A 57,671-nucleotide genomic window follows, 5' to 3' on the forward strand; every position below is an offset into this window, starting at 1 on the left:
TCCGTTCCGCCACTTATTAAGACATTAAGCCTGCCCTTCCGGCAGGCTTAATGGCAAAAACTTTAGGGGCGTAGCTCAGTTGGTAGAGCACCGGTCTCCAAAACCGGGTGTCGCGAGTTCGAGTCTCTCCGCCCCTGCCATATAGAATCCTTTGCTTCGGCAAAGGATTTTTTTTGCCTGCAAAACAGCTCAACACCTTCCTGAAGAATAAGCAGCCTGCGTTTCCGCAGGCTTTTGCGTTAATCCAGTATGCTGGTTTTTAACAGATCTTTTATCTGCGACTGCTTATCGCTGTTTTGCAGCCAAATGGCATACAGCGGCCTGGAGAGCGTTGTCGAATCGGTGACAACATGGAGTGCGGGTTTATTATCCGCCCAGCGAACAGGTAACCAGGTACAGCCTTTCAATGCGGGAAGATGCTGGCATGCGATCTCCGCAGAGCTTGTCGTGAGCTGCGGGATATCATCGCTGGCAATTAACCCCGTCTCGTGTTGCTGAAAATCAGGCCCCCATTCCAGGCGTAAATAATTCAGGTCGGCCTTCATCATTGCAGGCTCCGATGCATAGAGCGCCAGGCTAAACTGTCCAACAATCTGGCTGCTAAATTCGTCCATCTTGGGGGCTTCTGTGGTGATCAGCAGATCAAGCTGCCGCTCGTGGAGTTGCTTAACCAGCGACTGACGTTGCGCAATCCTCGCCTCAAATTGCAGATGGTTGTGTGTGCGATATAGCCGCATAAGCCATTGGCTGAGCATGCATTCCCATAGCGATGCGCTGGCACCGATCGAGAATTCATTATGCCGGGAGGTGTGCGCAACCTCCTTTCGCGCTGCCTGCCAGGTATTCATCAGGGTTTCTGCATAAGGCAACAGCTTTTCACCAGCCGGAGTTAAACGAATATTGTTGCGATGGCGGGTAAAAAGGTTCACACCCAGTTGATTTTCCAGCTGTCGAATACGAAAACTGACTGCTGACTGCGTCAGGTAGAGGGCTTCAGCTGCTCGCCCAAAGTGTCGCGTTCTGCTCACTTCGAGGAAAGTTTTTAGCAATTCCGTATCCACATCTTTCTCCACAAAATTATTTGTCGTTATGATTTAAATGTTTTGTTTTACACTCTGTCAAGCGTAACTAATACTCCGCGCCATAAATAGCTCGGCCAAAGAATTAGGAGCGTGTAGGATGGCGGAAAGCTTTACGACGACTAATCGTTTTTTCGACAATAAACATTACCCGCGCGGGTTCTCTCGTCACGGCGATTTCACTATCAAAGAAGCTCAACTTCTTGAGCGCCATGGTTATGCCTTTAACGAGCTGGATCTGGGTAAACGTGAACCGGCAACCGAAGATGAAAAACAGTTTGTCTCTGTTTGCCGTGGTGAGCGTGAGCCGCAGTCTGATGCAGAACGTGTATGGATCAAGTATATGGCTCGCATTAAGCGTCCTAAGCGTTTCCATACGCTGTCTGGCGGCAAACCGCAGATGGAAGGTGCAGAAGACTACACCGAGTCTGACGATTAAGAAGAGAAGGGGCTACGGCCCCTTTTTTTACGCCAGCATTTTTTGCAGATGCAACAGCAGCCGATCGATCGCACGGTAACTTAATGCCTCCTGCAAATGCCGCCTCTCTATTCCGGGGCAGCCCTCCACGTCGGCGACCGTGCGCGCAACTTTCAACAAACGCTGCCACGCGCGAATGGATAGCCCAAACCGCGTCAGCGTCTCTTCCAGCCAGCCTGCATCTTCAGCGTTGAGAGAACAAAACTGTCGGATCCCGCTGTTATCCAGCCGGGCATTCAGCCTGTTCTGACGAGCATACTGCCGCGCCTGCGCCGCAATAACCCGTTCACGCACAGCTGCTGAGCTTTCGCCTTTGATACCGGTTTGCCTTAGCAGACCGGGCGGGGGCAGGGGGATCTCGAGAGATAAATCAAAACGGTCGAGGAAGGGGCCGGACAGCTTACTCAGATAGCGCAGCGTCTGTTCCGGCGTACAGCGGTTATGATTGCCCTGATAATGACCCGTAGGGCTAGGGTTCATCGCGGCGACCAGCTGAAACTGCGCAGGGTAGCTTATTTTGGCCCGTGTACGAGACAGATGGATTTCGCCGGATTCAATCGGCTCCCGCAATGCATCCAGCACGCGACGTTCAAACTCTGGCAATTCATCCAGGAAGAGAATGCCGTTGTGCGCCAGTGAGATTTCACCCGGACCGGGGATCGAACCCCCGCCCACCATCGCGGTAAGAGACGCACTGTGGTGTGGAGAGCGGAAAGGACGGCGGCGCCACTGTTTATGCAGCGACGTAGAACTGACCAGGCTAAATATCGCGGCGCTTTCCAGCGCTTCGTGATTATTGAGGGGTGGCAACAGGCCGCTCAATCTGCTCGCCAGCATCGTTTTCCCCGTGCCTGGCGGACCTATCAGTAACAGGTTATGCCCACCCGCGGCCGTTATCTCTAACGCCCGTTTACCCTGTTCCTGACCCATAATATCGCTGAGATCCTCGGGCGAAGCTGGCGCCACCTCGTCATTCTCCTGCGGCTCGGCAAGCTCGTGTCGGCCTTCCAGCCAGGCGCAAACCTCTTGCAAATGTCCTGCGACAAGACACCCCTTTTCGGCGATAAGGCTTACTTCAGAGGCATTTTCATTAGCCACAATGATTTGTCTTCCCGCGCGTATGGCTTCAAGCGCACCCGAGATTGCTCCGGGAACGCCTCTTAACGCGCCTGTAAGCGCTAATTCACCCACGAACTCACACGAGCTTAGCCCTGGCGTATTGAGCTGTTCAGAAGCCGCGAGAAGCGCTATAGCAATAGGTAAATCATATCGCCCTCCCTCCTTTGGCAAATCGGCGGGCGCAAGGTTAATGGTGATCTTCTTCGCCGGAAAAGCATAACCGCTATTGATAATTGCGCTGCGCACGCGATCCCTCGCCTCTTTAACGGTCGTTTCTGGTAAGCCGACCAGCGTCAGTCCGGGCAGCCCATTACTTAAATGAACCTCTACAGAAATAAGCGGTGCCTTCACGCCGATGGCCGCGCGTGTATAAACAACTGACAGTGACATAAGCCCTCCTTGGCGGTGACTATGCCAGCATCATTTTTTCCTGTTTAGCACTAATTCACTGAATTACGGCGCTTGTTCCAGCCTTTTAGCGGCAAAATGTAATCCTTACATGTCGGTGGAATCGGCCTCGCAGAAAAGAAATCATGCGCGCCTTGCCTGATGAAACAGGACAAAAAAATGAAAAATCTTCATTTCTATTTTTTCCCTATATAAAACAACGATTTTGAAAGAAATAGTTCGCATGCTACAGATATAGGTCATAAAAAAATCTTGTGTCAGATGAAATATCTGTGGTAACTCTTTAGGTATTCCTTCGAACAAGATGCAAAAAGAACTGAAAATGACAGCCCTTCTACGAGTGATTAGCCTGGTCGTGATTAGCGTGGTGGTGATTATTATCCCACCGTGCGGGGCTGCACTTGGACGAGGAAAGGCTTAGAAATCAAGCCTTAACGAACTAAGACCCCCGCACCGAAAGGTCCGGGGGTTTTTTTATGACTAAAAAACTTAAATGAGGAGCAGAGAATGACGACTAGCACAAAATTCTGTTTCTCCAGATTTATGACGGGGAACTAACTATGAATGGGGCACAATGGGTAGTACATGCGTTGCGCGCGCAGGGAGTCGAAACCGTATTCGGTTATCCGGGTGGCGCAATTATGCCGATTTACGATGCACTGTATGACGGCGGCGTGGAACACCTCTTGTGCCGACACGAGCAGGGCGCAGCGATGGCCGCCATCGGTTATGCCCGTGCGACCGGTAAAACCGGTGTCTGTATGGCCACCTCAGGTCCCGGCGCAACGAACCTGATCACCGGCCTGGCTGACGCGCTGCTCGACTCCGTACCCGTGGTGGCGATCACCGGCCAGGTGGCCTCTCCGTTCATCGGCACCGATGCCTTCCAGGAAGTGGATGTGCTCGGTTTATCGCTGGCCTGCACCAAACACAGCTTCCTCGTTCAGTCTCTCGAAGAGCTGCCGCGGGTGATGGCCGAAGCGTTCGAGGTTGCCAGCTCTGGCCGTCCTGGCCCGGTTCTGGTTGATATCCCGAAAGATATCCAGGTTGCACTCGGCGATCTGGAGCCGCATTTCTCTACCGTGGAAAGCGATAATGCGTTCCCGCATGCAGAGGTGGAAGAGGCGCGTCAGATGATGGCGCAGGCCAAACAACCGATGCTGTACGTAGGCGGCGGCGTGGGCATGGCGCAGGCTGTTCCGGCGCTTCGCGCGTTCATTGCGACCACGCAAATGCCCGCCACCTGCACGCTGAAAGGTCTCGGTGCGGTAGAGGCAGATTACCCGTACTACCTCGGCATGCTGGGGATGCATGGTACCAAAGCGGCAAACCTGGCGGTGCAGGAATGCGACTTGCTTATCGCCGTCGGCGCACGTTTTGACGACCGCGTTACCGGCAAGCTGAATACCTTCGCGCCGAACGCCAAAGTGATCCATATGGACATCGACCCGGCGGAGATGAGCAAACTGCGTCAGGCGCATGTCGCGTTGCAGGGCGATCTTAACGCGCTGTTACCGGCGCTGGAGCAGCCGCTGGATATCAACCCATGGCGTCAGCACACCGCTGATATGCGTACTGAACACGCGTGGCGTTACGATCACCCAGGCGACGCCATCTATGCGCCGCTGCTGTTGAAACAGCTGTCAGACCGTAAACCCGCAGACAGCGTGGTAACGACGGATGTCGGCCAGCATCAGATGTGGTCAGCCCAGCACATGACCTACACCCGCCCGGAGAACTTTATCACCTCGAGCGGGTTAGGGACGATGGGCTTCGGTCTGCCAGCAGCCGTTGGCGCGCAGGTTGCCCGCCCGAACGATACCGTTATCTGTATCTCCGGTGACGGCTCCTTCATGATGAACGTCCAGGAGCTCGGCACCGTGAAGCGTAAGCAGTTACCGCTGAAGATCGTCTTGCTCGATAACCAGCGTTTAGGCATGGTTCGCCAGTGGCAGCAGCTGTTCTTCCAGGAGCGTTACAGCGAAACGACCCTGACCGATAACCCCGATTTCCTCACCCTGGCCAGCGCCTTCGGCATTCCTGGCCAGCACATCACCCGTAAAGACCAGGTTGAAGCGGCACTCGACACCATGCTGTCAAGCGAAGGGCCATACCTGCTTCATGTCTCAATCGACGAGCTTGAGAACGTCTGGCCGTTGGTACCGCCCGGTGCCAGTAACTCACAAATGCTGGAGAAATTATCATGATGCAACATCAGGTCGCCGTGCAGGCTCGCTTCAACCCGGAAACGTTAGAACGCGTATTGCGCGTGGTTCGCCACCGTGGCTTTCAGATTTGCTCTATGAATATGGAAACGGCCACCGACGCGCAGAACATCAGTATCGAATTAACCGTTGCCAGCCCGCGGCCGGTCGACTTACTGTTTAGTCAGTTATCAAAACTGGTAGACGTTGCCCATGTTGCCATCTGCCAGAGCACAACCACATCACAACAAATCCGCGCTTAAGCGTGACAGGACGAAAAAATGACGACAAAAAAAGCTGATTACATTTGGTTCAATGGTGAGATGGTTCGCTGGGAAGACGCGAAAGTTCACGTGATGTCCCACGCGCTGCACTACGGCACCTCCGTGTTTGAAGGGATCCGTTGCTACGACTCTCACAAAGGGCCAGTGGTGTTCCGCCATCGCGAACACATGCAGCGTCTGCATGACTCAGCCAAAATTTATCGTTTCCCGGTCTCCCAAAGCGTTGATGAGCTGATGGAAGCCTGCCGCGAGGTGATTCGCCAGAACAAACTGACCAGCGCCTATATTCGTCCGCTGGTCTTCGTGGGTGATGTTGGCATGGGCGTCAACCCGCCCGCTGGCTATAACACCGATGTGATCATTGCTGCGTTCCCGTGGGGCGCCTACCTGGGCGCGGAAGCGCTGGATCAGGGGATCGACGCAATGGTTTCTTCCTGGAACCGCGTGGCGCCAAACACTATCCCGACTGCGGCTAAAGCGGGCGGTAACTACCTTTCCTCACTGCTGGTCGGCAGCGAAGCGCGCCGTCACGGCTATCAGGAAGGTATCGCGCTGGATGTGAATGGCTACATCTCCGAAGGCGCGGGTGAAAACCTGTTTGAAGTGAAAGACGGCATTCTGTTTACGCCGCCATTCACTTCGTCCGCGCTGCCGGGCATCACCCGCGACGCCATCATCAAGCTGGCAAAAGATCTGGGTATCGAAGTGCGCGAGCAGGTACTGTCCCGCGAATCCCTGTACCTGGCTGACGAAGTGTTCATGTCCGGTACCGCGGCTGAAATTACGCCGGTGCGTAGCGTCGATGGCATTCAGGTGGGCGAAGGCCGCTGTGGCCCGGTCACCAAACGCATTCAGCAAGCCTTCTTCGGCCTCTTCACCGGCGAAACAGAAGACAAATACGGCTGGTTGGATCAGGTTAATCACTAAATATAAATTTGGGACGGCACGCACCGTCCCATTAAATAGTCAGACGGGAGTAAATAAAGCATGCCTAAGTATCGTTCAGCCACCACCACCCACGGCCGTAATATGGCGGGTGCCCGCGCACTGTGGCGCGCCACCGGAATGACCGACGCCGATTTCGGCAAGCCAATTATCGCCGTGGTGAACTCCTTCACCCAGTTTGTACCGGGCCACGTGCACCTGCGCGATCTCGGCAAGCTGGTTGCCGAGCAAATCGAAGCCTCCGGCGGCGTGGCGAAAGAGTTCAACACCATTGCGGTGGATGACGGTATCGCAATGGGCCACGGGGGAATGCTCTATTCACTGCCGTCGCGCGAGCTGATCGCCGACTCGGTGGAGTACATGGTTAATGCCCACTGCGCCGATGCGATGGTCTGTATCTCCAACTGCGACAAAATCACCCCGGGGATGCTGATGGCTTCCCTGCGCCTGAACATCCCGGTGATCTTCGTCTCCGGTGGCCCAATGGAAGCGGGGAAAACCAAGCTCTCCGACAAAATCATCAAGCTCGACCTGGTCGATGCGATGATCCAGGGCGCGGACCCGAAAGTCTCTGACGAGCAGAGCGACCAGGTGGAACGCTCCGCGTGCCCGACCTGCGGCTCCTGTTCCGGGATGTTCACCGCCAACTCCATGAACTGCCTGACCGAAGCGCTGGGCCTGTCTCAGCCGGGCAACGGCTCGCTGCTGGCGACCCACGCCGACCGCAAGCAGCTGTTCCTTAACGCGGGCAAGCGCATCGTTGAGCTGACCAAACGCTACTACGAGCAGGACGACGCCAGCGCGCTGCCGCGTAACATCGCCAGCAAAGCGGCGTTCGAAAACGCCATGACGCTGGATATCGCCATGGGCGGTTCCACCAACACCGTTCTGCACCTGCTGGCCGCCGCGCAGGAAGCTGAAATCGACTTCACCATGAGCGACATCGACAAGCTCTCCCGCAAAGTGCCGCAGCTGTGTAAAGTCGCGCCGAGTACCCAGAAGTACCACATGGAAGATGTCCACCGTGCGGGTGGCGTGATTGGTATTCTCGGCGAGCTGGATCGTGCCGGGCTGCTGAACCGCGACGTGAAAAACGTGCTCGGCCTGACGCTGCCGGAGTCGCTGGAGCAGTACGACGTGATGCTGACCAAAGACGACGCGGTGAAAAACATGTATCGCGCCGGTCCGGCGGGCATCCGTACCACCCAGGCGTTCTCGCAGGATTGCCGCTGGGACACGCTGGATGACGATCGCGCCGAAGGCTGCATTCGCTCGCTGGAACATGCCTACAGCAAAGACGGCGGTTTGGCCGTGCTGTACGGTAACTTCGCGGAAAATGGCTGCATTGTGAAAACCGCAGGCGTGGACGACAGCATCCTGAAATTTACCGGCCCGGCAAAAGTGTATGAAAGCCAGGACGAAGCGGTAGACGCTATCCTCGGCGGCAAAGTGGTGGAAGGCGACGTGGTGGTCATTCGCTACGAAGGGCCGAAAGGCGGCCCCGGCATGCAGGAGATGCTCTACCCGACCACCTTCCTGAAATCGATGGGCCTCGGCAAAGCCTGCGCGCTGATCACCGATGGTCGATTCTCTGGCGGCACGTCAGGCCTCTCCATTGGTCACGTCTCGCCAGAAGCGGCAAGCGGCGGCAATATCGCGATCATCGAAGATGGCGACCTGATCGAAATCGACATTCCGAACCGCGGCATTCAGTTGAAGCTGAGTGACCAGGAGATTGCGGCCCGTCGTGAGGCGCAGGAAGCCCGCGGCGACAAAGCCTGGACGCCGAAAGATCGTCAGCGTGAAGTCTCCTTCGCCCTGCGCGCTTACGCGAGTCTTGCCACCAGTGCAGATAAAGGCGCGGTGCGCGATAAATCTAAACTGGGGGGCTAATGATGGCCGAGTCACAACCCTTATCCGCCGCCCCGGAGGGGGCGGAATACCTGAGAGCGGTGCTACGCGCGCCGGTCTATGAAGCGGTGCAGGTCACGCCCCTGCAAAAAATGGACAAACTCTCTTCACGTCTCGACAACGTCATTCTGGTGAAGCGTGAAGACAGGCAGCCGGTGCACAGCTTTAAGCTGCGCGGCGCCTACGCGATGATGGCCGGGCTGACGGACGAGCAGAAAGCGCGCGGGGTGATTACCGCCTCGGCGGGCAATCACGCGCAGGGCGTGGCGTTCTCCTCGGCGCGTCTGGGGCTGAAGGCGCTGATCGTGATGCCGGTCGCCACCGCAGATATCAAGGTCGACGCGGTGCGCGGGTTCGGCGGAGAAGTGCTGCTTCACGGCGCTAACTTTGACGAAGCCAAAGCCAAAGCGATTGAGCTGGCGCAGCAGCAGGGCTTCACCTGGGTGCCGCCGTTCGATCACCCGATGGTGATTGCCGGGCAGGGTACGCTGGCGCTGGAACTGTTGCAGCAGGATGCCCATCTCGACCGCGTTTTCGTCCCGGTGGGCGGCGGCGGCTTAGCCGCAGGTGTGGCGGTGCTGATCAAACAGTTGATGCCGCAGATCAAAGTGATTGCGGTCGAAGCGGAAGACTCTGCCTGCCTGAAGGCGGCGCTGGACGCCGGACATCCGGTCGACCTGCCGCGCGTCGGGCTGTTCGCCGAGGGTGTGGCGGTGAAGCGCATTGGCGACGAAACGTTCCGCCTGTGCCAGGAGTATCTCGACGATATCGTCACCGTCGACAGCGACGCTATCTGCGCGGCGATGAAAGATCTCTTCGAGGATGTGCGTGCGGTGGCGGAACCATCCGGCGCGCTGGCGCTGGCGGGAATGAAAAAATACATCGCCCAGCACAATATTCGCGGCGAGCGTCTGGCGCACGTGCTTTCCGGTGCCAACGTGAACTTCCACGGTCTGCGCTACGTTTCCGAGCGCTGTGAGCTGGGTGAGCAGCGTGAAGCGCTGCTGGCGGTGACCATTCCGGAAGAGAAGGGCAGCTTCCTGAAGTTCTGTCAGCTGCTGGGCGGTCGTTCGGTAACGGAGTTCAACTACCGCTTTGCCGATGCCAAAGATGCGTGCATTTTTGTCGGCGTGCGTCTGAGCCGTGGCGTGGAGGAGCGCAAAGAGATCCTCAGCCTGCTGCATGACGGCGGCTACAGTGTGGTCGATCTCTCCGACGACGAGATGGCGAAGCTGCACGTGCGTTACATGGTCGGCGGCCGTCCATCGAAGCCGCTCAGGGAACGCCTGTTCAGCTTCGAGTTCCCGGAATCGCCGGGCGCGCTGCTCAAGTTCCTGCACACGTTGGGCACGCACTGGAACATCTCTCTGTTCCACTACCGCAGCCACGGCACCGACTATGGCCGTGTACTGGCGGCGTTCGAGCTGGGCGAGCACGAGCCGGATTTCGAAACGCGCCTGAACGAGCTGGGCTATGAGTGCCATGACGAAACCCACAACCCGGCGTTCCGTTTCTTCCTGGCGGGTTAGGTTGTTCGGGAAAATGCCTGATGGCGCTGCGCTTATCAGGCCTACGTTCTAAGGGTTGAACTGCGTGTAGGCCGGGTAAGCGCAGCGCCACCCGGCTTTAGTGGTTCGGCAATATCGTCCAGAACGCATCAATAAGCGGCTCATGCAGCCGCTTTTTTTGTGCGCACACGCCGAGCTCGAACGGCGTTTTCTCGTCGCTGCGCTCCAGTATCATCACGCGATTGCGCACCGGCTCTGGGCTGTTTTCCAGCACCACTTCCGGTAGCAGCGCTACGCCGCAGCCGAGCGCCACCATCGATACCATCGCCTCATGGCCGCCGACCGTGGCGTAAATCGACGGGTTACTGATCTTCTGGCGGCGGAACCACAGCTCAATGCGGCGGCGCACCGGCCCTTGATCGGCCATGATAAACGGCACCGTGGACCAGTCCGGTTTCTCCACCGAAACCTGGTTGCGCACCGGGCAGGGCAGCGCCGGGGCAATCAGCACTACCGCCAGATTCTCCAGCATCGAGAACGCCACCGCCCCCGGCAGCGTTTCAGGTTTTCCGGCAATCGCCAGATCCGCTTCGCCCGTCACCACTTTTTCCATCGCGTCGGCGGCATCGCCGGTGGTGAGCTTAATTTCAACCGACGGATGTTCCGCGCGGAAGCGGTCGAGAATGGGGGGAAGATGGCTGTAGGCAGCGGTCACGGAACAGAAAATATGCAGCTCGCCGGAAAGCGACGGCCCCTGCTGGTCGATGGTGTGCCGCAGCTGCTGATACTGTAATAACGTCTGCTGAGCAAAGATGCGCAGCTCTTCACCGGCTTCCGTGAGAGTGACGGTGCGGTTATCGCGCACGAACAGCGGCTGGCCGAGGTCTTCCTCAAGGCGCTGGATCTGGCGCGACAGCGTGGAGGGGCTGACGTGCATCGCCCGGGCGCTGCGGCCAAAGTGCCGGCTTTCCGCCAGGCGCAGGAACATTTTCAGATCGCGTAAATCCACCGATTCCACTCCCTCTTTTTACATTGCAAAAATTGCAATGTGACGTTGTGAATATATCAATTTCCGCAATAAATTTCCTGTTGTAATGTGGGTACATTCTCGCTGAAACGCGAACCGAACAATAAGACACACAACATCACGAGGTATCACCCATGGCTAACTACTTTAATACACTGAACTTGCGCCAGCAGCTGGCGCAGCTGGGCAAATGCCGCTTCATGGCGCGCGATGAATTTGCTGATGGCGCGAGCTACCTTCAGGGTAAAAAAGTGGTCATTGTCGGCTGTGGCGCACAGGGTCTGAACCAGGGCCTGAACATGCGTGACTCCGGGCTGGATATCTCCTACGCCCTGCGCAAAGAAGCGATTGCTGAGAAGCGTGCTTCCTGGCGTAAAGCGACCGAAAACGGCTTCAAAGTGGGCACCTACGAAGAGCTGATCCCGCAGGCGGATCTGGTGGTTAACCTGACGCCAGACAAGCAGCACTCTGACGTTGTGCGTTCCGTACAGCCGCTGATGAAAGACGGCGCCGCGCTGGGTTACTCCCACGGCTTCAACATCGTTGAAGTGGGCGAGCAGATCCGTAAAGACATCACCGTGGTGATGGTGGCACCGAAGTGCCCGGGCACCGAAGTGCGCGAAGAGTACAAACGTGGCTTCGGCGTACCGACGCTGATCGCCGTTCACCCGGAAAACGATCCGAAAGGCGAAGGCATGGCGATTGCCAAAGCCTGGGCAGCGGCCACTGGCGGCCATCGTGCGGGCGTGCTGGAATCTTCCTTCGTTGCGGAAGTGAAATCTGACCTGATGGGCGAGCAGACCATCCTGTGCGGCATGCTCCAGGCCGGCTCTCTGCTGTGCTTCGACAAGCTGGTGGAAGAAGGCACCGATCCGGCATACGCGGAAAAACTGATTCAGTTCGGCTGGGAAACCATCACCGAAGCGCTGAAGCAGGGCGGCATTACGCTGATGATGGACCGACTGTCCAACCCGGCAAAACTGCGCGCGTTCGCACTCTCTGAACAGCTGAAAACCATCATGGCGCCGCTGTTCCAGAAACATATGGACGACATTATCTCCGGCGAGTTCTCTTCCGGCATGATGGCGGACTGGGCGAATGACGATAAGAAACTGCTGACCTGGCGCGAAGAGACCGGTAAAACCGCGTTCGAAACCGCACCACAGTATGACGGCAAGATCACCGAGCAGGAGTACTTCGATAAAGGCGTCCTGATGATCGCGATGGTGAAAGCGGGCGTTGAGCTGGCGTTCGAAACCATGGTGGATTCGGGCATCATTGAAGAATCTGCGTACTACGAATCGCTGCACGAGCTGCCGCTGATCGCAAACACCATCGCCCGTAAACGTCTGTATGAGATGAACGTGGTGATCTCCGATACTGCCGAGTACGGTAACTACCTGTTCTCTTACGCCTGCGTACCGCTGCTGAAAGAGTTCATGACCACCCTGCAAGCGGGCGATCTGGGCCAGGCGATTGCGGAAGGAGCGGTTGATAACGCGCAGCTGCGTGACGTCAACGAAGCGATTCGCAGCCACGAAATCGAGAAAGTGGGCCAGAAACTGCGTGGCTACATGACCGATATGAAACGTATCGCGGTAGCAGGCTAAACACGACGAATCGGGTGGCGTAAGCCACCCGAACTGTTTTAGCTACGCAATATCGCGCCGGGATAACCCAGCTGGCGCCACGCCTCATACACCACCACCGACACCGCATTCGACAGGTTCATGCTGCGGCTGTCCGGCATCATCGGAATACGAATTTTCTGCTCAGCGGGCAGGGCATCCAGAATGGTGGCCGGCAGGCCGCGGGTTTCCGGACCAAACATCAGATAATCCCCGTCCTGATAGCTTACGGCGCTGTGCGCTGGCGTACCTTTGGTGGTCAGGGCGAACATGCGCTGTGGTTTTTCGGATCCCAGAAACGCGGCGTAATCGTGATGACGAACGACGGCGGTAAACTCATGGTAGTCCAGCCCCGCGCGGCGCAGACGTTTGTCGTCCCACGTAAAGCCCATCGGCTCAATGATGTGCAGACGAAAACCGGTGTTGGCGCACAGGCGGATAATATTGCCGGTGTTCGGCGGAATTTCTGGTTCGAATAAGACGATGTTAAGCATGCTGCCCCCTTAATTGCGGGGGCAGAATAGCAGAAAAGAGAGGGACTAGGCGACGCCCGGCTCCTGCGCGCGGCTATACAGCATTTTGTAGACGGTTGCCGCCGCAGCCACGAGAGCAGGCACGCTGAGGATCATTAAAATACTGTCCGCCTGCCACTGCATGGAAAGAAGCTGGGCGCTGGTCATGGTGCCCGCCACGCCACCGAAGCGGCCGATCCCCTGCATCCAGGCGATACCCGTCGCACGGCACTCGGTAGGGTAAAAGGTGGCGGCCAGGGTCTGCATGCCCGACTGCGCGCCGTTCATCGCGATCCCCATCAGGAAGATTAACCCGCCAAACAGGGCGATATGGTTATGCTCAATGCCGAGTAAAAGAATCAGGCCCATCGTCAGCACGAAACCACACGCGACCACCTTGTGCGCTTCCCAGCGGTCCATCATCCAGCCCGCGAGCAAAATGCCAGCGGTGCCGCCGAAGGTGAACAGCGAGGTGAGCCAGGCGGACTCCGCCAGCGCATACCCCATCCCCTGCATCAGCGTTGGCATCCAGCTCAGCAGGACGTAATAAATCACCAGTCCCATAAAGTAGGTGACCCACAGCATCAGGGTGCCGGGCAGCCAGGGCATGGAAAACAGCTGCGACACGCTGCCTTTTTTCGACGCGACTTTCTCCTCCGCGAGGAAAAAGCCCGTGACGCTATCCAGCGTGCTGCGGGCGAACCGGCTGGCGATGCGGCGAACCTGGGCGACGTCTTTCCCACGCTGCACCAGAAACTTCACCGACTCCGGCAACAGCAGCGCCAGCAGCACCGTTAAAATCAGCGGCGCAATCGCGCCGGTCAGCAGCACGCTTCGCCAGCCATGGTGAGGGATAAGCCAGGACGAGATCGCCCCGCCGCCCGCCGCACCCAGCGGAAAGCCGCAGTACATGGTGTTAATTGCCATGGCGCGGCAGCGCTGGGGGGCAAACTCGGAGATCAGCGTGATGGCGTTAGGCATCGCGGCACCCAGCCCGAGACCGGTCAGAAATCGCCATAGCGTCAGGGTATTCAGACTTTGCGCCCAGGCCGTGCCCAGGCTCGCCAGGCCGAAGAACAGGCATGAAAAGACCAGTACGCGCTTGCGTCCCATCCGGTCCGATACCGGACCTGCAATCAGGGCACCCAGCGACAGCCCCAGCAGCGCCGCACTCAGCACCGGCCCCAGATCCTGTTTATGTATTCCCCACTCCGTCGACAGCGTAGGCGCAATGTAACCCATCGCTGCGGTATCAAACCCATCGATCGCCAGCACCAGAAAGCCCAGCACAATAAGAAGCCAGTGAAACCCTGAAAAAGGACTTTCATCGATCACCTGCTGAATATCCACCCGACCTGAATACGACATACGTTCCCCTCCGATGTGATGTTGTTTTTGTGTTCTTGTATTTGCTTGTCTATACAATTGCGGCGGGGCGGGGTGTGTCAAATTTTCTTATCCAGAATGTTACGCAGGTGTTATTTTCGACAAAAAAAAGCGCCCGAGGGGGAAGTCGGGCGCGGAAGAAGGGGAGGCTAACCGGGGGAGATCAGGCCGCGTTTCCCTGAGAAAGAGGGGCCAGCGCCGCAGGCAGCTTACTGAGCTCCTGCACCAGAGAGTCTTTGCTGATTTCACCGATTGTTTTCGCACCGGTCAGCGTCATCGCCACCTTCATCTCTTTCTCGATCAGGTTCAGCAGATTCGCCACGCCCGCCTGGCCGCTGGTGGCCAGCGCGTACAGGTAAGCACGGCCCAGCAGCACGCTGTCCGCGCCCAGGGCGATCATGCGCACCACGTCCAGCCCGTTACGGATGCCGCTGTCGGCCAGGATCGCAATATCGCCTTTCACCGCATCGGCAATGGCTGGCAGGGCGCGGGCGGAGGAGAGCACCCCGTCAAGCTGGCGGCCACCATGGTTAGAGACCACGATCCCATCGGCGCCAAAACGTACCGCGTCGCGGGCATCTTCCGGGTCGAGGATCCCTTTGATCACCATCGGGCCGTCCCAGAATTCGCGGATCCACTCCAGGTCTTTCCATGAGATAGATGGATCGAAATTGTTCGCCAGCCAGCCGATGTAATCTTCCAGCCCGGTCGGTTTACCCAGGTAGGCCGAAATATTGCCCAGATCGTGCGGACGGCCGTTCACGCCCACATCCCACGCCCACTGCGGGTGCGTCACCGCCTGCCAGTAACGGCGCAGGGCCGCGTTAGGGCCGCTCATGCCGGAGTGGGCGTCGCGGTAGCGCGCGCCGGGGGTCGGCATGTCGACGGTAAAGACCAGCGTTGAGCAGCCCGCCGCTTTGGCGCGCTCCAGTGCGTTGCGCATAAAACCGCGATCGCGCAGGACGTACAGCTGGAACCACATCGGGCGCTTGATGGTCGGGGCGACTTCTTCAATCGGGCAGACGGACACGGTGGAAAGGGTAAACGGAATGCCTTTGGCATCTGCGGCGGCGGCGGCCTGCACTTCACCGCGACGGGCATACATGCCGCATAAACCGACAGGTGCGAGCGCTACCGGCATGGAGAGCGTTTCGTTAAACAGCTTCGTCTCAAGGCTCAGGTCAGACATATTCTTCAGCACGCGCTGGCGCAGGGCCACCTCCGACAGGTCTTCCACGTTGCGGCGCAGGGTGTATTCGGCATACGCCCCGCCGTCAATGTAGTGGAACAGGAACGGGGGCAAAATGCGCTGCGCCGCGGCGCGATAATCACTGGCTGCTGAAATAATCATGCTTTGTTCTCCCTGGAAATATCACTCTCGCCAGGCAGACGGGTAATACGCGCCTGTCGGGCCTGATCTTCATCGAATCGTTTAATGGTGGTATGCACGAAGCCGAGATGCGCCATCATCGCCTTGCGCGCAGCCTCGGCATCACCGGCCAGAATGGCGTTGAGCACCGCCTCGTGCTGTTCGGTCAGCTGAGCAAACACCGGCGGGACCAGATACATGCGCTGGCGGCTCTGCTTCACGGAGGATTGCAGCAGGTCGAAGAACCCGCGCATGGTTTGCAGCAGCACCACGTTGTGCGAGGCCTCGGCAATCGCCAGATGGAACCGCACGTCCGCCTGGGAGGCGATGTCCGGGTCGCTGCTTTGCGTGGCTTCAAAACAGGCTTTGAGCTTCTCTTTGTCGGCGTCGGTTGCCCGCATCGCCGCGTGCCACGCTGTACTGGTTTCGATGGCGTGACGCGCTTCGAGGATGTCGAAGCTGTAGTCCGGGTCGTTTTCCATCAGCGTCTTCAGCGGCTGCACGATGTTTTGTTCGGACCAGTCGTCATGCTGCCAGCGCACAAAGGTGCCGCCGCCGCGACGGCTCAGCAGCACCCCTTCACTAACCAGCGTCGCCAGCGCCTCGCGCAGTGAGTTGCGCGACACGCCAAGCTGAGCGGCAAGCTGACGCTCGGCAGGCAATCTCATGCCCGCTTCCAGCTGTTGTTCTTCTATCAGCGCCCGTACGCGAGTGGCAATCTCGTCGGACAGGCGTCTGGGCATCACTATCATGGAATCATCCAGGTTAAGACATAGGCCTGCAATGTGGTGATCACGCCCACCATGCAGGTAAATATCAGGCTGTGTTTAACGGTAAAGCGGAACAGATCCGACTCTTTGCCTACCAGCCCCACCGCGGCACAGGCAATGGCGATGGACTGCGGCGAGATCATCTTCCCGGTCACGCCGCCGGTGGTGTTCGCGGCGACCAGCAGCACGTCCGAGACGCCAATCTGCTGCGCAGCCGTGGCCTGTAGGGCGGCAAACAGGGCGTTAGATGACGTATCTGAACCAGTCAGGAACACCCCCAGCCAGCCGAGGAACGGCGAGAAGAAGGTAAACGCGTGGCCGGTATGCGCCAGCGCTAACGCCAGCGTCGACGACAGGCCGGAGTAGTTCGAAATAAACGCGAACGCCAGCACCATGCCGATGGAGTAAATCGGCAGCATCAGCTCTTTAATCGTCGCCGCAAAGGTCTGCACCGCGGCGGCTGGCTTCATGCGCAGCCACACTACGGAAAGGATAGCGGCAAACAGGATGGCCGTGCCGGTGGCGGAGAACCAGTCGAACTTAAACACTGCCGCATACGGCGTGGCGTCGTGCACCACCGGCGGCATACGGGCGACCATTTTGTCGAGGAACGGCACGGAGATATTAATCACCATGTCGTACAGCGCGCCGCCCGGGGCGAACAGGGCTTTAAACGGCGGAATGCTCCACAGCGTCACGGTGGCGGTCAGGAACAGGAACGGTGACCATGCGCGCACAATCTGTCCGGCGGTATAGCCGGTGCGCGCCAGCGTCTGATCCACGTGCGATGCGCCCATGTCAGCAAAGCGGAAGATACGTACCGGCTGCCAGCGTTTCAGGAACAGCGTCAGGCAGACCAGCGACACCAGGGAAGAGATGATGTCCGGCAGTTCCGGGCCGAGGAAGTTGGAGCTGAGATACTGGGCAATGGCGAACGAACCGCCCGCTACCATCACCGCAGGCCAGGTCTCCTTCACGCCGCGCCAGCCGTCCATAATCGCCATGATCCAGAACAGCACGATAATGGTCAGGAACGGCAGCTGGCGACCTACCATCTGGCCGATCTCGAAGCTGTCCAGCCCGGTCACCTGGCCCGCCACCAGAATCGGAATGCCCATCGCGCCAAACGCCACCGGGGCGGTGTTCACAATCAGGCACAGGCCAGCGGCATACAGCGGGTTAAAGCCCAGCCCGACCAGCAGAGCGGCGGTGATCGCCACCGGCGCGCCAAATCCTGCCGCCCCTTCAAGGAACGCCCCGAAGGAGAAACCGACAATCAGCATCTGTAAACGCTGGTCCGGTGTAATAGAGAGAATCGACGAGCGAATAATGTCGAACTGCCCGGTTTTGACCGAGATTTTGTAGACAAAGACGGCGGCGATGATGATCCAAGCAATCGGCCACAGGCCGTAGAAGAAACCATACACCACGGAGGCCAGCGCGCGATCGACCGGCATTTTATAGAAGAACAGCGCCACCAGCAGGGCGATGGCAACGGTGTACGTTGCGGCAAGGTAGCCCTTCAGCTTGAGCTTAATTAGCGCAAAGAAGAAGAACAGGATCGGTAGCGATGCGATCAGGCTCGACAGCCAGATATTCCCGGCCGGATCGTAGTTTTGTTGCCAGAGGCTCATGCAGGTCTCCTGAGGACCACACAGGTGTTTGTCGGGTGAGTCTCTGCTCATCTCAGCGTCACACTTAGTGTAAAAGTGGTCCATCCAATATTGTGATGTAGGGTTAATGGCAATAAATGGTTAACCAAGTGTTGCTATTCAGCAATGGTTTTGTGAAGTGGAGCATCAAAACTGTGAACGATGGATAGCTTTGCGCATGATTGGTAGGACCAAAATCGCAAAATCAACTCACCGTGTGCGTTGGGAGCGGTAGTCAGGTGGAGGGCATTACTTTCGCCTTTTGAGCAGATACGGCGCGTAAAAGATGTTGAATAAAATGGGGAGGTGATAATATTACGTGAATTGAATGAGGTTTATTTGCTTTATTTTTGTTTTTGAAAAGCTGTATATATGTGAGCAGAGTGATTTATTTCCTATAAATAAAATTTTTTTTGGTTAAAAATGCGAAATCTAAGCTGTAGCAAAAAATTTTAATTAAGGTAAATTTCACATATAGATTTTAACAGTGTATTACAAACGATCAATTGCTGATCGATAAAGAAATATCCTGTTTAACCGTGATTTTTCAGGATAAAGGGCAAGAATTTTTTGCTGAAGTGACATTTTTTGGCTAATAATATTCTGAAATAAATTGATCAAACAATGATCAGTTGGCTCTCTTGTAATTTAGTTACGGTATTAAAAGCAAATTAATAATTATCAGGGCAATCGAAAGGGGTTAAATTTGTTAGCTGAGTGTTAATTCCAGAGTGTTTACAGACGCGGCGTACTGCTTTTCAATACGTAGACGCTAAAAGGCATATGATTTACTATTTATTCAGAAGCAACGTTACAGAAGACATTAAATTTATTACTAACCACAACGTATTCAGTGTTATTTTCGGCCAGAAGTCATTTCCTCAGTTGCAGGATATCTGTGTATGGCCTTCTGAAAATATACGGATTATCACCATGGGATGGACCCTGCTTTATTCTATAAGGTCGCGTCACCCATTCTGCTAAAACCCTTTTGGTGGCGTTTTTAAATCCTTATAGCGGTTATTGTACCTGGTACAACAAGTCTATATCTGTTTAATTTACAGAGGGGAAAGTGTTCCAAATGAAAATCAAAAATGTGGCGCTGGCGATTGCCGCGGCGGGGCTGCTGTTATCTTCTCAATCAGTACTGGCAAGCAGTGATTCTGGCGTTAATGCTTCCCTGGATACAGGCGCTGGCTCGCAGAGCACAGGCGGCGTGATCAACTTTACCGGGAAAATCACCCTTATTTCCTGTGATATTACCCCTGCGTCAAAAAGCAAAACGGTAGACCTCGGCGCGTGGGCGAAAAGCTACTTCGACGATCATAGCGAAACGACGCCGCGTGAGTTCAAAATCAACGTAGAGAACTGCCCGGAGACGGTTGAATCGGTTGCGGTACTGTTTGACGGAACCAAAGATACGGTGAATGACACACTGCTACAGGTTACGCCAGGCGAAGGTATGGCGACGGGCGTCGGCGTGAAGCTTTATAACAGCGATCGCAGCACCGCGATTAAACCGGGTACGGTATCTGAAACAACCGCACCGGATGCTGAAGGCAATGCTGAATTAACGTTTTATGCCTCTCTCGACAAAGACGGGTCGGAAATTAACGCGGGCGACGTCAATGCCGTTTCTAACTTCCTGATGGTTTATAACTGATTTCACTGTCAGCCACCTCCAGAGATAATAATGATGAAACGTTTATCGTATATTATGCTCACTGCATTAATGGTTAGTTCTGCGTCAGTTTCCGCTGGCGTTGTAATGGGGGGAACACGGATCGTATACCCACAACACAGCAAGGAGGTGGCATTTTCTGTTTCTAATATGGAAAGTGCGGTTCCCTATCTTATTCAGTCGTGGGTTGAAGGTGATGGGCAGGATAAAAATAACGCTGCGCCATTTATTGTCACACCACCTCTGTTCAGACTTGATCCGGAGCAGACCAACACGCTGCGTATTCAATATACCGGCGCTCCGCTGCCCACAGATCGTGAATCTGTATTCTGGCTCGATATTAAAGCGATTGCGCCAAAGCCAAAAGAGAGCAGCAACGAATTACAAGTTAACGTTAAATCGAAATTTAAAATTTTCTACCGCCCGGACAATCTGAAAGGGGACGCTGCCACTGCCTGGCAGAAAATAACGTTTTCGCGGACGGGAAAAGGGCTTAAGGCCGCCAACCCGACGCCATACTACGTCTCTTTTTATCGACTGTCCGTTGGCGGGCATAAAATTGAGCAGCCGGGCATGATCGGTCCAGGGGAAATCCGCGAATGGCCTGTGTCCGCCTCCGGGGGCGTAAGCTGGTCGGCTATTAATGATTTTGGTGCCATCACCGCCACCCACACCCAGCCTCTTTAAGACCATGTCTTTTCGCCTGTTTCGTTACGCGCCGCTTTCGGTGTTGCTGCTTAGCTTCAGCCGCGCGGGGATGGCCGAGGATTACTTTGATCCCGCCGCGCTGGAGCTTTCCTCTACCGAACAGAAAACGGCGGATCTGCACTATTTCTCTGAAAAGGGCGGGCAGATGCCAGGCACCTGGCTCGTGACGCTGGAGATTAACGGACGCGAGGAGCGGCATCAGGAGATCACCTTCGTCAATGAGAAAGGCAGCCTGCAACCCGTTTTAAGCGTATCGCTGCTGGAAGCGCTTGGGGTGAATGTCAGGGCCATTCCTGCATTCTCACGGTTGCGGGAGGGAGAAACGTTCACGCACCTCGCGGATTTCATTCCGGCAGCGCGAACCTCCTATGATTTCAACCAGCAGCGTCTCTTTCTCAGCCTGCCGCAGGCGGCGATGAAACACCGCAGCCGTGGCTACGTGCCGCAGTCGCAGTGGGACGATGGTATCCCGGCGGCATTTACTGATTACAGTCTGTCGGGCGGCCAGGCACATCATCAGCGTGGCGTCACGACATCCAGCTATCTGAGCCTGCGTAACGGTATCAATCTGGGGGCGTGGCGGTTGCGCAACACCTCCGCCTGGAGCCACAGCGACGCGGGCGGCGACCATTTTCAGTCGCAAAGTAGCTGGCTGACCCGGGATATTCGCCGTCTTAACAGCCAGCTACGGATCGGCGATGCCTGGACCGCAGGCGACGTCTTCGATAGCGTGGCGTTTCGCGGGGTACAGCTTACATCAAGCGAAAGCATGTTGCCCGACAGCCAGCGCGGCTTCGCACCAACCATCCGCGGCGTCGCACACAGCTTCGCTAAAGTCTCCGTTTCGCAAAATGGCTATGTGATCTATGAAACCTGGGTGGCCGCCGGGCCATTTATCATTAACGATCTGTTCCCCGGCGCACAAAGTGGCGATCTACAGGTGACGGTCACGGAAAGTGACGGCTCAACGCGCGTCTTTACCCAACCCTATTCTGCGGTGCCGTTTATGCGACGCCTGGGCAGCCTGAAATACAGCCTCAACGCCGGACGATTTCACTCCGGCTCCGGCGATGCGCGTTCACCTGAGTTTGTTGAAGGCGCTTTCTTCTACGGTCTGCTCTCCAGGATGACGGTGTATGGCGGTTTTCGTACGGCGAGCAACTATCAGGCCGGTGCAATTGGCGTAGGCAGAGGGTTTGGCGCATTTGGCTCGCTGGGCATTGACGATACGCTGGCAAAAAGCCGTTTACCCAATGGCAAAAGCGCGATGGGGCAGGCGTGGCGCATTCAGTATCAGAAAGATTTCAGCGCTACCGGCACCGCCTTCAACCTGGCGAGTTATCGCTATGCCTCGCGCAATTACTATGAATTCAGTGAACTGAATCAGTCTGACAGCCAACAGCTGCAACTCAATAATCGCCGTAGCCGCTCGCAGGTCACCTTCTCACAGACGCTGGGTCAGTTCGGCAGCCTCAGCGTCTCGGCATGGATGCAGGATTACTGGCATACGTCCGGGCAGGATAAAACCATCCACATTGGCTGGTACACCAGCTGGCGAGGCATTACCTGGGGCGCGGGGTATGACTACACCGACTCAGCGCTTGAGCAGCATCCCGATCGTACCGTGTCGTTTAACGTCAATGTTCCGCTTGGTCACTGGTTACCGGACAGCTCGGTCAGTTACTTCATCAACCACAACAATCGTGGGATGACCACTCAGCAGGTGTCACTCAACGGCAGTGCGCTGGCGAATCGCAACCTTAATTACAGCGTTCAGCAGAGTAAGGCCAGCGAGGGACAAGCCGACAGTACCAGCCTGGCGCTGCAATACAACGGTGGCTACGGCAACGTCAGCCTCGGTTATGACCACAGCCGAAGCGGTAGCAACGCGAGCCTCGGACTCGCCGGAGGCGTTATCGCCACGCAGTATGGCGTCACGCTTAGCCAGCCGCTGGGCGATACCGTCGCCCTGCTACGCGTGCCCGGCGCGGCGAACGTTGAGCCGGAGGGCTACAACGGGATCCATACCGACAGCCGCGGCTATGCGGTCATGCCAACGCTCTCGGCGTATCGCAAAAATACCGTCAGCCTTGATACGGCGACGCTGGGTGAGAACGTCGACGTTGAGCAGAGCGGTCTGACGCTCATTCCCACCAGCGGCGCGGTGGTGCTGGCCAATTACAAAACCCACATTGGTTATCGCGTTCTGTTTTCCCTGCGCTACCACGGCGAACCGTTGCCGTTTGGCGCGCAGGCTGAAGTGGTGGAGCAGAACCGCCATTCTGCAAACCGAAGCATGGTCGCTGACGGCGGTCAGGCCTACCTGAGCGGGGTACCAGAGCGCGGCACCCTGCGCGTCAGCTGGTATCAGGACGGGGAGCAGCAGCAATGCCAGACACCTTTCAGACTGGGGAAAGCTCATATGGCCCCCGGTATCGCCACGCTATCCGTTGAGTGCCATTAGAGGAATATCATGCGTCGTTTTATTCACTGGTTTTTCTATCTGAGCCTTCTTTCGCTTTTTGGCATGCTGAGTTTTCATGCCCATGCTCAGACCTCATCTTGCCGCACCACGCGCGATCAGTGGGTCGTTCAGGTGCCCTACGCCATAGGGTATGCGCCCGGCACGGCGGACTGGACGCCGATATCTGCGCCGATACAGTCTACCGGGGCGGATTTCTACAGCTGTGATGGCGGGAATGATGCCTGGCGTAGTATCGGCTTTGTCGACGTGGATAACCCCGTCGGCACCGTGGTTGGTGAAGACGGCGCGTCACGTCACGTCTATAAAACTCAGATCGACGGCATCGGCTATGCGCTGGGGTTCCGGGAACAGCAGTACTGCGGCGCCGATGCGGTACGCTATATTGACGGCACAAGTCAGGTGAATGGCAATGAGTCCAGGCGCATTTGCGACGCATCGCAAAACCCCGCCTTTGCCAGCGCCTCAATGTATAAAATGCAGTTCTGGGTGGTGTTTTACAAAATTCCAACGACCAGCGCCATGCCTGACGATAACGCCAATTCCCAGGAGCAAAATGTCGGATCGCTGATATTGCAGGCGGGAGAAAATCAAGCCAGCGCCACCAACGTGGCGACACCGGTACAGATCCATCTCGCCAGCTTCACCGTCAGGCGTACCAGCTGTTCAGTGGGCTCTCGCAGCATTCTTGTTCCCATGGGGAGCGTGAGCCAGCGTGAATTTCATGGCATAGGCTCCCGCGCCGGAGGCGGACGCTTCAGCATTCCGGTGACCTGCGAAAATAACACGGCGGTGAAGATGGGTTTCTTTGGCGATACCACGCCGGGCAACGATCGGGCGCTGGCATTGACGAAGCAGGAGGATAGCGCCAGCGGTGTCGGGATCGAACTGCTTTACGGTGACAATACCGGTTCGGTTCAGGGGCAGGTGGTACCGTGGAACACCCCACAGGTGTCAGCATTTGGGCAAGTGGGGGATAACCAGACGCAAACCTTCTGGTTTGATGCGCATTACCTTCAGACGGAAGAGAACGTGACGGCGGGAAAAGCGGATGCGATGGCGACGTTTAACCTGATTTACAACTGAGTTTCCCCTGCCGCAGCGGCAGGGGAGGACGATCAGAACGCGGTCTTACAAAAACCCGTCATCTCTTTCAGGCCCATTTCGCGACCAAGCTCAGTCATCGGGTGCACCACCACCAGGCCACGGACGCTTTTCTTCAGCTTGCCCATGTCGGCCTGCTCTTTTTTGGTGATCGCGCGGCGATGCGGCATGTTCATCAGCTTCTGCGCTTCTTTACTCAGCTTCTGGCCTTTCACTTCGCGCAGGCGTTCAATTTCCGCCTCCAGCTTCACGGACTCTTTTTCCAGCTCGGCATATTTCTCGGCAGAATCGACCAGGGAGAGGCCAGCCATCTGATGGCGGATCAGATCCAGACGGTCGCTCAGGCGTTTAATTTCGTTCTTTTCGACTTCTTTCATGACAAATAACTCTGAAAACGGGGAATTTACAGGGAAGGATACACCAATGTGTGCGGGCTTACTTCTGAAACGCTTTTTTTAAGCTGATTTTAGAAATCAGCTCAGTCAGGGAAAGCACCATGGTGGAGCGCACAACCTGTTGATAACGCAGCTTTTGCATCGCGAACAGCTCAGGGTCGCTGTTATCAAACTGAGGTGCGGGAGGGAGCGCGGATACGCAGTGCAGTTCGCCGAAGGGGCCCAGTATCTCATCATCGGTAAAGGTGTACTCATTACCGTCATGATTGAGCTCTTCGCGCAGCGCCATTAACAGCTCGGCGTCTTCATACTCCTGGCGGTTCAGCACGCCAAGACCGTAAATCAGCTTCAGCCGTACCGATAAATCGCCCAGCGGTCCGTCTCCGTCCAGTAACGGTTCTACAGCATACTTTACCGCGTAGTCGTCTTTGCGAAACACCTGAAGCACCAGAATGTTCACCGCCTCGGTTAACAGCTCGACGGCGGCAATCAGGAAACTCCGTACGGTTTTGCCAGCATTCAGACGCTCAAGCACACGATTTTCAAAGGCCTGGGTTTGTTCCATTATTGCCTGCATATCTGACAATCTGTTATTCGGGCGCAGGCTAACCTGCGCCGGACTCTGCATCATTTGGTTGCGTTGTATGCGCTGACCGCCTCCGCAACTACGTCACTGTTGGCATCCAGACCGGAGATCTGCGCCAGCGCAGCCTGCGCGCCTTTGTCATCAATCAGCTGAGCCAGCTCAATCGCCTGCGGGTCCTGCTCGCTGCGGTAGTGCATAGCGGCAGCGATGCCCTTCACCAGGTTAGCGTGCGGCAGGCCGTATTCCAGCGTGCCCAGCAGCGGTTTAATCAGGCGGTCGCCCGCGCTTAGTTTACGCAACGGCTGACGACCCACGCGCTCAACGTCATCTTTCAGATACGGGTTTTCAAAACGACCGAGGATTTTCTGGATGTATGCCGCGTGTTTATCAGCATCAAAACCGTAGCGTTTGATCAGCACCGCGCCGCTCTCTTCCATTGCCCCTTTGACCACCGCACGGATGTTCTCATCGAGGATCGCGTCACGAATCGTCTGATGACCGGCCAATTTTCCGAGGTACGCGGTTATAGCATGCCCGGTGTTCAGCGTGAAGAGTTTACGTTCGACAAATGCCATCAGGTTATCGGTTAATTCCATTCCCGGAATGGTCGGCAGCGCGCCCTTAAACTGGGTTTTATCAACGATCCACTCGCTGAAGGTTTCCACGGTCACTTCCAGCGGGTCGTTGGTGGCGGATGCTGACGGCGGAACGATGCGATCCACGGCGGAATCCACAAAACCCACGTGCGCTTCAACCCAGGCTTTATCTTCGTCGGCGACGGTCGTAAGAACGTGGCCTTTCAGCTGCGTGGTGCCGCGCACCATGTTTTCACAGGCGATGATGTTCAGCGGCGTTTCAACGCCCTGTGCTTTACGCTTCGCCAGGCCTTTCGCGACCGCCGGGGCGATACGCTCAAGCACCACCGGACCCACGGCGGTGGTGACCAGATCAACGCTCGCGATGAGGTCAATCACGTCGTCGCCAATGCTGCTTACCGCGTTGACGCCAGAGACCGTTTCAACCTGTTCGTTTTCACCCACCACGTGAACCTGATAGCTATGACGGGCATTCAGGGCATCCAGAACCACCTGATTCACATCGGCGAATGTCAGGGTAATGCCTGCGTCTGCCAGCAGTTTACCGATAAAGCCACGACCGATATTACCTGCGCCAAAATGTAATGCTTTCATAGTGTTAACCTTCATCAATGTTTTTACCCGAGAGGGCTGGGGTGAGGAACGTTTTCCCCTCACCCTAGCCCTCTCCCCGGGGGGAGAGGGAAGAGGCGCTGTTACTTGTTCAGCAGGGCCAGAACTTCTTCAACGCTGGTGGTGTTGGCCAGACGCTCAATAACCGTTTCGTCATCCAGCGCGTTGGTCAGGCTGGTAATCACCTGGATATGCTCGTTGTTGCGAGCGGCGATACCAATCACCAGACGGGCGATGTCGTCCTCTTCTTCACCGAAGCGCACGCCATCAGGATACTGACAGAACACCACGCCGGTTTTCAGCACGCGGTCTTTGGCTTCCACCGTACCGTGTGGCACAGCGATGGATTCACCCAGGTAGGTTGGGGTCAGCTTTTCGCGCTCCAGCATCGCCTCAACGTACTCAGGCTGAACGTAGCCGCCTTTCACCAACTGCTCACCGGCGAAGCGAATGGCCTCTTCTTTATTGGTCGCCGTGCGGCCAAGGAAGATGTTTTCAGCGCCCAGTTTGAACAGATGCGCGTTGCTCTCGTCGAAGCTGTCTTGCAGGCTGGTACGCACTTTCACTTCGTTATCTTCATGGCGCTGCGCCGCCACCAGGCGTTCGGTCAGGCTGGCGTACAGGCCGCTGTCGAGGAAGTTGGTCAGGGAAATGTGCTGCGCCTGCGGTACCTGACGCATAGCGCGTTCGGTCAGATCGCGGTGCGTGATCACCAGGTCAACGTCCGGCGGCAGGCTGTTAATCGCGCTGTTGGTGACGGAGATGTTGGTCAGACCCGCATCCTGCACTTTCTTCCGCAGTACGCCCGCACCCATTGCGCTTGAGCCCATACCGGCATCACAGGCCACGATGATTTTACGCACGTGGCTCAGGTCGTTAGAGACATCACCCGCCGCCAGCGGCGTTGCGCCTTTGGATTCAGCTTTCATGTCATGCATACGACGGGTTGCCGCTTCGATATCGTCGTCTTCTTTCACCTTGCTGGTTTTCAGCAGGATAGCGGAGGCCACGAAGGAGACCGCCATGGCCGCACAGATCGCCGCGATGTTCGCGAAGTAGGCGCCTTTCGGGGTCATCGCCAGCACTGCCAGGATAGAGCCCGGAGAAGCAGGAGACACCAGACCACCGCCCAGTACGCTCAGGGTGAACACGCCGGTCATACCGCCAAGGATAACGGCCAGGATCAGACGTGGGTTCATCAGCACATATGGGAAGTAAATTTCGTGAATACCGCCCAGGAAGTGAATGATCGCCGCGCCGCCAGCAGACTGTTTCGCGCTGCCGCGACCAAAGAACATGTATGCCAGCAGAACGCCCATACCCGGACCCGGGTTCGCTTCAATCAGGAAGAAGATGGACTTGCCGAGATCGTGTGACTGCTGAATACCCAGCGGTGAGAAGATACCGTGGTTGATGGCGTTGTTCAGGAACAGGATTTTCGCTGGTTCAACAAAGATAGACGCCAGCGGCAGCATGTCGTGCGCCACCATGAAGTTAACGCCCGCGGCCAGCAGCTTGGACAGCACTTCAACCGCCGGGCCAATGCCGAGGAACGCCAGAATCGCGAGGATCATCCCGATGATGCCCGCAGAGAAGTTGTTCACCAGCATTTCGAAGCCGGATTTGATCTTGCCATCAACCCAGACGTCAAATTTCTTGATCGCCCAGCCGCCCAGAGGACCGGCAATCATCGCACCGAGGAACATCGGCATATCCGCACCGACGATCACCCCCATGGTTGTGATGGCACCCACGACGCCACCGCGGTCACCGCCCACCAGACGACCACCGGTATAACCGATGAGCAGTGGCAGGAGATAGGTAATCATTGGGCCAACAAGTTTTGCCAGCGTTTCGTTAGGCAACCACCCTGTCGGAATAAATAATGCGGTGATAATACCCCACGCGATAAACGCGCCGATATTTGGCATCACCATGTTGCTGAGGAAACGACCAAAGCTTTGCACTTTGATCTTGAAATCGGATGACATAAAACACCCCTTCTTATGTTTACGCTTAGGCTTGTGGCCCGAGGTTTATCGTTAATGTGCGGCGGCAGAGGTAGCCGGGCCCTGTTCTGATGCTGTGAAATCTGGCACTGAATCGTTCAACTGTCCAGACAGTGAAATTTTGTGTGATCTGAATCACATGAATGTAGGGGGTGAGGATATTAATGAAGTGATCATGATCACAAAATGAGTGTGTAAAAAAAATACATCGCTCAAAGTTACGCCAAAATGGGCGGTGTTTTGTGATTTATATCACAATGTTAAGTTGGCTATTTGTTTCCAGATTGTGATTTGATTCACAAAATATTTTTATGCAGATTTCTCCCGTATCCCCTCATGGCAGGAATGCGATACGCACACCTGCCTTTTTCCACGGCTTGATCCATACTGACCTCTTTGTGGGCATTAAGGATAAGCAATGAAACTCATCGGCAGTTATACCAGTCCTTTCGTGCGTAAGATTTCGATTCTCCTGCTGGAGAAAGGGATTGAATTTGAATTCGTGAATGAACAGCCCTACAACGCAGAGAACGGCGTTGCGCAGTACAACCCGCTGGGGAAAGTCCCGGCGCTGGTAACGGACGAGGGCGACTACTGGTTTGATTCCCCGATCATTGCGGAGTACATCGAGCTGCTTGGCGTTGCGCCAGCCATGCTGCCGGCGGATCCAAAAGCAGCGCTGGCGATGAAGCAAATTGAAGCCCTGGCGGATGGCATTATGGATGCGGCATTGACGTCCGTACGCGAGCAGGCAAGGCCCGCCGCCCAGCAGTCAGAAAATGAACTGCTACGCCAGCGCGAAAAAATCAGCCGCAGCCTGGATATGTGCGAACAGCTGATCCGCGACGGGAAAATTCAGAGCGATAGCCTGAATCTGGCGACGATCGCCATCGCCTGCGCCATTGGCTACCTCAATTTCCGCCGCGTCTCGCCGGGCTGGTGCGTGGATCGTCCGCTGCTGGTCAAACTGGCGGAGACGCTCTTCCAGCGCGAAAGTTTTGCCCGGACTGAACCGCCAAAGGCTTGATGCGGGTTATAACACTTCCTGGCGGGAGGCGGTACAATCCCCCCACATGTTAACTCCCTCTCCCGTCGGGAGGGGGGAAGATATTTACTCGCCAGGCGCATTCATGACTACTCATCATTCCCTCTACAGCCAGATCCCCGCTACCGATCGACTGCTTCGTGACCCGCGCATCACTGCGGTGCTGGAGCAGTTTGGCCATACTGCAACGGTCGACATGCTACGCCAGCTTCAGGACGATGCGCGTCGCCATATTCAGGCTGAGAACGCGCTACCCGGCTGGTGCGTGGCGTGGGAGCAGGAAGTTGAACGCAGGCTGAGCAAGCACGGGCAAAGCGCGTTGCGCCCGGTTATTAACCTGACAGGCACGGTTCTGCACACCAATCTGGGCCGGGCACAGCAGGCAGAAGAGGCAACAGAGGCCGTCACCCGTGCCATGCGCTCGCCGGTGACGCTGGAGTACGATCTGGACGGCGCCGGGCGTGGGCATCGCGATCGCGCACTGGCGGATCTTCTCTGCCAGATCACCGGCGCGGAAGATGCCTGCATTGTGAATAACAACGCGGCGGCGGTGCTGTTAATGCTGGCGGCCACCGCGAGCGGAAAAGAGGTTGTCGTCTCTCGCGGCGAGCTGGTGGAGATCGGCGGGGCGTTTCGTATTCCGGACGTCATGCGCCAGGCGGGCTGCACGCTGCATGAAGTGGGCACAACCAACCGTACCCATGCAAAAGATTATCGCGCGGCGGTGAATGAAAACACCGCCCTGCTGATGAAAGTGCATACCAGCAATTATCACATTGAGGGTTTCACCAAAACGGTGGAAGAGGCCGAACTGGCCGCCATTGGGCGCGAGCTAAACGTGCCGGTGATTGCCGATCTCGGCAGCGGGTCGCTGGTGGATATGAGCCAGTACGGTCTGCCGAAAGAGCCCATGGTGCAGGAAATGGTTGCCGCGGGCGTAAGCCTGGTCAGTTTCTCCGGTGATAAATTGCTGGGCGGGCCGCAGGCGGGGATTATCGTCGGCAGGCGCGAGCTGATTGCGCAGCTACAGCAGCACCCGCTGAAGCGCGCCCTGCGTGCCGATAAAATGACGCTGGCCGCGCTGGAAGCCACGCTGCGGCTCTATCTCCACCCGGAGAAACTGGCTGACCGCCTGCCCACGTTGCGTTTGCTGAGCCGTGATGCGGCCTCCATTCGCGCGCAGGCGGAAGCGCTACTGCCGCAGGTTGCTCCTCATTACCCTGAGTTTGACGTTCGTATCGAGCCTTGCCTGTCGCAAATTGGCAGCGGCTCGCTGCCGGTGGACAGGTTACCGAGCGAAGCGCTGACGTTCACCCCGCGCGACGGACGCGGAAGCCAGCTTGAGGCGCTGTCGGCGCGCTGGCGCGCATTACCGACGCCGGTGATTGGCCGGATCGGTGACGGTCGCATGTGGCTGGATTTACGCTGTCTGGAAGATGAAGTGCGGTTTCTGGAGATGATGTTGAAATGATTATTGCCACCGCCGGTCACGTTGACCACGGCAAAACCACGTTATTGCAGGCCATTACGGGCGTGAATGCCGATCGCCTGCCGGAAGAGAAAAAGCGCGGCATGACCATTGACCTGGGTTACGCCTACTGGCCGCAGCCCGACGGTCGCGTGCTGGGCTTTATCGACGTGCCCGGCCACGAGAAGTTTCTTTCCAATATGCTCGCGGGCGTGGGCGGGATCGATCACGCTCTGCTGGTGGTCGCGTGCGATGACGGGGTGATGGCGCAAACGCGCGAGCATCTGGCGATCCTCCAGCTGACGGGAAACCCGCAGTTGACCGTCGCCCTCACCAAAGCGGACCGTGTGGATGAGGCGCGTATCGACGAGGTGCGTGAAGAGGTGCTGGCGGCGCTGAGTGAGTACGGTTTTAGGGATGCCGCACTGTTTGTCACCGTGGCGACAGAAGGCCGCGGTATCGACGCTCTTCGCGACCATTTGCAGCAGATCCCGTCTCGTGAACATGCCAGCCATCACCGCTTCCGTCTGGCGATCGACAGGGCATTTACCGTGAAAGGGGCTGGGCTGGTGGTGACCGGCACCGCGCTGAGCGGCGAAGTGAACGTGGGCGATACCCTGTGGCTGACGGGCGTGAACAAACCGATGCGCGTGCGCGGGCTTCACGCGCAAAACCAGCCGGTGGAACAGGCCCACGCCGGGCAGCGTATCGCGCTGAATATTGCCGGTGATGCCGAAAAAGACCAGCTTAACCGCGGCGACTGGCTGCTGGCCGACGCGCCGCCGGAGCCTTCTGAACGGATCATCGTTTCACTCCAGACCCACACGCCGCTGACCCAGTGGCAGCCGCTGCATATCCACCACGCGGCCAGCCACATCACCGGACGCGTGTCGCTGCTGGAAAACGATCTCGCCGAACTGGTGTTCGACTCCCCGCTCTGGCTGGCGGATAACGACCGCCTGGTTCTGCGCGATATTTCGGCGCGGGAAACGCTGGCGGGCGCGCGCGTGGTCATGCTGGATCCGCCCCGTCGCGGCAAGCGTAAGCCCGAGTATTTACAGTGGCTGGCCGCACTGGCCCAGGCCCGCGATGATAAGTCTGCGTTAGATATCCACCTTGAGCGTGGTGCGGTGGATCTGGCGGCGTTCGCCTGGGCGCGCCAGCTCAGCAGCGAAGGATTGCGTCTTCTGACGCAGGAGCCAGGTTTTATTCAGGCCGGCAACAGCCTGCTGAACGCGCCGGTGGCGGCGCGCTGGCAGCGCAAAGTGCTGAGCACGCTGGCGACCTACCATGAACAGCATCAGGATGAGCCCGGCCCGGGCCGTGAACGTCTGCGGCGCATGGCGTTGCCCATGGAAGACGACGCGCTGGTGCTGTTGCTGATTGAAAACATGCGTGAAAGCGGCGTGATTGCAAGTCATCACGGCTGGCTGCACCTGCCGGAACACAAGGCCGGTTTTACCGCTGAGCAGGACGCGGTCTGGCAAAAAGTGGCGGCGCTGTTTGGCGATGAACCGTGGTGGGTGCGCGATCTGGCGCGTGAAACCAATACCGATGAGCAGCTGATGCGTCAGGTACTGCGCCATGCGGCGCAGCAGGGGATGATTGTGGCGATCGTGAAAGATCGTTATTACCGCAACGATCGGATCGTGGCATTTGCGAACCTGATCCGGGAGCTGGATCAGGCGCGCGGATCAACCTGCGCCGCAGACTTCCGCGATCGGCTGAACGTGGGACGCAAACTGGCGATTCAGATCCTGGAGTATTTCAACCGCATCGGGTTTACGCGTCGTCGTGGCAATGACCATGTGCTACGCGACGCGCAGTTATTTCCCTAAGCGTTAAGCGCTGCGCGCCTGCTTCTGCTTAGCCAGCCAGACCGCGCCCAGCCTTCCCGCCTGGTTACCCAGCTCGCAGGGAAGGATGGGCACCCGGAGCGCTTCCCACTCCTCGAATCGCTGTAGGTATTTATCCAGCAGGAGATAGATTTTCTCCTGCTCGCTAATGCCGCCGCCAATCAGCACCGCCTGCGGATCAAACATGGAGATCACGCTGTAGATGCCCCGCGAGAGGAAATGCGCCCACTCTTCTATGGCCTCACGCAGATGCACGTCGCTGTCCATGCGTCTAAACAGCTCCTCACCGTCAGGCATCTCATCTTCCGACACGGCCAGCGCGCGGCGGCAGGCTTTCATCAGGCCGCTGGCGGACGCCACTTCGTGCATCGGCTCGCCGTTGTTGCCAACGGGCAGCACGCCAAACTCACCCGCCCGGTAGTGCGACCCACGGTAGAGATCGCCCTCCATGACGATACCGCCGCCGATGCCGGTGCCGATGGTGATGCAGACAAAATGCTCATAATCCTTACCGGCGCCCTGCCAGCGTTCGCCCAGCGCCGCACAGTTGGCGTCATTTTCGGTTGTTACGGGGAGATCGGTCAGCTGTGCGAAAAGCTCGCACAGGTTTTCACCGTCAAGGTAATCCAGCGCCCCGGCCTTGGCCGCTTCGCCGGTATGATGATTGATGTGGCCCGGAAAACTCACGCCGATGCCGACGATCTCATGCTCCTGGCGGTACTTATCCACCACCGCTTTCCACTTCTGTTTGAAGGTGCTTTCATCGTCAGGCGTATCATATTCATCGGATGTCAGTTCTTCGCCGTTTTCGTTGATCACGCCGTGTTTGATGTGGGTTCCGCCCACGTCAAAGCCGATAAATAGCTGCATTGCATTGTTCCTCATGAGCCCCTGAGCTATTAAGTATGGCTCCGGCGGCAGAAACGAAACGTAAAGTACGGTAATCCGTGATACGGCTCGTAAACCCGTTACCGACTGGCGAGAAAATCACCAGCCGGAACTACCCTTGTTGTACACCTACTGCAAGGAGACGGTCATGACAAATAATCCTCCCTCATCGCGTATCCAGCCAGGCGAGTATGGTTTTCCTCTTAAGCTGAAGCCCCGCTATGACAACTTTATCGGCGGCGACTGGGTGGCGCCCGTCGACGGTGAATACTATTCCAACCTGACGCCCGTTACCGGCCAGCCGCTGTGTGAAATTGCCAGTTCGGGCAAGCGGGATATCGATTTAGCGCTGGATGCGGCGCATAAGGCGAAAGATAAGTGGGGGCAAACGTCCGTTCAGGACAGAGCGGCCATTTTGTTCAAAATCGCCGATCGGATGGAGCAGAATCTGGAGCTGCTGGCGACCGCGGAAACGTGGGACAACGGCAAGCCGATCCGGGAAACCATGGCGGCGGACGTGCCGCTGGCGATTGACCATTTCCGCTATTTTGCGTCCTGCATTCGTGCCCAGGAGGGGGGAATAAGTGAAGTTGACAAAGATACCGTGGCGTATCACTTCCACGAGCCGCTCGGCGTGGTGGGGCAAATTATTCCGTGGAACTTCCCGCTGCTGATGGCGAGCTGGAAAATGGCGCCCGCGCTGGCGGCGGGTAACTGCGTGGTGCTGAAACCTGCACGCTTAACGCCGCTTTCGGTACTGCTGCTGATGGAGGTGATTGGCGACCTGTTGCCGCCGGGGGTCATTAACGTGGTCAACGGGGCCGGGGGAGAGATCGGCGAATATCTGGCTACTTCAAAGCGTATTGCTAAAGTGGCGTTTACCGGCTCAACGGAAGTGGGTCAGCAGATCATGCAGTACGCGACCCAGAACATCATTCCGGTCACCCTTGAACTGGGCGGGAAATCGCCGAACATCTTCTTTGCCGACGTGATGGATGAAGAGGACGCCTTCTTCGACAAAGCGCTTGAAGGGTTTGCGCTGTTCGCGTTCAACCAGGGTGAAGTTTGCACCTGTCCGAGCCGCGCGCTGGTGCAGGAATCCATTTATGAGCGCTTTATGGAGCGGGCGATCCGGCGCGTGGAGTCGATTCGCAGCGGTAATCCGCTGGATAACGTCACCCAGATGGGAGCGCAGGTATCGCATGGCCAGCTGGAAACCATCCTCAACTATATTGATATCGGCAAAAAAGAGGGGGCCGATGTGTTGACCGGCGGTCGTCGTAAGGTGCTGGGCGGCGATTTGCAGGAGGGTTACTACCTTGAGCCGACCATCCTGTTCGGTAAGAACAACATGCGCGTTTTCCAGGAGGAAATTTTTGGACCGGTGCTTGCCGTCACCACGTTTAAAACCATGGACGAGGCGCTGGAGCTCGCTAACGACACGCAGTATGGCCTGGGGGCGGGCGTCTGGAGTCGTAACGGTAATCTGGCCTATAAAATGGGCCGCGGCATTCAGGCCGGACGCGTATGGACAAACTGCTATCACGCCTATCCGGCTCATGCGGCGTTTGGCGGCTACAAACAGTCGGGCATCGGGCGTGAAACCCATAAGATGATGCTGGAGCACTACCAGCAAACGAAATGTCTGTTGGTCAGCTACTCCGATAAACCGCTGGGGCTGTTTTAATCTCCGGGCTCAGGTCGTTCCGGGTAGGGTGACCTGAGCCGGGTTAAAGCCGGGTGGCGGCTTCGCCTTACCCGGCCTACTTTTTACTCCCTCTCCCGTGGGAGAGGGCTGGGGTGAGGGCAACAGGCCGCAGTTATTCAGCTTTCATCCACCCATATCCGCATTTCCCCTTCTCCCCGGTTTGCCCAGCTGTACCACGGAATAAAGGTCAGCGTCCGGGGCTGACGTTCTACCGGCGAGTGGTCGTACTGCCACAGGGCATCAGTGTCCTTCGCCTGACACCCGATCCCTTCCGCCTGTATCAGCATCTTGTGCGCGAAAATGCCTTTGCCTTCAAATACCCGAAACGCGCTGTCCTGGGGCAAAGAAAGGTTATGCAAATTTGCGCCGTTATCGGCTTCTTCCAGGCAGTAAACCAGCGGTCCACGCTGCAATGCGACTTTCCCCGCCTGCTGGCGCACCTGCGGGTTGCCGTACACGCGGCGGACCGGCATCGGTAACGTCAGCGTCAGCGTGTCGCCTTCCTGCCAGCTTCGGTTGAGGTATAAGTATCCACGGGAGACCTCGCCTGTAATGGCCTGACCATTGAGCGAAACAGCCGGTTCCGCACACCAGTCCGGCAGCCTCAGGGCCAGCGTGTGAGTCACCGGAACTGGTGAGGTAATCTCGATTTTCACCTGCTCATGCCACGGATAGTTCCCGCTAATCCGCAGCTGGAGGATGTTATCCCCAACCGGAATGGCGACGTCGTTCCCCACGTACAGGTTGATCAACAGCGCGTCCGGGCGAACGGTATAAATGTAGTGCCCCAGCGAGGTCAGCACGCGCGCAATATTCGGCGGGCAACAGGCGCAGCCGAACCAGCGCTGGCGCACCGGTTTGACGTGGTCATAGATATGGTTAAAGGCCAGGGTTTTCGGGTGCACTTCCAGCGGATTCACATAAAAGAAATGCTTACCGTCCAGCGCCATGCCGCCCAGCACCGTGTTGTACAGCGCGCGCTCCATCACGTCGGCGTAGTGGCCATCCGCCTCCATTTCCAGCATCCGGCGGGCAAACATCATCAGGCCGATGGAGGCGCAGCTTTCGGCGTAGACCGTATCGTTGGGCAGATCGTAATCGCTGCTGAACGCCTCGCCGCTGCTTTGGGAGCCAATCCCGCCGGTGATGTACAGCTGGCGCTGTGCCATGTTGTTCCACAGCCGCAGGCAATCCTGACGTTTCCCCTCGTCGCTGCTCAGGCGCGCCAGATGCGCCATGCCCGCCATCAGATAGACAAAACGCACGGCGTGGCCGATGGCCGTTTGTTGTTCCGCAAGGGGCAGATGCGCCTGGCTGTAGGCTTTGTCCTTGACCATCCACGCCGGGCCATAGGTGTTCCAGTATGACGTTCTGCCGCGCTTCTCGTATTCGATATCGTAGAAGTGAGGCTGCGCGCCGCGTTCCTCAATAAAGTATTTCACCAGATTGAGATAGCGTTGCTCCTGCGTGACGTCGTACAGCCGCATCAGCGCCAGCTCGATTTCCGGGTGGCCAGGGTAACCGTGCAGCTGGTTTTCGCCCGGGCCAAACACGCTGTCGATATGATCCGCCAGCCTGCACACCACGTCCAGCAGGCGGCGTTTTCCGGTTCCCTGGAAATACGCCACGCCCGCTTCAATCATATGTCCGGCGCAGTACAGTTCGTGGCATTCGGCCAGATTGGTCCAGCGCTCGGCCGGTGCTTTCACCGTGAAATAGGTATTGAGATAGCCATCTTCGCACTGCGCCGCTGCGACCAGCTCGATCACCTCGTCGGCGGTTTTTTCCAGTTCAGCATCCGGCTTCTGGCACAGCGACCACGCCACGGCTTCGAGCCATTTCGCCACGTCGCTGTCCTGAAAGACCATCCCGTAGAACTCCCCCTGTTCCAGACCGGCCGCAATGCGGAAGTTGGCGATGGCGTGGCTGGGTTCGGCCTCCGCCACGCGATCGTTAAGCGCATCCCACTGGTAGGGGATCACCACATCGCGGACCAGCCGTTGGTACTGACCAAGAAACGGGTCGTTGATTTTCAGCTGATGCAGGTCGGCTTCCATTATGGTCATATCGTTCTCCTCAGGACTGTAAATGACGCTGGCGCAAATCGGTGGCAATGCGCGACATCACGGGATTGTTAAGCCTGCACCAGCGGATAGCGACCGCCAGCAGCAGGTGGAAAAGGGCAGGAAGCAGCGTCTCCATGGCGGTGATGCCCTGCAATGAGGCGGGTGTCTGGTTACCTGCGCCTGGCTGATAGGCCACGGCAATAAACACCAGGCTGATGATCCCGGCGCTGGATGCCCACGCGAGCTTGATGAAAAACAGATTGAAGGCGAAGTTCATCCCCGATGAGCGCACGCCGGTTTTCCATTCGCCGTAGTCATCGGCAAAGGCCATCAGCGAGAAGTGCAGCGGCAGGGTGAAGCCCAGGATCACGCCGTTACTTAAAATCACGATTAGCCAGAGCGTCTGGTGCGCCGGGCCACCCGGCAGGAACCACATTCCCACCGCAAGCGCAGCGAGTATCAGGTTGGTGTAGTAGTAGAGTTTGACGGTATCAATCCGCCGCGACAGCGGACTGACGATCACCGCGCCCAGAATAGCGGCAAAGGTCACCATGGTGAAAAACAGCGAGGTGTACGCCGTGCTGCCCTGAAGCACGTAGGTGATGAAGTACATGTATCCGCCGCCGCGAATGTTGAAGACGTTGATCAGCAGAAACGACATCACCAGCATCAGCAGCAGCTGATCGTTTTTCCGCAGGCCCGCCAGGTGCTCGCGCAGGGTGAATTTACCCATCAGCGCAAGCGGGACGCGCTCGCGCACCCAGAAGAAGCAGCACAGGAACATCACCACGGCGATGGTGCACAGCACGCCGACGCCCAGCTGATAACCCCGGGCGGTATTGCCCTGTCCCAGCTCTGACACCAGCCACGGCAGGCCAACGGAGACCAGAAAGCCCGCCACGCCGCACAGTACGAAGCGCCAGGACTGGCAGGATATAACCTCGTTGTGGCGGGTGGTCATGGTGTTGATCAGCGCGCAATATGGCACGTTGATGGCGGTATAGCCCACTGAAAGCAACAGATAGGTGCCGAACGCCCAGGCGATTTTCACGCCCATGCTGGCGTCCGGGACGGTGAAGGTCAGCACGCCGACGATCCCGATGGGAAGCGCGACCCACAGCTGCCAGGGACGAAAACGCCCCCAGCGGCTCTGCGTGCGGTCGGCAATCACGCCCATCACCGGATCGGAAATCGCGTCAAATACCCGAAGGGCAATAAACAGCGTGCCCACCAGCGCGGGCGTCAGGCCAAATACATCGGTATAGAAAAAGGTCAGAAAGTTCATGATCAGGCAGGTAATTACCGTGCCGCCCGCGTCGCCCAGGCCGTAGCCAATTTTCTCGCGGACTGACAGCCGGTCATCGGCTGCCTGTTTTGCAACTTCTGCGTCTGTAATCGGTGTGGAAGTCATGGGGTAACTCCTCGATAAACGATTTTTTATCGTATTTGTGCAAGGTACCCCATTTATTCTGCATTCAACGGGCAGACCAACAAGGGAAGGGAAAAGTATAAAAAGGTGACGATTCCGACCTGATGGTAAAACTGTGAGTTTGATCGAGCTGTTCTGCTGATATTTATTAATAATCAAGGGATAAAGACAATATTAGCCACCAAAAAAGCGGAAAAATGAATATCCATGCTTGAATTATCCATAGCACTTCCGATTAGAGTTCAAAATGGCGGGTTATTTATCTCCCGCGGCGTGGGCCGTCATCCCGCACGAAAATTATCTTCGTGGGAGATAATTTTTGTCGAAAAAGGGACATTAACGATCCAGGAGGAAAATACGCTGTTTGAGGTAAACGCTGGCGAGAGTTTATTACTTTGGCCGAAGCGGCGGCATGTCGGCGTGGAAGATTTTCCGGGCGATCTCAAATTTTACTGGCTGCATTTTGAGGTGGATGAACGCTTGCCGGTGTTGCCAGGCGCGACGCCGCTGTCGATTGAGCAACACTGTAGCGTGCGGGATCCGCAATATGTTATTGCGTTATTCCGTCAGTTTTTAAGCGAGCAGGAAAAATTACAGCGTAGCCAGGCGCTGGAGATAATTTTGCTGTTAATTTTGCAGCAGATATCGCTCTCGCCGGGATATGAAGATAAAGCGGATGATGCGGGCGCAGCAATGGCGTGGAAGGCCAAGCAGCTTATCCGCACGCACTTTCATTTGCCCCTGTCCACTTCGCAGCTGGCAAAAGAGCTGCACTGCAACGCAGATTACCTGGGGCGGGTATTTCGTCGGACGTTTCATTTAACCCTGACGGAGGCAATTCACCGCCAGCGCGTCAGGGCCGCTGAAAAACTGCTGCTGAACGATGCGGCCTCATTAACTGAAGTGGCCGCCCGGTGCGGTTTTAATGACGTGGGTTATTTCCGGCAAATATTCTCAAAACATACCGGGTTAACGCCCGCCGTCTGGAAACGGCGGTACTGTAAAGAGCATATTAATTCCGGATGATCACTGGCCGTAATAGGCATTTGCGCCATGCTTGCGCAGGTAATGCTTATCCAGCAATTCCTGCTGCATAACCGGAAGCTGAGGTGCAAGCTGGCGCGAGAAAAGCCCCATATAGGCGCACTCTTCCAGCACCACGGCATTGTGTACCGCATCGGCAGCGTCTTTGCCCCAGGCAAACGGGCCGTGAGAATGAACCAGCACCGCCGGGACCTGCATCGGGCTTATGTCGCGCTCCTCGAAGGTTTTGATAATGACTTCCCCCGTCTGGTATTCATATTCACCCGCGATTTCAGCCGTGGTCATCAGCCGCGTGCAGGGGATCGCACCGTAAAAATAGTCCGCGTGCGTCGTTCCCCACGCGGGTAAATCCTGCCCCGCCTGCGACCAGATGGTGGCGTGGCGGGAATGGGTATGCACAATGCCGCCAATTTCCGGGTAACGACGATACAGCGCGAGATGGGTCGGGGTGTCGGAGGAGGGCTTTTTACTCCCCTCGACCACTTTTCCCGTGGCGATATTTACCACCACCATATCTTCTGCGTTCATCACGTCGTACTCCACGCCGGATGGTTTGATCACCATCATGCCGCTGGCACGGTCAACCGCGCTGACGTTGCCCCAGGTGAACGTCACCAGCTGGTGGGCGGGCAGGGCGAGATTTGCCGCCAGCACCTCGGCTTTGAGTTGTTCTAACATGTCATGCCTCCTTCCTGCATTCGGGCTTCAATCCAGCGGCGCGCCTGGATGATCTCCAGCACCGGCTCTTTGGCTTTCTCGGTCCACATTTCAATCAGAAATGCGCCGCGATAATTAAGTTGATTCAGCGTGTTAAACACGCCAACGAAATCGACGCAGCCCTCGCCAAACGGCACGTCGCGGAACTGTCCGGGGCTTTGCTCGGTAACGGGCCGGGTATCTTTCAGGTGGATAGCGGCGATGCGGTCAATGCCCAGCGTCAGCTCGGCGGTGACGTCGTTGCCCCACGCGCTCAGGTTGCCGACGTCCGGGTAAACGCTGAACCACGGCGAGGCGAGCATGTCGTCCCACTTTTTCCACTTGCTGATGGAGTTCATAAACGCAGTGTCCATGATCTCTACCGCCAGCATTACCTGCGCGGCGGCAGCCTGCTCTACGGCCCACGCCAGCCCTTCGGCAAAGCGCTGTTGCGTGCCCTCGTCGTGCTCCTCGTAGTACACGTCATAACCCGCAAGCTGGATGGTGCGAATACCCAAATCACGGGCCAGCCGGATGGCTTTGGTCATGATCTCGCGGGCGCGTTCGCGCACGATTTCATCGCGGCTGCCAAACGGGAAGCGACGATGGGCAGATAAGCACATCGACGGGATGGCCACGCCGGTCTCCAGCATCGCTTCCACAAGAGAGGCGCGCTGCGTGGTACTCCATTCAAGGCGCGATAAACGCTCGTCGGTCTCATCCACCGACATCTCCACAAAATCGAAGCCGCAGCTTTTTGCCAGAACCAGGCGCTCCGGCCAGGAGAGATCTTTTGGCAGCGCTTTTTCGTAAATGCCTAACGGATGCTGACGCATGGTTACTCTCCCCAGATGTCGCGGATTTGCGAATGGAATGCCTGTGCCACCTGCGGCGGATTATCGGCGCCTGCCAGCGCGCGCCCGGCAATGAAGGCTTTGACGTTGATCTGCTTAAACAGCGACAGGTCAGCGGGGGTGATACCGCCAGTTATAGAAAGCTGCAAACCGATATCGGACAGCGCCTTCATTTTGCTGAGATCCGCCTCACCCCACTGCTGGCCGCTGGCCTGTGCGTCGCGCCCGCGGTGGTAAATCGCCTGCTTCACCCCGATGCGATGCCACGCGCGTGCGTCGTCCAGCGTCCAGTTGCCAAACAGCTCCATCTGGATCTCGCCGCCGCCGCGCAGTGCGACCTCGTGGCCACGTTCAACGGTGGCCAGCGGGGCGGCACAGATGATGGTCATCCAGTTTGCGCCTGCGCCAAACGCCTGCTCAGCCAGCGTTTCTCCGGCATCGGCGACTTTCCAGTCCGCCACGATAATTTTATCCGGACACTGCGCACGCAGGGCGCGAACGGCGTTTAGCCCTTCGGTCAGGCATAGAATGGTGCCGGCTTCGACGATGTCGACGTGATCGGAAAGCGTCGCGACATCGCGCTGCGCGGCCTGAAGCGAGGTGTGGTCGAGCGCCAGCTGCAATAATGGTCGGCTCATAGGTCGTACTCCTTAACACGGGCGTGATAGCCCTGTAATGCTGAAATCAGTAGCTGGTAACGGTGATATTTGCGCTGGTAGGCGGCATGGGCACGCATGTCAGGTTCAATCATCCGGATGTCATGCCTGAGGGCGCGCTGAGCGGCGTAAAAATCGGGATAGAGGCCTGTACCGACGAGCGCGGCCAGCGCCGCACCGGAACAGCCGGTCTCTTCCACCTGCGGGAGTTCAATCGCCAGGCCGCTGACGTCCGCGAGCATCTGCATCCACACGTCCGAATGGGTGGGGCCGCCCGTCACGCGCAGGGCCTGCACGTGGGGAAAGCGTTCGAGCATACGGTTGAGGTGGGTCATGTGGCTGAATACCACCCCTTCATAAACCGCCTGGAGGAGGTGCGCGCGGGTATGCAGCGCCTGCAAGCCATAGAAGCCGCTGGTCATCTCCAGCCCGGCGTTGCTGCCGTAGAGGAAAGGCAGGAAGAACACATCGCTTTCAGCTTTTGGCAGGCTGGCCACGGCGTGGTTAATCTCATCGAATGACATATCGCCCCATTGGGCCGTCAGCCATTCCAGGTTGCCGGACGACGTGGGGCTGGCTTCATGAACGATGAACTGCTGCGGATGGACGTAGCGGCCATAGACGTAGGGGAAAGGCTCGTTGTCGCGGATGCCGTGGGCAATCCCACTGGTTACGGCCCAGGTCCCCATTACGGCATTCAGCGTATGTTCGTCATGCAGCCCGGCGCAGATCGCGGTGGAAACCACATCAAACAGTCCACCAACGACGGGAGTACCCGCCGTGAGACCGGTCAGTGCGGCTGCCTGAGCGGTGATTTCCCCGCAAATTTCTGCTGAACCGATAATAGGCGGCAGGGCACCGTCAATGTCGCTGATGCCGAGCCAGCGCGTGAGCTGCGGATCGTACTGCCCGGTATTCATGTTGTAGAGATTGGATTCCGAGATGTTGCTCTCTTCGCAGCCTTTGACTCCGGTCAGACACCAGCGCAGGTAATCGTGCGCCATCATCACGCTGCCAATTTGCTGATACCGCTGCGGCTCGTTCTCTTTAACCCAGCGCAGGAGCGAGGCCGGATGCCCCGTCCACAGCGTCTGGCGAGTATGCGGATAGAGCTTTTCGGGTATACCGTCCTGCTGCCAGCGTTGTACGATCTCCAGCGCACGGCGATCGGAGGAGAGTATGGCGTTACCCAGGGGGCGATCCTGTTTATCGAGCAGAAACAGCCCCTTGCCCTGGGCTGAAATGCCAACGCCTTTGATCTGACCGCCGTCAGCGCCTGAATTTTTGAGCAGCAGGGCGACGGTTTTGTGGCAGTGCTGCCAGAGCTGGTGCATATCCCGCTCGGCGTAGCCGGCGCGTGGGCTGAGCGTGGCCACTGAGCGGCGTTCAATACAGACTTCTTTGCCCTGGCTGTTGTATAAACCGGCTTTCAGATAAGTACCGCCACAATCGATACCCAGCCAGAAGGGCTCTTTTTCACTCATCTTCTTCTCGCTTAATTGCCGGGTGGCGCTTCGCTTACCCGGCCTACGGTTTGGTTTAGTGGGTCAGGTGAGGGCCTCAGGCCGCACGTTTATGTGGAGTCACCGTGGGGTTGGGCTCTGCTCCGGCATCGCATTTCGCCGGTAACAGCAGGGCCAGCAGCGATGCCAGCGCCAGCGAAACTGCCAGGCAGTAAACGCCTGCGTCTTTGCTGTACAGGGTGATCAGTACGCCTACCGCATAAGGACCGCAGAACCCGCCGAGGTTGCCCAGGGCATTAATCACGCCGCGAGCGCCACCCGCCATCTCAGCGCTGAACAGACGCGCCGGTATGGTCCAGAACACCCCCGCTGCGGATTGCAGGAAGAAGCCACAGCCCACCAGCGCGGCATAGGCCAGCCAGGTGTGCTCTTTCAGCGCCACGGAGAGGAACATGCAGAGCGCAAAGCCAATCAATGGCAGGGAGACAAACAGCTTGCGCTTGCCGGTGCGGTCAGAGAGCGTAGAGAACAGGAACATGCCGGCAATGGCGCCGATGTAAGGCAGAATGGCGAGCATTCCCACCTGGCCGATGCTGGTGTGCGTCAGCTCCTTCAGAATGGTGGGCAGCCAGAGGGTGTAACCGTAAATGCCAGTCTGGTAGAAGAAGTTGAGGGCGATCAGCTGCCACATGGTTTTGTCAGACAGCACCGCGCTGAGCGAGGCGTTTTTCACCTCTTTACCCGCAATGGCCTGCTGCTCTGCCGCCAGCGTTTGTACCAGGTAGTTTTTCTCGGCCTCAGAGATCCAGCGTGCTTCCTGCGGCCGGTCGTAGACGGTGAACGCCCACAGCACCAGCACAACAACGGACATCAGACCTTCAATAATGAACAGCCAGCGCCAGTCGAGAGCGGTAATAATCCAGCCCGACAGCGGGGCGGTGATGATCCCGGCGATGGGCACGAACATGATCACAATCGCGTTGGCGCGGCCGCGCTCGGCATCCGGGAACCAGTTACTGATCATCGTGAGCACAACGGGCAGCATCCCACCTTCCGCCACGCCGAGTAAGAAGCGCAGTACCAGCAGCTGATACTGGTTGGTCACAAGCCCGGTCAGAACCGAGATCACCGCCCAGGCAACCAGCGACCAGCCGATAAACTTCTTACCGCTGCCGTGCACGGCAATTTTGCCGCCGGGAACTTGCAGGAACAAATAGCCGATAAAAAAGATCCCCCCCGCCAGGCCCGCCATCGTGGCGGAAATGCCCAGCTCTTCATCCATACCGCCGGGCATCGCAAAAGCTATATTTACGCGGTCCATATAGGAAATAATGCAGGCGATAAGAATAGGGGGAATGATCCTTAGCCAGCGCTGGCGCGGAATGTCCGCGTGTAGAGCATTTGAAGAAATATTCATAGTTAATATCTCAGTGAAGGTAACCGGAAAATGTATTCTTTATTTTTATTGTGACGCTTTATTCATAGCGCTAATGCCGTCGCGCAAAATAGCGATGCGATGGCTGACGTCAGCATTAGCATTTATTTCCAGTAATTTAATACCGGAGAATTTCAATGTTGCGGCGCTCGCCGCAGTAAACAGCGTTTTTACATGTTCAGTGGACATGAGACTGTCGGCGCAGAACGAAGAAAACGGCGCGTGCAGATCCTGCCATTCTCCATACTCACCGTGAGGGGTCGTGCCCGAAAACATCAGCGCCCCCAGCTTCCCGGCAGCGAGTGCCGCCTGAACATGTTCCAGCGTAAGGGCGGTGTTGCGACCTTCGATGGCCGAACGTGCCCAGTTGATACAGACGCTGATATCGGTCTCTTTCACTACCTCCAGCACCTGCTCTAAGGGCAAGAACCCTTTACGCGGCGCCGGGCCATTCATCGCATCACAGTGTTCCAGCACCAGATCGCAGCCCCAGTCCCAGCTCGCGATTTCCCGTACCGAGCGGGAGAATGATTCTGTCGCTTGCTCGACAGAATCATTACCCGCCTGCGGTGCGGCCTGCATTTCCAGAGCGATCACTTTCCCGGGAAAGCGGGTGTTAACGGCATCAATCTTTTGATGCAGATGGCGGTAATATTCAATGCACGCTTTACGCTGTTCTTCGTCCGCGGACGCCAGGCCAAACGCGCCGTTGCTGCCGCGGCGGCGCATGGTTTCCATAACGGCTGTGACAACGATCTGCCAGTCGCCCGGCGTATGACGAAACAGCCATTCATCACCAAACGGATGGAGATTTTCAAGGCAAGGTTGTTCCAGCCCGCGAATATTTGGCGTGTCGGAAAGTTCCCGCCAGAAGGCGTATTCTTCCTGCTCCCCTTTCTGGTGAAATGAGGGTGCACAGGGGTACGCACCAATAATAAAACCGGTGTTGGTCATTTCGCATTCCTGTATTTATCAGAAAATTAATCTAATTCGCTGATGGCCACTTTCACCACAATTTTACGAATTGCGGATCCCTTGTTTTTAATACAGGCAGGACGGTGAACATCCTGCGGGAAAAATATGGCGTAACTGCCAGGTATCATTTCGATAAATGACTCATGTTCGCTGTCGTGATAAAAAATAATATCCCGTTGCTCCAGCAATGATTCGCTGATTTTGTTATTCCCGGTATCAATAGCAATACCGATTTTTTCTTCGCCCCAGGCCAGAAACTGGATATCCAGATAGCGGCGATGTACTTCAGGGCGGTTCTCGTGTTGTTCCTTTGTGGTGAGGTCGAGAACCTGGGCAAAAATGTTGCGGCCTTCAATTTCGATCACGCCCGGCGCCAGGGTGGTGAAATCCGTGGTACGCAGAAAATTAAGCGCCTTTTCTATCGCCAGCGGCAGGCGACATGGATTTGGCTGTGCAATATGTCCGAATATCATGACCCACTCCTTACAGAGACTGGATTTTCGCCCACACGCTGTCGTCAACCGTGATGCCGTTGCGGCGATTCTCCTCCAGCAGGCGTGTGAACTCATGGCCTGGCAGACGGACGGCGACATTTTCATCAGCGCGTTCTGCGGTGGTGATGAAGTCCATGATGCGCTGTAGTTTGGCATCGCGGGTTGGACCGTCGATCAGGCGATCCACTTCGATGGCGATAAAGATCTGCGATACGCCGTATTCGTCGCTGTTGTCCTGGGTCACTTCCGCGACGGACGCGCCGTCAGAGAGCAGGGTGGCGATCATGTCGAGCACAATCGACAAGCCGGAACCTTTCCAGTAGCCCATGGGCAGAATGCGACGGTTTTTCTCAATCACGCCCGGCTCTCTGGTCAGATTGCCTTCATCGTCAAAGCCGCCGTCGACCGGTAATTCGCGTCCGGCCAGGCGATTCACCTCCAGCATGCCGTAGGAGAACATCGACATCGACATATCGACCATGGTGATTGGATTCGACGGGATAGCGACGATCAGCGGGTTTGTGCCGATGCAGCATTCTTTTGATCCCCACGCGGGCATCACGGCAATAGAGTTGGTCCAGCAGATGCCGATATAGCCTTTCTCCGCCGCCTGCCAGCCGTAGCTGCCGCCGCGCATCCAGTGGTTAGCGTTACGCAGCGCCACCAGGCCGATCCCGTGATCGGACGCCAGCTCGGTAGCACGGTCCATCATCTTTTTCGCCGTCAGGTTGCCGATGGAACGCTGGGCATCCCACTGTTCGATGGCGCCTAATGTCGTTACGCGTTTCGGCTGGGCGTCAGGGATGATGTCGCCTGCGTCAAGCTGCTGAATAAATCGCGGGAAGCGGTTGACGCCGTGTGAATAAACGCCGGACTCCGTGGTGCGGGCGAACATCTCGGCGCAGGCGTCTGCATTATCCGCTTTTACACCGCGATCGAGCAGAACCCGATTGAACGCCGCTTTCAACTCTTCGAAGGTCACTTTCATCCCTGTTCTCCTGTTTTTTTAGGGGCAAGTGCGAGTGCTTTTTTATCGCTAAATTTCACTATACGAAATCTGATTTCAAATATAGCGATCAAATTTTGTCAGATCAACGACATTCACGTTTTTCAAAATCGATTAAAATCAAATGGTTGTGTTTTTTCTGTTGAGATCGTGAACTAAACCACACTTTGCGCTACCATCAGGGCGCGATAAACAGGAGCCATTTGATGAGCATAAAAGAGAGCGAAATGACGCAAGAAAAAGAGAGGCCAGCAGGTAGCCAGAGCTTGTTTCGCGGCCTGATGCTGATTGAAATCCTCAGTAACTATCCGAACGGGTGTCCGCTTGCGCATTTATCAGAACTGGCGGGGCTGAATAAAAGCACCGTGCACCGGTTATTGCAGGGGTTGCAGTCGTGCGGGTACGTGACGCCGGCGCCGGCGGCAGGGAGCTATCGTCTGACCACCAAATTTATCGCCGTCGGGCAAAAGGCGCTTTCATCGCTCAATATTATTCACGTGGCGGCGCCGCACCTCGAGGCGCTGAACATTGCCACCGGCGAAACGGTCAACTTCTCCAGCCGTGAAGATGATCACGCGATCCTGATTTATAAGCTTGAGCCGACAACCGGTATGCTGCGCACGCGCGCATATATCGGCCAGCATATGCCGCTCTATTGTTCTGCGATGGGCAAAATCTATATGGCGTTTGGCCATCAGGATTACGTGGCGAGCTACTGGGAAAGCCACCAGGAACAGATCCAACCTTTGACCCGCAACACCATCACCGAACTGAGCGCGATGTATGATGAGCTGGCGGAAATTCGCGATCACAGTATGGCGATGGATAAAGAAGAGAACGAGCTGGGTGTGTCATGTATCGCCGTGCCGGTCTTTGATATTCACGGGCGCGTGCCCTATGCCATCTCCATTTCGCTGTCGACGTCGCGCATGAAGCAGGTGGGTGAGAAAAACTTGCTAAAACCGCTGCGTGACACGGCGGAAGCTATCTCGAAAGAACTGGGGTTTAACGTGCGCGAGGCGTAACTGATGAACCGATTTATTCTGACGGATCCAGAAAAATGTATCGGGTGCCGCACCTGTGAGGTGGCGTGCATGATGTCGCATCAAAGCAGCGCCACGCCAGAAGCGTTTACGTCACGGATCCGCGTGGTTAAGGGGGGAACCTTCACTACGGCGGTGGGCTGCCACCAGTGTGAAGATGCGCCCTGCGCGAATGTCTGCCCGACGGGGGCCATTCACCGCGCTGCGGGAGCCTGGCTCGTTGAGCAGGCTCGCTGTATCGGCTGCAAAAGCTGTATGGTGGCGTGCCCGTTCGGGGCAATGCAGGTTCGGGTCGTGGAAGATCGCGTTCAGGCGCTGAAATGTGATTTGTGCGCGCATCGCGAGGGCGGTCCCGCCTGCGTCGAAGCCTGTCCCACCCACGCGCTGCGCTGCATAGACCCCGCAAGATTACGCGCGGAACGGCTGCGTAATCTGGCCTGAGGTTTTATTAACCGGCCTCGCGCCAGGCGTTCTCAATCTCTTCGGCGAGAATTTTCACACCCGCTTCGATTTTTTCCGGGGCCGGGACGTAGTTCATGCGCATGCACTGGTGCGTGTGCGGCCACGGCTTATCCAGCCCCGGGAAGAAGTAATCCCCTGGCACCATCAGTACGCCACGTTTTTTCAGACGCTGATAAAGCAGCTCTGTCGTAATGGGCAGATCCTTAAACCACAGCCACAGGAAAATTGCCCCTTCCGGTTTATGGATCAGGCAGCGTTCTTCCGGTAAGTAGCGGCGAAGGATGGCGATGGTTTCCTGAACGCGCTGAGAGTAAAACGGCTTAATCACCTCATTCGACAGGCGCAGCAGGTCGTTACGCCTGATCATCTCGCACATCATCGCCGGGCCGATGCCGCCAGGGGAAAGGCTGATAATGCCGTTCATATTGGTAATGGCGGTGATGATTTTCTCGTTAGCAATGATAATGCCGCAACGGCTGCCCGGCAGGCCCAGCTTGGAGAGGCTCATGCAGAGGATGATGTTCGGGTTCCATAGCGGACGCGCTTCGCTGAAGATGATCCCCGGGAACGGTACGCCATAGGCGTTATCGATCACCAGCGGGATGCCGTGCTGATTCGCCAGCGCATCCAGCTTCATCAGCTCGTCGTCGGTGATCACGTTGCCCGTCGGGTTGGTGGGACGTGATACGCAGATCATGCCCGTCTCTTCACCGATATGCAGATGTTCAAAATCGACGTGATATTTGAACTGGCCCTCTGGCAGCAACTCGATATTCGGACGTGCGGAAACAAACAGGTCTTCTTCGAGGCCGGCATCGGCATAGCCGATATACTCCGGTGCCAGCGGGAACAGCACTTTTTTCGTGGTGCCGTCGGCGCGGCGTCCGGCGAACAGATTGAATAAGTAGAAAAACGCGCTCTGACTGCCGTTTGTCAGTGCAATATTCTGTGGTTCGATATCCCAACCCAGCGCTTCCCGCAGCATTGCCGCCAGAAGCGTCAGTAGTTCTGTTTTACCCTGAGGGCCGTCGTAATTACATAGCGCATCGGTTGCTTTACCGTTTTCCAGCATCTCTGCCAGCAGCGTCTGGAAGTAGGTGTTCATCTCCGGAATTTGAGCCGGGTTTCCGCCGCCAAGCATGATAGCGCCTGGGGTGCGCAGCCCGTCGTTGAGATCCTCCATCAGGCGGGTAATGCCTGAATGGCGGGTAAATTTGTCGCCGAATAGTGAAAACGTCATAGCCGGTGATCTGTCGGGCTTAATATGAAAGGCAGTAACCATAACGCCAGCACCGTGTTGGTGCAAATCGGCGAATGTGGTCGGATTTGTTGTTTTATGTGGTAGGTTTGTATTTGTGTGGTGAATTGTTCTGGTGAATGCCCCTCACCCCGGCCCTCTCCCCCTGGGGCTGAGAGTTCCCCACAAAATAATGCCTGCACAGACGGCCCCCTCTCCCTTGAGGGAGAGGGCTGGGGTGAGGGGGAACATACGGCTCTGGTGGTCATTCCGTTCACGTTATGTTCCTTGCTACTCTGTCACGATATAACCGGTGAACGTGCCAGGGTGGCTCAGTCGCCACCACCCTGGCGACCCGGGCTTCCGGCGGTAAATCGCCGCTTCGCGGTGCCTTCGGCTTATTCCTTCCGGCTTATCGGGGACGGGCGGAGGTAACATCCCTGTAAAGCCCGCCCTCTCGGCGCATCCCTGCGCCTCGCCCCGGCCTACAGGAAACGCCTCAGCGATTTACAGCCGGACCGAGGCATCGCTGAAAGCCCTCAGTTATTCTGAGGCAACGTTATAGCTTTTGCTTTCAAATTACTGGGGATCCCTCAGCCCCTGGGGAGAGGGTTAGGATGAGGGGGTCTATTGATTACCCGCCCACACCACCATCACCTTATCGCCCTTGTGCTCGCGCACAAAGCCGTAGCCTTCTTTCAGTGACAGCGTGGTTTGCTTGCCTTCACCCACCGCCGGATGACGGGCGCGGAACTGCCCCAGAAGCTGCCAGTGGGCGACAGTTAACGCCTGTTTACCCGTGACGTCCTGCCAGTTCATATCCGAACGGGTTCCCTGTAGCGGATCGGAGCCCGTCGGGCCGAATGGACGCTCTGATTCATCGCCGTAATAGATCTGGACGCTTCCCGGTGCCAGCAGCAGTAACTCAGCGGCGCGCTGGCCCCCTTCACGGAACAGACGCGTATCATGGGAGGAGAGATAGCTCAGCACATTAAAACTTTGCAGCTTTTCTGCCATTTGCTGCCAGGTCAAATCCATATCGGCCAGACAGTCCACCGCTTTCGCCGCCTGCTCCTGATAGTCAAAGTTGATCATCGCATCGAAGCCGTGGCGGTAATAATCGCTCTGCATCACGCCGTGGCCCCAGGATTCACCGGTCATCCAGAATGGCGCATTGTCGAGTTTTTTGTCCGGGTTGGCGGCTTTCCACGCGGCCAGCGCCTGGCTGGCCTGGTTTTTCAGTTGCTGCCAGGCTTCAGGCTCAACGTGCTTAGCGGTATCGACCCGGAAGCCGTCGATGCCGTAGTCACGTACCCACTGGCTGAGCCAGTGGGTCAGGTAATCTCGCGGCGTGAAATTCGTCATCACTTTCGCGTTGGTGTCGGGCTTGTGTTGATAAAAGTTCGGCAAACCTGACGGGATCTTAGATTCCGTTTTCAGATCCGGCAGAAAGGCCAGCGACATGGTCAGATCGTCAAAGCCCGGGTTGTCATAATCACCGATATCGGTACGGATCCATTTTTTACCCCACCATTTTTCCCATGCGGCTTTGTCACTGAAGTTGATGTAATCGTTGAAGCTGTGCCAGCTTTGACCCGCGCCTGGCTTCCAGTCAGTCCAGCGCTCGCCGAGGGTTTTTTTCAGCTCATCGCCCTGCAAATAGAGCGCGCCAAACTGATACTCCTGCATATCTGCAAGCGTCGCATAACCCGCGTGGTTCATGACAATGTCAAACAGGACGCGGATACCGCGCCTGTGCGCGTCGTCGACAAGCTGGCGTAAATCATCTTCGCTGCCCATGTTGGCGTCGAGTTTCGTCCAGTCCTGAGTGTAATAGCCGTGATAGGCGTAGTGGGGGAAATCCCCTTTGGTGCCGCCGCCAACCCAGCCGTGGATTTGCTCCAGCGGTGAGCTTATCCAGAGCGCATTCACGCCCAGTTGCTGAAGGTAATCCAGTTTGCTGGTAAGCCCTTTCAGATCGCCGCCGTGGAAAGTACCAATCTCCTGCATACCGTCTTTATGGCGGCCATAGCTGTTGTCGTTGGTGGGGTCGCCATTTACGAAGCGATCGGTCAGCACGAAATAGACGGTGGCGTTTTGCCAGCTGAATGGCGCGGGTTTGTCCGTCTCGGCGCGCTCAAGCAGCAGCAGGCCATTGCTGTTGGCGGCTGGCTGAAGAATTACTTTGCCGTTTTGAACGGTCGCGGTCTGTTTGCTGTAAAAATCACGCACCACCGTCCCTTCCGGAAAGGTGTTAACGACATCGATCGTGAGCGGTTTGCCGTCCCACTTCGGGCACTGGCGGGTAACGTTTGCGACAGGCTGTGGCGCCGCACTTTGTACCGTCAACATCAGCGTCGGCGTTCCCGAGCGCGTATCAATACGCATCTGATAAACGCCGTCACGGAATAACCGCCACTGCGGTGGGGTCCCTTCGCAGGGTTTGAGCGACAACATCTCGTTGAGTTTAATGGCACCTGTCGGCTGCCAGCACGCGTTATCAAGACTCAACGTCAGCGGGCGGGTACCCTTCGCAAGCGTTGCCTGGCTGGTAAAGACGCCGGTACCTTCAGCGCTAAACGCGTTAAATCCCGGCGATGACCAGTCGGCATGCGCGAATGCGGGTAACATCAGAACAGCTAATGCAGTGCGTTTCATTCCATTTTCCTGTCGCGGCATTTTTGACCAGTGTGCCACTCGGCTCAGGGGAAAAACTCCTCCTCTGAGGCTTTCTGCCAGGAGGACGCGAAGGGATGAGTGATCCCGCGCAAAATTAGGCAGTTATCTGCGATATCGCGCACATTTTTCCAGTGCTGGTGATTTAATGAGCATGTTCCGGATGACATAGTTTCGGAATTGGACTATTTGTATACGTGCTCTTGAGGACTATTTTTGGTATGATTTGAGATTCCGCTCTCAAATTTTTGAAGAAAATAAGGTGTTGGAATGTATATATCCGACCAGGAGACCTAATGATATCGACTCCCATTCGACGATATGGGGCCGCGATACTCATGTTACTCACCATGGCATTTTCAGGTGAGGTGCTTGCAAAGACGCACGCGGATACAACGAGTAAGAAAGCCCACGTAATAAAGACGACAAGCAGTAAGGTTAGCAGTAAACAAGAGTATTCTCGCAATAGTGCAAAGAGTAGTTCACTTCCTGATTTGCGAAAATACCCTTCCGGGACACCAAGGAAAAAAGCGTTTCTCCGGACGGTAATGCCTTACATTAAAAGTCAAAATGCCGCGATTACTGCGGATCGTAACTGGCTGATCTCCAAACAGTACGATAGCCGCTGGTCGCCGTCTGAGCGCACTCGCCTGAAAGACATCGCCAAACGCTATAAAGTGAAGTGGAGCGGGAACACGCGTCGTGTGCCGTGGAACACTCTGTTAGAGCGTGTGGACATTATTCCAGGCAGTATGGTCGCGACAATGGCCGCCGCCGAAAGCGGTTGGGGCACCTCGAAGCTGGCGCGCAACAACAACAATCTGTTTGGCATGAAATGCGCAAAAGGTCGTTGTACTAATGCACCCGGCAAGGTGAAGGGTTATTCACAGTTTGAATCGGTGAAAGATTCCGTGAATGCCTATGTGGTGAACCTGAACACCCACCCGGCCTACTCCTCGTTCCGTAAGTCACGCGCTCAGCTGCGTAAGGCGGATCAGGAAGTAACGGCTACGGCGATGATCCACAAGCTGAAAGGTTATTCCACTCAGGGACAGCGTTATAACAATTACCTGTTCTCCATGTACCAGGATAACCAGCGTCTGATTGCCGCACATATGTAATGAAAAACGCCTTCCACTGGAAGGCGTTCTTTTTTCTAGAGCAGGACTTCACTGTACCGTTCCCGGTACTCCTTCGGCGTGGTGTCATACTCTTTTCTGAACACCGAATAGAAATACTGAAGCGACGGATAGCCGCACATCTGTGAAATCTCGTTGATCGACAGCGAGGTGGAGATCAGCAGACTGCGCGCTTTCTCCAGCTTTTCCGCATGGATCACGGCGTGAATCGTCTCACCGACTTCCTCTTTGAACCGCTTCTCCAGATTCGAACGTGAAATGCCGACCGAATCGAGCACCTGATCGACCTTAATCCCTTTGCAGGCATGATTGCGAATGTAGTGCATCGCCTGAATCACGGCCGGATCGTTTAAGGAGCGGTAGTCAGTTGAGCGACGCTCGACCACGCGAACGGGCGGAACCAGCAGACGCTGGAGCGGCAGGGATTCGTTGTCTAACAGTCTGTGCAGCAGCTTTGCGGCCTGATAGCCCATCTGACGGGTACCCTGAGCCACGGATGAGAGCGCCACGCGCGACAGATAGCGCGTAAGCTCTTCGTTATCAATACCAATCACGCACAGCTTTTCAGGCACCGGAATATGCAAATGTTCGCACACCTGTAATACGTGGCGGGCGCGGGCGTCCGTCACGGCGATAATCCCTGTCTGGGGCGGCAGCGTTTGCAGCCAGTCAGCCAGACGATTTTGTGCGTGCTGCCAGTTTTCTGGCGCGGTTTCCAGCCCCTGATAAACGACGCCGCGATACTTCTCCTGGGCAACCAGCTGGCAGAAGGCATATTCACGCTCCATCGCCCAGCGCTTTCCGCTGGTGGCGGGCAATCCGTAAAACGCAAAACGATGTACGCCTTTCTCCTTTAAATGGAGGAAGGCGGTCTCGACCAGAGCATGGTTATCCGTGGCGATGTAGTGGACGGGGGGGTAATGTTCCGGTGTATGGTAAGAGCCGCCAACGCCCACGATAGGCACGTCGACGCCACTCAGCAACTGTTCAATCACGGGGTCGTCAAAGTCAGCGATGACCCCATCTCCCAGCCAGTCTTTGATGTTCTCCAGACGGGTACGAAAATCTTCTTCGATGAAAATATCCCATTCGGATTGCGACGCCTGCAAATATTCGCCAACCCCTTCAACCACCTGCCGGTCATAGGCTTTGTTGGCATTGAATAACAACGTAATGCGGTGACGCTTTTCAAACATGGCTCATTTCCCAAATTAGTCACGATAGTGTTATCAGGCGCGCCGCTTGGTGGCAGAGTCCATCCAGACTGCCAGCAAAAGAATGGCACCCTTGACGATATACTGCCAAAACGTCGGCACGTCCATCATACTCATCCCGTTATCCAGCGAAGCCATAATAAATGCGCCCATCACCGCCCCCGCCACGCTGCCAATGCCCCCGGCGAGGCTGGTCCCGCCAATCACGCAGGCGGCGATGGCGTCCAGCTCGGCAATGTTACCCGCAGACGGGGAGCCCGCCCCCAGTCGCGAACTGAGGATCAGCCCCGCGATGGCCACCATCAGGCCGTTGATGGCAAAGACGGCGAGTTTGGTGCGTTCTACGTTGATACCAGATAAACGCGCGGCTTCCAGATTGCCGCCGATGGCATAAATACGGCGACCGAATGCGGTACGTGTGGCCATAAACATCCCACCTAACAGCAACAGCGCCAGCAGCAGAACGGGCGTTGGGACACCGCGATAATCGTTTAACAGCCAGATGGCCCCCAGCACAATCACCGCAGTAAGCGCCTGACGGCCGACAACCGAGGTTGAGGCAGGCGAGGTCAGCCCCAGCGCCTGGCGACGCATGCGTCCTCGCCATTGCCACGCGACAAACGCCATCAGCCCAACCACGCCGATCGTAAAACCGACGCCATCAGAGAGGTAGCTTTGGCCAATCTGGGACATCGAGGCGCTGGTCGGGGAGACGGTGGTGCCGTTGGTGATCCCAATCAGAATGCCGCGGAAGGCCAGCATCCCCGCTAAGGTGACGATAAACGACGGGACTTTACGGTAGGCCACCCACCAGCCATTCCACGCCCCTAGCAGCAGACCCAGCACCAGCGTGACCGCAATCGTCAGCGGCAGCGGCCAGCCGAGCCAGACGTCAAAAATTGCCGCCACGCCGCCGAGCAGACCCATCATCGACCCTACCGACAGGTCAATTTCCGCTGAGATAATCACAAAGACCATCCCCACCGCCAGGATCCCGGTGATGGCGGTCTGACGCAGCAGGTTAGAGACGTTACGTGCGCTTAAATAGGAGCCATCGGTCATCCAGGTAAAGAACAACATGATCACGATAATGGCGGCAATCATTACAAAAACTTGCAGATTCAGCGATTTAAGTCCTGCGAACGCACCGGGCGTCGGAACAGCGACTTTGATATCAGACGGGTTGCTTTTCGACATGGCGTTCGCTCCTTAAGGCAGCTTCCATCACCTGCTCTTGCGTCAGGTTCTGGTTGTTCAGGTTGGCTTTGAGTTTCCCTTCATGCATGACCAGCACGCGGTCGCTCAGCCCCAGCACTTCAGGCAATTCGGACGAGATAACAATGACGGCAATCCCTTGCTGCACAAGCTGGTTGATCAGCTTGTAGATTTCATACTTCGCGCCGATATCGATCCCGCGGGTGGGTTCGTCCAGAATTAAAATGCGCGGATTAAGCAGCAGGCAGCGCGCCAGAATCGCTTTCTGCTGGTTGCCGCCGCTCAGGCGTCCTATCGCCAGCTCCGGCGAGGAGGTTTTCACCTTAAGCCGGGCAAGCGACTGGAGAATACACTGCTGTTCTGCGGCATCATCCAGGCTGCTCAGCGCGCCGGAAAACTGGCTGAGCGCCGCCAGCGTGATATTTTTTCCCACCGCCATTACCGGCACGATGCCGTCTTTTTTGCGGTCTTCTGGCACCATGGCGATGCCCTTAGCAATAGCCTGCTGGCAGTTGTCGATTTTTACCGGCTGACCGTCGATATAAATTTTGCCTTCCCAGCGCCCCGGCCAGACGCCAAAGAGACACTGCACGGCCTCGGTTCTTCCCGCACCCACTAAACCCGCAATGCCGAGAATTTCGCCGCGGTGCAGCGAGAAGGAGAGGTTATCCACGCGCTTGATATGGCGGTTAACGGGATGCCACGCCGTCAGGTTTTCCACGCGCAGGAGCTCTTCGCCGATGGTGTGCGGTTCGTTGGGATACAGCGCGGTGAGTTCGCGACCCACCATCATGGTGATGATGTCATCCTCGCTCATGCCTTCTGCTTCACGCGTGCCGATGTGCTGCCCGTCGCGGATGACGCAGATGGTGTCGGAAATGGCTTTCACCTCATTGAGCTTGTGCGAAATATAGATGCAGGCGATACCGTGGTTTTGCAGATCGCGGATGATATTGAGCAGTACGGCGGTTTCCTGTTCGGTGAGTGAGGCGGTTGGTTCGTCGAGGATCAGCAGGCGCACCTGTTTGTTCAGCGCCTTGGCGATCTCGACCAGCTGCTGCTGGCCTAAACCTAAGTCGCCCACGCGCGTATCCGGTGAGATAGCCAGGCTCACCTGAGCCAGCAGTTTTTCGCAGCGCAGCGTCATGG

49 protein-coding genes and 1 tRNA gene (1 of these 50 running past the window's edge) are annotated in these 57,671 nt (G+C 56.8%); 22 read left to right on the forward strand and 28 right to left on the reverse strand.

Annotation, left to right across the window (positions count from 1 at the left end; translation table 11 throughout):
- The first annotated feature begins 64 nt into the window (after positions 1 to 64).
- Positions 65 to 140: transfer RNA gene (locus INF61_RS19725), tRNA-Trp, on the forward strand.
- A gap of 99 nt (positions 141 to 239) precedes the next feature.
- On the opposite strand, the gene hdfR is transcribed toward INF61_RS19725, so the two are convergent.
- Entirely contained in the window at positions 240 to 1,061 is an 822-nt protein-coding gene (gene hdfR / locus INF61_RS19730) for an HTH-type transcriptional regulator HdfR (protein ID WP_017693775.1), read from the reverse strand.
- Positions 1,062 to 1,179: 118 nt separating this feature from the next.
- Between hdfR and INF61_RS19735 the strand changes: the two genes are divergently transcribed.
- A complete protein-coding gene (locus INF61_RS19735; protein ID WP_006808641.1) occupies positions 1,180 to 1,518 on the forward strand; it encodes a DUF413 domain-containing protein in 339 nt (112 codons plus the stop codon).
- 27 nt (positions 1,519 to 1,545) lie between these two features.
- On the opposite strand, the gene INF61_RS19740 is transcribed toward INF61_RS19735, so the two are convergent.
- Complete coding sequence (locus INF61_RS19740) at positions 1,546 to 3,066, reverse strand: YifB family Mg chelatase-like AAA ATPase (protein ID WP_193548040.1); 1,521 nt, start codon at positions 3,064 to 3,066, stop codon at positions 1,546 to 1,548.
- A 340-nt stretch (positions 3,067 to 3,406) separates the two neighbouring features.
- Between INF61_RS19740 and ilvL the strand changes: the two genes are divergently transcribed.
- From ilvL to ilvA, 7 genes are all read left to right on the forward strand, one after another.
- Positions 3,407 to 3,505, forward strand: a complete 99-nt coding sequence (gene ilvL / locus INF61_RS19745) for an ilv operon leader peptide (RefSeq protein WP_001311244.1) — start codon at positions 3,407 to 3,409, stop codon at positions 3,503 to 3,505.
- A gap of 86 nt (positions 3,506 to 3,591) precedes the next feature.
- Positions 3,592 to 3,642: a peptide IlvX gene (ilvX, locus tag INF61_RS19750; RefSeq protein ID WP_166792073.1), complete on the forward strand. Its 51-nt coding sequence runs from the start codon at positions 3,592 to 3,594 to the stop codon at positions 3,640 to 3,642.
- A gap of 2 nt (positions 3,643 to 3,644) precedes the next feature.
- Complete coding sequence (gene ilvG, locus INF61_RS19755) at positions 3,645 to 5,291, forward strand: acetolactate synthase 2 catalytic subunit (protein ID WP_017382572.1); 1,647 nt, start codon at positions 3,645 to 3,647, stop codon at positions 5,289 to 5,291.
- The gene (gene ilvM, locus INF61_RS19760; RefSeq protein ID WP_003860184.1) at positions 5,288 to 5,551 is read left to right on the forward strand and encodes an acetolactate synthase 2 small subunit; all 264 of its coding nucleotides are present in this window, start codon (positions 5,288 to 5,290) and stop codon (positions 5,549 to 5,551) included. Before ilvG ends, ilvM begins: the two co-directional genes overlap by 4 nt.
- 18 nt (positions 5,552 to 5,569) lie before the next feature.
- Positions 5,570 to 6,499 carry a branched-chain-amino-acid transaminase gene (gene ilvE / locus INF61_RS19765; protein ID WP_003860182.1) on the forward strand — a complete coding sequence of 310 codons (930 nt, stop codon included), beginning with the start codon at positions 5,570 to 5,572 and terminating at the stop codon, positions 6,497 to 6,499.
- A 60-nt stretch (positions 6,500 to 6,559) separates the two neighbouring features.
- Positions 6,560 to 8,410, forward strand: coding sequence for a dihydroxy-acid dehydratase (gene ilvD, locus INF61_RS19770; RefSeq protein WP_008501574.1), 1,851 nt, complete (start codon positions 6,560 to 6,562; stop codon positions 8,408 to 8,410).
- Positions 8,411 to 8,412: 2 nt separating this feature from the next.
- Positions 8,413 to 9,957, forward strand: a complete 1,545-nt coding sequence (gene ilvA, locus INF61_RS19775) for a threonine ammonia-lyase, biosynthetic (protein ID WP_062933753.1) — start codon at positions 8,413 to 8,415, stop codon at positions 9,955 to 9,957.
- Positions 9,958 to 10,054: 97 nt separating this feature from the next.
- Here the strand turns inward: ilvA and ilvY are convergent, their stop codons facing one another.
- Positions 10,055 to 10,945, reverse strand: a complete 891-nt coding sequence (gene ilvY / locus INF61_RS19780) for an HTH-type transcriptional activator IlvY (protein WP_193548041.1) — start codon at positions 10,943 to 10,945, stop codon at positions 10,055 to 10,057.
- A 152-nt stretch (positions 10,946 to 11,097) separates the two neighbouring features.
- Here ilvY and ilvC point away from each other — a divergent pair, with 152 nt between their 5' ends.
- Positions 11,098 to 12,573, forward strand: a complete 1,476-nt coding sequence (gene ilvC, locus INF61_RS19785; protein WP_006808634.1) for a ketol-acid reductoisomerase — start codon at positions 11,098 to 11,100, stop codon at positions 12,571 to 12,573.
- Positions 12,574 to 12,611: 38 nt separating this feature from the next.
- Here the strand turns inward: ilvC and trmL are convergent, their stop codons facing one another.
- From trmL to lldP, 5 genes are all read right to left on the reverse strand, one after another.
- The gene (trmL, locus tag INF61_RS19790) at positions 12,612 to 13,085 is read right to left on the reverse strand and encodes a tRNA (uridine(34)/cytosine(34)/5-carboxymethylaminomethyluridine(34)-2'-O)-methyltransferase TrmL (protein WP_003860178.1); all 474 of its coding nucleotides are present in this window, start codon (positions 13,083 to 13,085) and stop codon (positions 12,612 to 12,614) included.
- Positions 13,086 to 13,130: 45 nt separating this feature from the next.
- Positions 13,131 to 14,471: an aromatic acid/H+ symport family MFS transporter gene (locus INF61_RS19795; RefSeq protein WP_032649838.1), complete on the reverse strand. Its 1,341-nt coding sequence runs from the start codon at positions 14,469 to 14,471 to the stop codon at positions 13,131 to 13,133.
- A 181-nt stretch (positions 14,472 to 14,652) separates the two neighbouring features.
- Positions 14,653 to 15,840: an FMN-dependent L-lactate dehydrogenase LldD gene (gene lldD, locus INF61_RS19800; protein ID WP_015572772.1), complete on the reverse strand. Its 1,188-nt coding sequence runs from the start codon at positions 15,838 to 15,840 to the stop codon at positions 14,653 to 14,655.
- Positions 15,837 to 16,610, reverse strand: a complete 774-nt coding sequence (lldR, locus tag INF61_RS19805) for a transcriptional regulator LldR (protein WP_006808630.1) — start codon at positions 16,608 to 16,610, stop codon at positions 15,837 to 15,839. Before lldR ends, lldD begins: the two co-directional genes overlap by 4 nt.
- Entirely contained in the window at positions 16,607 to 18,262 is a 1,656-nt protein-coding gene (lldP, locus tag INF61_RS19810) for an L-lactate permease (protein ID WP_003860175.1), read from the reverse strand. The genes lldR and lldP overlap by 4 nt, the downstream gene beginning before the upstream one ends.
- 1,099 nt (positions 18,263 to 19,361) lie before the next feature.
- On the opposite strand from lldP, the gene INF61_RS19815 reads away from it, so the two are divergent.
- The 4 genes from INF61_RS19815 to INF61_RS19830 are packed head-to-tail and all read left to right on the forward strand — an operon-like array spanning position 19,362 to position 24,237.
- Complete coding sequence (locus INF61_RS19815; protein ID WP_015572771.1) at positions 19,362 to 19,943, forward strand: fimbrial protein; 582 nt, start codon at positions 19,362 to 19,364, stop codon at positions 19,941 to 19,943.
- A gap of 30 nt (positions 19,944 to 19,973) precedes the next feature.
- Complete coding sequence (locus tag INF61_RS19820; protein ID WP_023295610.1) at positions 19,974 to 20,648, forward strand: molecular chaperone; 675 nt, start codon at positions 19,974 to 19,976, stop codon at positions 20,646 to 20,648.
- 4 nt (positions 20,649 to 20,652) lie between these two features.
- On the forward strand, positions 20,653 to 23,133 hold the full coding sequence (locus INF61_RS19825; RefSeq protein ID WP_040118228.1) for a fimbria/pilus outer membrane usher protein: 2,481 nt from the start codon (positions 20,653 to 20,655) through the stop codon (positions 23,131 to 23,133).
- Positions 23,134 to 23,142: 9 nt separating this feature from the next.
- Complete coding sequence (locus INF61_RS19830) at positions 23,143 to 24,237, forward strand: fimbrial protein (protein ID WP_015572768.1); 1,095 nt, start codon at positions 23,143 to 23,145, stop codon at positions 24,235 to 24,237.
- 32 nt (positions 24,238 to 24,269) lie between these two features.
- Here the strand turns inward: INF61_RS19830 and INF61_RS19835 are convergent, their stop codons facing one another.
- The 4 genes from INF61_RS19835 to INF61_RS19850 form a co-directional block, all read right to left on the reverse strand.
- Positions 24,270 to 24,632, reverse strand: a complete 363-nt coding sequence (locus tag INF61_RS19835; RefSeq protein ID WP_015572767.1) for a YibL family ribosome-associated protein — start codon at positions 24,630 to 24,632, stop codon at positions 24,270 to 24,272.
- A gap of 58 nt (positions 24,633 to 24,690) precedes the next feature.
- Positions 24,691 to 25,281 carry a mannitol operon repressor MtlR gene (gene mtlR, locus INF61_RS19840; protein ID WP_047364414.1) on the reverse strand — a complete coding sequence of 197 codons (591 nt, stop codon included), beginning with the start codon at positions 25,279 to 25,281 and terminating at the stop codon, positions 24,691 to 24,693.
- A complete protein-coding gene (gene mtlD, locus INF61_RS19845; protein ID WP_096205221.1) occupies positions 25,278 to 26,426 on the reverse strand; it encodes a mannitol-1-phosphate 5-dehydrogenase in 1,149 nt (382 codons plus the stop codon). Before mtlD ends, mtlR begins: the two co-directional genes overlap by 4 nt.
- A 101-nt stretch (positions 26,427 to 26,527) precedes the next feature.
- On the reverse strand, positions 26,528 to 28,435 hold the full coding sequence (locus tag INF61_RS19850; protein ID WP_015572764.1) for a PTS mannitol transporter subunit IICBA: 1,908 nt from the start codon (positions 28,433 to 28,435) through the stop codon (positions 26,528 to 26,530).
- Between the two features lie 436 nt (positions 28,436 to 28,871).
- Between INF61_RS19850 and INF61_RS19855 the strand changes: the two genes are divergently transcribed.
- The 3 genes from INF61_RS19855 to selB all read left to right on the forward strand — a co-directional run bounded on the left by INF61_RS19855 (position 28,872) and on the right by selB (position 32,804).
- On the forward strand, positions 28,872 to 29,480 hold the full coding sequence (locus INF61_RS19855) for a glutathione S-transferase (protein WP_015572763.1): 609 nt from the start codon (positions 28,872 to 28,874) through the stop codon (positions 29,478 to 29,480).
- 103 nt (positions 29,481 to 29,583) lie between these two features.
- Complete coding sequence (gene selA / locus INF61_RS19860) at positions 29,584 to 30,969, forward strand: L-seryl-tRNA(Sec) selenium transferase (protein ID WP_047725908.1); 1,386 nt, start codon at positions 29,584 to 29,586, stop codon at positions 30,967 to 30,969.
- Positions 30,966 to 32,804: a selenocysteine-specific translation elongation factor gene (selB, locus tag INF61_RS19865; protein WP_047638154.1), complete on the forward strand. Its 1,839-nt coding sequence runs from the start codon at positions 30,966 to 30,968 to the stop codon at positions 32,802 to 32,804. Before selA ends, selB begins: the two co-directional genes overlap by 4 nt.
- Before the next feature lie 3 nt (positions 32,805 to 32,807).
- On the opposite strand, the gene INF61_RS19870 is transcribed toward selB, so the two are convergent.
- Positions 32,808 to 33,692 (reverse strand): ROK family protein, encoded by an 885-nt coding sequence (locus tag INF61_RS19870; protein ID WP_015572761.1) that lies wholly within the window; start codon positions 33,690 to 33,692, stop codon positions 32,808 to 32,810.
- A 166-nt stretch (positions 33,693 to 33,858) separates the two neighbouring features.
- Between INF61_RS19870 and aldB the strand changes: the two genes are divergently transcribed.
- Entirely contained in the window at positions 33,859 to 35,397 is a 1,539-nt protein-coding gene (gene aldB / locus INF61_RS19875) for an aldehyde dehydrogenase AldB (RefSeq protein WP_006808612.1), read from the forward strand.
- 137 nt (positions 35,398 to 35,534) lie between these two features.
- Here the strand turns inward: aldB and INF61_RS19880 are convergent, their stop codons facing one another.
- Positions 35,535 to 37,484 carry a glycoside hydrolase family 127 protein gene (locus INF61_RS19880; protein ID WP_193548042.1) on the reverse strand — a complete coding sequence of 650 codons (1,950 nt, stop codon included), beginning with the start codon at positions 37,482 to 37,484 and terminating at the stop codon, positions 35,535 to 35,537.
- A 10-nt stretch (positions 37,485 to 37,494) separates the two neighbouring features.
- Complete coding sequence (locus INF61_RS19885) at positions 37,495 to 38,895, reverse strand: MFS transporter (protein ID WP_047062387.1); 1,401 nt, start codon at positions 38,893 to 38,895, stop codon at positions 37,495 to 37,497.
- Positions 38,896 to 39,120: 225 nt separating this feature from the next.
- Here INF61_RS19885 and INF61_RS19890 point away from each other — a divergent pair, with 225 nt between their 5' ends.
- Positions 39,121 to 39,939 (forward strand): helix-turn-helix domain-containing protein, encoded by an 819-nt coding sequence (locus INF61_RS19890; RefSeq protein ID WP_032649828.1) that lies wholly within the window; start codon positions 39,121 to 39,123, stop codon positions 39,937 to 39,939.
- Here the strand turns inward: INF61_RS19890 and araD are convergent, their stop codons facing one another.
- The 8 genes from araD to yiaK all read right to left on the reverse strand — a co-directional run bounded on the left by araD (position 39,940) and on the right by yiaK (position 47,518).
- Positions 39,940 to 40,635, reverse strand: a complete 696-nt coding sequence (araD, locus tag INF61_RS19895) for an L-ribulose-5-phosphate 4-epimerase (RefSeq protein ID WP_015572759.1) — start codon at positions 40,633 to 40,635, stop codon at positions 39,940 to 39,942.
- Positions 40,629 to 41,489 (reverse strand): L-ribulose-5-phosphate 3-epimerase, encoded by an 861-nt coding sequence (locus tag INF61_RS19900; protein ID WP_017693794.1) that lies wholly within the window; start codon positions 41,487 to 41,489, stop codon positions 40,629 to 40,631. The genes araD and INF61_RS19900 overlap by 7 nt, the downstream gene beginning before the upstream one ends.
- Before the next feature lie 2 nt (positions 41,490 to 41,491).
- Positions 41,492 to 42,145, reverse strand: coding sequence for a 3-keto-L-gulonate-6-phosphate decarboxylase UlaD (gene ulaD, locus INF61_RS19905; RefSeq protein ID WP_017693795.1), 654 nt, complete (start codon positions 42,143 to 42,145; stop codon positions 41,492 to 41,494).
- A complete protein-coding gene (locus INF61_RS19910) occupies positions 42,142 to 43,647 on the reverse strand; it encodes an FGGY-family carbohydrate kinase (RefSeq protein ID WP_015572756.1) in 1,506 nt (501 codons plus the stop codon). Before INF61_RS19910 ends, ulaD begins: the two co-directional genes overlap by 4 nt.
- A gap of 76 nt (positions 43,648 to 43,723) precedes the next feature.
- Entirely contained in the window at positions 43,724 to 45,043 is a 1,320-nt protein-coding gene (locus INF61_RS19915) for an MFS transporter (protein ID WP_017693796.1), read from the reverse strand.
- 45 nt (positions 45,044 to 45,088) lie between these two features.
- Complete coding sequence (locus INF61_RS19920) at positions 45,089 to 46,015, reverse strand: DUF4862 family protein (protein WP_193548043.1); 927 nt, start codon at positions 46,013 to 46,015, stop codon at positions 45,089 to 45,091.
- Positions 46,016 to 46,041: 26 nt separating this feature from the next.
- On the reverse strand, positions 46,042 to 46,509 hold the full coding sequence (locus INF61_RS19925; protein ID WP_015572753.1) for a YhcH/YjgK/YiaL family protein: 468 nt from the start codon (positions 46,507 to 46,509) through the stop codon (positions 46,042 to 46,044).
- A gap of 10 nt (positions 46,510 to 46,519) precedes the next feature.
- Positions 46,520 to 47,518 carry a 3-dehydro-L-gulonate 2-dehydrogenase gene (gene yiaK, locus INF61_RS19930; protein ID WP_193548044.1) on the reverse strand — a complete coding sequence of 333 codons (999 nt, stop codon included), beginning with the start codon at positions 47,516 to 47,518 and terminating at the stop codon, positions 46,520 to 46,522.
- A 224-nt stretch (positions 47,519 to 47,742) separates the two neighbouring features.
- Here yiaK and yiaJ point away from each other — a divergent pair, with 224 nt between their 5' ends.
- Both yiaJ and INF61_RS19940 read left to right on the forward strand, forming a co-directional pair.
- Positions 47,743 to 48,561: an IclR family transcriptional regulator YiaJ gene (yiaJ, locus tag INF61_RS19935; RefSeq protein WP_015572751.1), complete on the forward strand. Its 819-nt coding sequence runs from the start codon at positions 47,743 to 47,745 to the stop codon at positions 48,559 to 48,561.
- 3 nt (positions 48,562 to 48,564) lie between these two features.
- Complete coding sequence (locus INF61_RS19940) at positions 48,565 to 49,020, forward strand: 4Fe-4S dicluster domain-containing protein (RefSeq protein WP_032620465.1); 456 nt, start codon at positions 48,565 to 48,567, stop codon at positions 49,018 to 49,020.
- A gap of 7 nt (positions 49,021 to 49,027) precedes the next feature.
- On the opposite strand, the gene avtA is transcribed toward INF61_RS19940, so the two are convergent.
- A complete protein-coding gene (avtA, locus tag INF61_RS19945; protein ID WP_193548045.1) occupies positions 49,028 to 50,281 on the reverse strand; it encodes a valine--pyruvate transaminase in 1,254 nt (417 codons plus the stop codon).
- A gap of 624 nt (positions 50,282 to 50,905) precedes the next feature.
- Positions 50,906 to 52,936 (reverse strand): alpha-amylase, encoded by a 2,031-nt coding sequence (locus INF61_RS19950; RefSeq protein ID WP_058700725.1) that lies wholly within the window; start codon positions 52,934 to 52,936, stop codon positions 50,906 to 50,908.
- A gap of 314 nt (positions 52,937 to 53,250) precedes the next feature.
- On the opposite strand from INF61_RS19950, the gene INF61_RS19955 reads away from it, so the two are divergent.
- A complete protein-coding gene (locus INF61_RS19955; protein ID WP_023295596.1) occupies positions 53,251 to 54,075 on the forward strand; it encodes a protein bax in 825 nt (274 codons plus the stop codon).
- A 35-nt stretch (positions 54,076 to 54,110) separates the two neighbouring features.
- Here the strand turns inward: INF61_RS19955 and xylR are convergent, their stop codons facing one another.
- The 3 genes in view from xylR to INF61_RS19970 are tightly spaced (at most 33 nt apart) and all read right to left on the reverse strand, a layout consistent with a single transcriptional unit that may run on beyond the window.
- Positions 54,111 to 55,289: a D-xylose utilization transcriptional activator XylR gene (gene xylR, locus INF61_RS19960; protein WP_003860152.1), complete on the reverse strand. Its 1,179-nt coding sequence runs from the start codon at positions 55,287 to 55,289 to the stop codon at positions 54,111 to 54,113.
- Positions 55,290 to 55,322: 33 nt separating this feature from the next.
- On the reverse strand, positions 55,323 to 56,504 hold the full coding sequence (xylH, locus tag INF61_RS19965; RefSeq protein WP_017693799.1) for a xylose ABC transporter permease XylH: 1,182 nt from the start codon (positions 56,502 to 56,504) through the stop codon (positions 55,323 to 55,325).
- Positions 56,482 to 57,671, reverse strand: partial view of a xylose ABC transporter ATP-binding protein gene (locus tag INF61_RS19970; RefSeq protein WP_015572746.1) — the 3' portion only. The gene runs 352 nt beyond the window's last position; the window shows 1,190 of its 1,542 coding nt (coding positions 353–1,542); its start codon lies off the right edge, out of view; its stop codon occupies positions 56,482 to 56,484. The genes xylH and INF61_RS19970 overlap by 23 nt, the downstream gene beginning before the upstream one ends.

The organism is Enterobacter cloacae complex sp. P18RS (genome assembly GCF_014982105.1).
Taxonomy (GTDB): Bacteria; Pseudomonadota; Gammaproteobacteria; order Enterobacterales; family Enterobacteriaceae; genus Enterobacter; species Enterobacter hormaechei_C.

Bases quoted from the DNA above. Each gene is read 5' to 3' on its own strand.
- INF61_RS19815 (WP_015572771.1), top strand. From the start codon at position 19,362: ATGAAAATCAAAAATGTGGCGCTGGCGATTGCCGCGGCGGGGCTGCTG.
- mtlR (WP_047364414.1), bottom strand. From the start codon at position 25,281: ATGATGCAGAGTCCGGCGCAGGTTAGCCTGCGCCCGAATAACAGATTG.
- INF61_RS19925 (WP_015572753.1), bottom strand. From the start codon at position 46,509: ATGATATTCGGACATATTGCACAGCCAAATCCATGTCGCCTGCCGCTG.
- selA (WP_047725908.1), top strand. From the start codon at position 29,584: ATGACTACTCATCATTCCCTCTACAGCCAGATCCCCGCTACCGATCGA.
- INF61_RS19900 (WP_017693794.1), bottom strand. From the start codon at position 41,489: ATGCGTCAGCATCCGTTAGGCATTTACGAAAAAGCGCTGCCAAAAGAT.
- lldD (WP_015572772.1), bottom strand. From the start codon at position 15,840: ATGATTATTTCAGCAGCCAGTGATTATCGCGCCGCGGCGCAGCGCATT.
- INF61_RS19870 (WP_015572761.1), bottom strand. From the start codon at position 33,692: ATGCAGCTATTTATCGGCTTTGACGTGGGCGGAACCCACATCAAACAC.
- ilvE (WP_003860182.1), top strand. From the start codon at position 5,570: ATGACGACAAAAAAAGCTGATTACATTTGGTTCAATGGTGAGATGGTT.
- INF61_RS19835 (WP_015572767.1), bottom strand. From the start codon at position 24,632: ATGAAAGAAGTCGAAAAGAACGAAATTAAACGCCTGAGCGACCGTCTG.
- INF61_RS19735 (WP_006808641.1), top strand. From the start codon at position 1,180: ATGGCGGAAAGCTTTACGACGACTAATCGTTTTTTCGACAATAAACAT.
- INF61_RS19880 (WP_193548042.1), bottom strand. From the start codon at position 37,484: ATGACCATAATGGAAGCCGACCTGCATCAGCTGAAAATCAACGACCCG.
- INF61_RS19825 (WP_040118228.1), top strand. From the start codon at position 20,653: ATGTCTTTTCGCCTGTTTCGTTACGCGCCGCTTTCGGTGTTGCTGCTT.
- INF61_RS19920 (WP_193548043.1), bottom strand. From the start codon at position 46,015: ATGACCAACACCGGTTTTATTATTGGTGCGTACCCCTGTGCACCCTCA.
- INF61_RS19910 (WP_015572756.1), bottom strand. From the start codon at position 43,647: ATGAGTGAAAAAGAGCCCTTCTGGCTGGGTATCGATTGTGGCGGTACT.
- trmL (WP_003860178.1), bottom strand. From the start codon at position 13,085: ATGCTTAACATCGTCTTATTCGAACCAGAAATTCCGCCGAACACCGGC.
- selB (WP_047638154.1), top strand. From the start codon at position 30,966: ATGATTATTGCCACCGCCGGTCACGTTGACCACGGCAAAACCACGTTA.
- araD (WP_015572759.1), bottom strand. From the start codon at position 40,635: ATGTTAGAACAACTCAAAGCCGAGGTGCTGGCGGCAAATCTCGCCCTG.
- INF61_RS19855 (WP_015572763.1), top strand. From the start codon at position 28,872: ATGAAACTCATCGGCAGTTATACCAGTCCTTTCGTGCGTAAGATTTCG.
- INF61_RS19950 (WP_058700725.1), bottom strand. From the start codon at position 52,936: ATGAAACGCACTGCATTAGCTGTTCTGATGTTACCCGCATTCGCGCAT.
- ilvL (WP_001311244.1), top strand. From the start codon at position 3,407: ATGACAGCCCTTCTACGAGTGATTAGCCTGGTCGTGATTAGCGTGGTG.
- INF61_RS19850 (WP_015572764.1), bottom strand. From the start codon at position 28,435: ATGTCATCCGATTTCAAGATCAAAGTGCAAAGCTTTGGTCGTTTCCTC.
- INF61_RS19885 (WP_047062387.1), bottom strand. From the start codon at position 38,895: ATGACTTCCACACCGATTACAGACGCAGAAGTTGCAAAACAGGCAGCC.
- INF61_RS19795 (WP_032649838.1), bottom strand. From the start codon at position 14,471: ATGTCGTATTCAGGTCGGGTGGATATTCAGCAGGTGATCGATGAAAGT.
- yiaJ (WP_015572751.1), top strand. From the start codon at position 47,743: ATGAGCATAAAAGAGAGCGAAATGACGCAAGAAAAAGAGAGGCCAGCA.
- ilvC (WP_006808634.1), top strand. From the start codon at position 11,098: ATGGCTAACTACTTTAATACACTGAACTTGCGCCAGCAGCTGGCGCAG.
- ilvD (WP_008501574.1), top strand. From the start codon at position 6,560: ATGCCTAAGTATCGTTCAGCCACCACCACCCACGGCCGTAATATGGCG.
- INF61_RS19940 (WP_032620465.1), top strand. From the start codon at position 48,565: ATGAACCGATTTATTCTGACGGATCCAGAAAAATGTATCGGGTGCCGC.
- xylH (WP_017693799.1), bottom strand. From the start codon at position 56,504: ATGTCGAAAAGCAACCCGTCTGATATCAAAGTCGCTGTTCCGACGCCC.
- lldP (WP_003860175.1), bottom strand. From the start codon at position 18,262: ATGAGCCTCTGGCAACAAAACTACGATCCGGCCGGGAATATCTGGCTG.
- INF61_RS19820 (WP_023295610.1), top strand. From the start codon at position 19,974: ATGATGAAACGTTTATCGTATATTATGCTCACTGCATTAATGGTTAGT.
- ilvM (WP_003860184.1), top strand. From the start codon at position 5,288: ATGATGCAACATCAGGTCGCCGTGCAGGCTCGCTTCAACCCGGAAACG.
- ilvA (WP_062933753.1), top strand. From the start codon at position 8,413: ATGGCCGAGTCACAACCCTTATCCGCCGCCCCGGAGGGGGCGGAATAC.
- INF61_RS19890 (WP_032649828.1), top strand. From the start codon at position 39,121: ATGCTTGAATTATCCATAGCACTTCCGATTAGAGTTCAAAATGGCGGG.
- INF61_RS19955 (WP_023295596.1), top strand. From the start codon at position 53,251: ATGATATCGACTCCCATTCGACGATATGGGGCCGCGATACTCATGTTA.
- lldR (WP_006808630.1), bottom strand. From the start codon at position 16,610: ATGATAGTGATGCCCAGACGCCTGTCCGACGAGATTGCCACTCGCGTA.
- ulaD (WP_017693795.1), bottom strand. From the start codon at position 42,145: ATGAGCCGACCATTATTGCAGCTGGCGCTCGACCACACCTCGCTTCAG.
- mtlD (WP_096205221.1), bottom strand. From the start codon at position 26,426: ATGAAAGCATTACATTTTGGCGCAGGTAATATCGGTCGTGGCTTTATC.
- INF61_RS19740 (WP_193548040.1), bottom strand. From the start codon at position 3,066: ATGTCACTGTCAGTTGTTTATACACGCGCGGCCATCGGCGTGAAGGCA.
- INF61_RS19915 (WP_017693796.1), bottom strand. From the start codon at position 45,043: ATGAATATTTCTTCAAATGCTCTACACGCGGACATTCCGCGCCAGCGC.
- ilvG (WP_017382572.1), top strand. From the start codon at position 3,645: ATGAATGGGGCACAATGGGTAGTACATGCGTTGCGCGCGCAGGGAGTC.
- xylR (WP_003860152.1), bottom strand. From the start codon at position 55,289: ATGTTTGAAAAGCGTCACCGCATTACGTTGTTATTCAATGCCAACAAA.
- avtA (WP_193548045.1), bottom strand. From the start codon at position 50,281: ATGACGTTTTCACTATTCGGCGACAAATTTACCCGCCATTCAGGCATT.
- aldB (WP_006808612.1), top strand. From the start codon at position 33,859: ATGACAAATAATCCTCCCTCATCGCGTATCCAGCCAGGCGAGTATGGT.
- INF61_RS19830 (WP_015572768.1), top strand. From the start codon at position 23,143: ATGCGTCGTTTTATTCACTGGTTTTTCTATCTGAGCCTTCTTTCGCTT.
- yiaK (WP_193548044.1), bottom strand. From the start codon at position 47,518: ATGAAAGTGACCTTCGAAGAGTTGAAAGCGGCGTTCAATCGGGTTCTG.